The 57,415-nt window shown below is 65.2% G+C and carries 51 protein-coding genes and 1 pseudogene; 27 read left to right on the top strand and 25 right to left on the bottom strand.

All coding sequences use genetic code 11. From position 1 onward, the window contains the following. Positions 1–51: 51 nt before the first annotated feature. The 4 genes and pseudogenes from AU175_RS14905 (at position 52) to AU175_RS14890 (ending at position 4,201) form a co-directional block, all read left to right on the top strand. Positions 52–795 carry a M50 family metallopeptidase gene (locus AU175_RS14905; RefSeq protein ID WP_066291310.1) on the top strand — a complete coding sequence of 248 codons (744 nt, stop codon included), beginning with the start codon at positions 52–54 and terminating at the stop codon, positions 793–795. 9 nt (positions 796–804) lie between these two features. Further along, entirely contained in the window at positions 805–1,914 is a 1,110-nt protein-coding gene (locus AU175_RS14900) for a glutathione S-transferase family protein (protein WP_066291307.1), read from the top strand. A 17-nt stretch (positions 1,915–1,931) separates the two neighbouring features. After that, positions 1,932–3,040 (top strand): annotated as a pseudogene (locus AU175_RS22820) (serine hydrolase domain-containing protein). Positions 3,041–3,067: 27 nt separating this feature from the next. Further along, on the top strand, positions 3,068–4,201 hold the full coding sequence (locus tag AU175_RS14890) for an FUSC family protein (RefSeq protein WP_082979242.1): 1,134 nt from the start codon (positions 3,068–3,070) through the stop codon (positions 4,199–4,201). Here the strand turns inward: AU175_RS14890 and AU175_RS14885 are convergent. Genes AU175_RS14885 through AU175_RS14875 form a run of 3 tightly spaced genes read right to left on the bottom strand, consistent with a single transcriptional unit; the run spans position 4,198 to position 7,823 of the window. Beyond that, a complete protein-coding gene (locus tag AU175_RS14885) occupies positions 4,198–5,109 on the bottom strand; it encodes a MaoC family dehydratase (protein WP_066291305.1) in 912 nt (303 codons plus the stop codon). The two genes, AU175_RS14890 and AU175_RS14885, sit on opposite strands and share 4 nt — an antisense overlap. Continuing rightward, positions 5,106–6,446, bottom strand: a complete 1,341-nt coding sequence (locus tag AU175_RS14880; protein ID WP_066291298.1) for a 3-oxoacyl-ACP reductase — start codon at positions 6,444–6,446, stop codon at positions 5,106–5,108. The genes AU175_RS14885 and AU175_RS14880 overlap by 4 nt, the downstream gene beginning before the upstream one ends. A 9-nt stretch (positions 6,447–6,455) precedes the next feature. Further along, positions 6,456–7,823 carry an acetyl-CoA C-acetyltransferase gene (locus tag AU175_RS14875; RefSeq protein ID WP_066291295.1) on the bottom strand — a complete coding sequence of 456 codons (1,368 nt, stop codon included), beginning with the start codon at positions 7,821–7,823 and terminating at the stop codon, positions 6,456–6,458. Between the two features lie 60 nt (positions 7,824–7,883). Between AU175_RS14875 and AU175_RS14870 the strand changes: the two genes are divergently transcribed. Together AU175_RS14870 and AU175_RS14865 are read left to right on the top strand one after the other, a co-directional pair. Beyond that, a complete protein-coding gene (locus tag AU175_RS14870; protein ID WP_231938626.1) occupies positions 7,884–8,576 on the top strand; it encodes a TetR/AcrR family transcriptional regulator in 693 nt (230 codons plus the stop codon). A 65-nt stretch (positions 8,577–8,641) separates the two neighbouring features. Next, positions 8,642–10,804, top strand: coding sequence for an acyl-CoA dehydrogenase family protein (locus AU175_RS14865; protein ID WP_066291290.1), 2,163 nt, complete (start codon positions 8,642–8,644; stop codon positions 10,802–10,804). Between the two features lie 87 nt (positions 10,805–10,891). On the opposite strand, the gene glgA is transcribed toward AU175_RS14865, so the two are convergent. Further along, the gene (gene glgA, locus AU175_RS14860) at positions 10,892–12,088 is read right to left on the bottom strand and encodes a glycogen synthase (RefSeq protein WP_066294190.1); all 1,197 of its coding nucleotides are present in this window, start codon (positions 12,086–12,088) and stop codon (positions 10,892–10,894) included. 100 nt (positions 12,089–12,188) lie between these two features. Here glgA and glgC point away from each other — a divergent pair, with 100 nt between their 5' ends. From glgC to AU175_RS14845, 3 genes are read left to right on the top strand one after another with little or no spacing between them, the layout of a single operon-like run. After that, a complete protein-coding gene (gene glgC / locus AU175_RS14855) occupies positions 12,189–13,595 on the top strand; it encodes a glucose-1-phosphate adenylyltransferase (protein ID WP_066291288.1) in 1,407 nt (468 codons plus the stop codon). Positions 13,596–13,650: 55 nt separating this feature from the next. Next, complete coding sequence (locus AU175_RS14850) at positions 13,651–15,102, top strand: SDR family oxidoreductase (protein WP_066291285.1); 1,452 nt, start codon at positions 13,651–13,653, stop codon at positions 15,100–15,102. Between the two features lie 53 nt (positions 15,103–15,155). Beyond that, positions 15,156–15,620 carry a pyridoxamine 5'-phosphate oxidase family protein gene (locus AU175_RS14845; RefSeq protein WP_066291282.1) on the top strand — a complete coding sequence of 155 codons (465 nt, stop codon included), beginning with the start codon at positions 15,156–15,158 and terminating at the stop codon, positions 15,618–15,620. Between the two features lie 61 nt (positions 15,621–15,681). Here the strand turns inward: AU175_RS14845 and AU175_RS14840 are convergent, their stop codons facing one another. The 3 genes from AU175_RS14840 to AU175_RS14830 all read right to left on the bottom strand — a co-directional run bounded on the left by AU175_RS14840 (position 15,682) and on the right by AU175_RS14830 (position 19,076). Continuing rightward, entirely contained in the window at positions 15,682–16,533 is an 852-nt protein-coding gene (locus tag AU175_RS14840; RefSeq protein WP_066291281.1) for a transglutaminase family protein, read from the bottom strand. Continuing rightward, a complete protein-coding gene (locus tag AU175_RS14835; RefSeq protein ID WP_018761308.1) occupies positions 16,530–17,456 on the bottom strand; it encodes an alpha-E domain-containing protein in 927 nt (308 codons plus the stop codon). Before AU175_RS14835 ends, AU175_RS14840 begins: the two co-directional genes overlap by 4 nt. Positions 17,457–17,519: 63 nt before the next feature. Beyond that, positions 17,520–19,076: a circularly permuted type 2 ATP-grasp protein gene (locus AU175_RS14830; protein ID WP_066291277.1), complete on the bottom strand. Its 1,557-nt coding sequence runs from the start codon at positions 19,074–19,076 to the stop codon at positions 17,520–17,522. A 212-nt stretch (positions 19,077–19,288) separates the two neighbouring features. Between AU175_RS14830 and AU175_RS14825 the strand changes: the two genes are divergently transcribed. Then, positions 19,289–20,314, top strand: coding sequence for a YeiH family protein (locus AU175_RS14825; RefSeq protein WP_156642431.1), 1,026 nt, complete (start codon positions 19,289–19,291; stop codon positions 20,312–20,314). Positions 20,315–20,387: 73 nt separating this feature from the next. Continuing rightward, the gene (pepN, locus tag AU175_RS14820; protein WP_066291275.1) at positions 20,388–23,027 is read left to right on the top strand and encodes an aminopeptidase N; all 2,640 of its coding nucleotides are present in this window, start codon (positions 20,388–20,390) and stop codon (positions 23,025–23,027) included. A 44-nt stretch (positions 23,028–23,071) separates the two neighbouring features. Here pepN and AU175_RS14815 read toward each other — a convergent pair whose 3' ends face one another. The 5 genes from AU175_RS14815 to AU175_RS14795 all read right to left on the bottom strand — a co-directional run bounded on the left by AU175_RS14815 (position 23,072) and on the right by AU175_RS14795 (position 27,107). Beyond that, positions 23,072–24,163, bottom strand: a complete 1,092-nt coding sequence (locus AU175_RS14815) for a lipoyl protein ligase domain-containing protein (RefSeq protein WP_066291273.1) — start codon at positions 24,161–24,163, stop codon at positions 23,072–23,074. Between the two features lie 105 nt (positions 24,164–24,268). Further along, positions 24,269–24,526 (bottom strand): type B 50S ribosomal protein L31, encoded by a 258-nt coding sequence (locus AU175_RS14810; protein WP_028267311.1) that lies wholly within the window; start codon positions 24,524–24,526, stop codon positions 24,269–24,271. Positions 24,527–24,700: 174 nt separating this feature from the next. Beyond that, a complete protein-coding gene (locus AU175_RS14805) occupies positions 24,701–25,510 on the bottom strand; it encodes a TrmH family RNA methyltransferase (protein WP_066291268.1) in 810 nt (269 codons plus the stop codon). Positions 25,511–25,517: 7 nt separating this feature from the next. Next, on the bottom strand, positions 25,518–26,303 hold the full coding sequence (locus AU175_RS14800) for a sulfite exporter TauE/SafE family protein (RefSeq protein ID WP_066291266.1): 786 nt from the start codon (positions 26,301–26,303) through the stop codon (positions 25,518–25,520). An 18-nt stretch (positions 26,304–26,321) separates the two neighbouring features. After that, positions 26,322–27,107, bottom strand: coding sequence for an ABC transporter ATP-binding protein (locus tag AU175_RS14795; RefSeq protein WP_066291261.1), 786 nt, complete (start codon positions 27,105–27,107; stop codon positions 26,322–26,324). A 132-nt stretch (positions 27,108–27,239) separates the two neighbouring features. Here AU175_RS14795 and serB point away from each other — a divergent pair, with 132 nt between their 5' ends. Continuing rightward, on the top strand, positions 27,240–28,133 hold the full coding sequence (gene serB, locus AU175_RS14790; protein WP_066291256.1) for a phosphoserine phosphatase SerB: 894 nt from the start codon (positions 27,240–27,242) through the stop codon (positions 28,131–28,133). A gap of 60 nt (positions 28,134–28,193) precedes the next feature. Here serB and AU175_RS14785 read toward each other — a convergent pair whose 3' ends face one another. The 3 genes from AU175_RS14785 to fabG form a co-directional block, all read right to left on the bottom strand. After that, entirely contained in the window at positions 28,194–29,039 is an 846-nt protein-coding gene (locus AU175_RS14785; RefSeq protein WP_231938625.1) for a VOC family protein, read from the bottom strand. A 160-nt stretch (positions 29,040–29,199) separates the two neighbouring features. Beyond that, the gene (locus tag AU175_RS14780) at positions 29,200–29,952 is read right to left on the bottom strand and encodes an SDR family oxidoreductase (RefSeq protein WP_066291252.1); all 753 of its coding nucleotides are present in this window, start codon (positions 29,950–29,952) and stop codon (positions 29,200–29,202) included. Between the two features lie 148 nt (positions 29,953–30,100). Beyond that, positions 30,101–30,826: a 3-oxoacyl-ACP reductase FabG gene (fabG, locus tag AU175_RS14775; RefSeq protein ID WP_066291250.1), complete on the bottom strand. Its 726-nt coding sequence runs from the start codon at positions 30,824–30,826 to the stop codon at positions 30,101–30,103. Positions 30,827–30,969: 143 nt separating this feature from the next. On the opposite strand from fabG, the gene AU175_RS14770 reads away from it, so the two are divergent. The 3 genes from AU175_RS14770 to AU175_RS14760 are packed head-to-tail and all read left to right on the top strand — an operon-like array spanning position 30,970 to position 32,570. Next, positions 30,970–31,407, top strand: coding sequence for a DUF3099 domain-containing protein (locus AU175_RS14770; RefSeq protein ID WP_066291249.1), 438 nt, complete (start codon positions 30,970–30,972; stop codon positions 31,405–31,407). Further along, positions 31,404–31,679, top strand: a complete 276-nt coding sequence (locus AU175_RS14765; RefSeq protein WP_066291248.1) for a hypothetical protein — start codon at positions 31,404–31,406, stop codon at positions 31,677–31,679. Before AU175_RS14770 ends, AU175_RS14765 begins: the two co-directional genes overlap by 4 nt. Next, a complete protein-coding gene (locus AU175_RS14760; RefSeq protein WP_066291241.1) occupies positions 31,680–32,570 on the top strand; it encodes an SURF1 family cytochrome oxidase biogenesis protein in 891 nt (296 codons plus the stop codon). Between the two features lie 579 nt (positions 32,571–33,149). Here AU175_RS14760 and AU175_RS14755 read toward each other — a convergent pair. Continuing rightward, entirely contained in the window at positions 33,150–34,748 is a 1,599-nt protein-coding gene (locus AU175_RS14755) for an ABC-F family ATP-binding cassette domain-containing protein (protein WP_066291239.1), read from the bottom strand. Positions 34,749–35,063: 315 nt separating this feature from the next. On the opposite strand from AU175_RS14755, the gene AU175_RS14750 reads away from it, so the two are divergent. Genes AU175_RS14750 through AU175_RS14740 form a run of 3 tightly spaced genes read left to right on the top strand, consistent with a single transcriptional unit; the run spans position 35,064 to position 37,036 of the window. Beyond that, positions 35,064–35,693 carry a biotin transporter BioY gene (locus AU175_RS14750; RefSeq protein WP_066291234.1) on the top strand — a complete coding sequence of 210 codons (630 nt, stop codon included), beginning with the start codon at positions 35,064–35,066 and terminating at the stop codon, positions 35,691–35,693. A 6-nt stretch (positions 35,694–35,699) separates the two neighbouring features. Then, a complete protein-coding gene (locus AU175_RS14745; protein ID WP_066291231.1) occupies positions 35,700–36,416 on the top strand; it encodes an energy-coupling factor ABC transporter ATP-binding protein in 717 nt (238 codons plus the stop codon). Further along, entirely contained in the window at positions 36,413–37,036 is a 624-nt protein-coding gene (locus AU175_RS14740; protein ID WP_066291229.1) for an energy-coupling factor transporter transmembrane component T family protein, read from the top strand. Before AU175_RS14745 ends, AU175_RS14740 begins: the two co-directional genes overlap by 4 nt. 11 nt (positions 37,037–37,047) lie before the next feature. On the opposite strand, the gene AU175_RS14735 is transcribed toward AU175_RS14740, so the two are convergent. Then, a complete protein-coding gene (locus AU175_RS14735; protein ID WP_231938624.1) occupies positions 37,048–38,274 on the bottom strand; it encodes a thiolase family protein in 1,227 nt (408 codons plus the stop codon). Then, a complete protein-coding gene (locus AU175_RS14730) occupies positions 38,264–39,667 on the bottom strand; it encodes a class I adenylate-forming enzyme family protein (RefSeq protein WP_066291225.1) in 1,404 nt (467 codons plus the stop codon). Before AU175_RS14730 ends, AU175_RS14735 begins: the two co-directional genes overlap by 11 nt. A 59-nt stretch (positions 39,668–39,726) precedes the next feature. Between AU175_RS14730 and ypfJ the strand changes: the two genes are divergently transcribed. Then, on the top strand, positions 39,727–40,605 hold the full coding sequence (gene ypfJ, locus AU175_RS14725; protein WP_066291224.1) for a KPN_02809 family neutral zinc metallopeptidase: 879 nt from the start codon (positions 39,727–39,729) through the stop codon (positions 40,603–40,605). A 184-nt stretch (positions 40,606–40,789) separates the two neighbouring features. On the opposite strand, the gene AU175_RS14720 is transcribed toward ypfJ, so the two are convergent. From AU175_RS14720 to AU175_RS14695, 6 genes are all read right to left on the bottom strand, one after another. Then, positions 40,790–41,122, bottom strand: a complete 333-nt coding sequence (locus AU175_RS14720) for a metal-sulfur cluster assembly factor (RefSeq protein ID WP_066291222.1) — start codon at positions 41,120–41,122, stop codon at positions 40,790–40,792. A gap of 12 nt (positions 41,123–41,134) precedes the next feature. Further along, entirely contained in the window at positions 41,135–41,920 is a 786-nt protein-coding gene (sufC, locus tag AU175_RS14715) for a Fe-S cluster assembly ATPase SufC (protein WP_066291216.1), read from the bottom strand. Between the two features lie 122 nt (positions 41,921–42,042). Further along, positions 42,043–42,402: a non-heme iron oxygenase ferredoxin subunit gene (locus AU175_RS14710; RefSeq protein WP_066291213.1), complete on the bottom strand. Its 360-nt coding sequence runs from the start codon at positions 42,400–42,402 to the stop codon at positions 42,043–42,045. A 21-nt stretch (positions 42,403–42,423) separates the two neighbouring features. Continuing rightward, positions 42,424–43,710 carry a Fe-S cluster assembly protein SufD gene (sufD, locus tag AU175_RS14705; protein ID WP_066291212.1) on the bottom strand — a complete coding sequence of 429 codons (1,287 nt, stop codon included), beginning with the start codon at positions 43,708–43,710 and terminating at the stop codon, positions 42,424–42,426. A 2-nt stretch (positions 43,711–43,712) separates the two neighbouring features. Then, positions 43,713–45,176, bottom strand: a complete 1,464-nt coding sequence (sufB, locus tag AU175_RS14700; protein ID WP_066291204.1) for a Fe-S cluster assembly protein SufB — start codon at positions 45,174–45,176, stop codon at positions 43,713–43,715. Next, positions 45,176–46,009: a helix-turn-helix transcriptional regulator gene (locus AU175_RS14695; RefSeq protein WP_066294183.1), complete on the bottom strand. Its 834-nt coding sequence runs from the start codon at positions 46,007–46,009 to the stop codon at positions 45,176–45,178. The genes sufB and AU175_RS14695 overlap by 1 nt, the downstream gene beginning before the upstream one ends. 115 nt (positions 46,010–46,124) lie before the next feature. On the opposite strand from AU175_RS14695, the gene AU175_RS14690 reads away from it, so the two are divergent. From AU175_RS14690 to AU175_RS14680, 3 genes are read left to right on the top strand one after another with little or no spacing between them, the layout of a single operon-like run. Beyond that, positions 46,125–47,093 carry an ABC transporter ATP-binding protein gene (locus tag AU175_RS14690; protein ID WP_066291202.1) on the top strand — a complete coding sequence of 323 codons (969 nt, stop codon included), beginning with the start codon at positions 46,125–46,127 and terminating at the stop codon, positions 47,091–47,093. After that, the gene (locus AU175_RS14685; protein ID WP_066291199.1) at positions 47,090–47,860 is read left to right on the top strand and encodes an ABC transporter permease; all 771 of its coding nucleotides are present in this window, start codon (positions 47,090–47,092) and stop codon (positions 47,858–47,860) included. The genes AU175_RS14690 and AU175_RS14685 overlap by 4 nt, the downstream gene beginning before the upstream one ends. 7 nt (positions 47,861–47,867) lie before the next feature. After that, complete coding sequence (locus AU175_RS14680; protein ID WP_066291197.1) at positions 47,868–48,812, top strand: COX15/CtaA family protein; 945 nt, start codon at positions 47,868–47,870, stop codon at positions 48,810–48,812. A gap of 393 nt (positions 48,813–49,205) precedes the next feature. On the opposite strand, the gene AU175_RS14675 is transcribed toward AU175_RS14680, so the two are convergent. Further along, a complete protein-coding gene (locus tag AU175_RS14675) occupies positions 49,206–50,168 on the bottom strand; it encodes a heme o synthase (protein WP_066291195.1) in 963 nt (320 codons plus the stop codon). Between the two features lie 521 nt (positions 50,169–50,689). Between AU175_RS14675 and tkt the strand changes: the two genes are divergently transcribed. The 5 genes from tkt to AU175_RS14650 form a co-directional block, all read left to right on the top strand. Further along, positions 50,690–52,807, top strand: coding sequence for a transketolase (tkt, locus tag AU175_RS14670; RefSeq protein WP_066291190.1), 2,118 nt, complete (start codon positions 50,690–50,692; stop codon positions 52,805–52,807). A 26-nt stretch (positions 52,808–52,833) separates the two neighbouring features. Further along, the gene (tal, locus tag AU175_RS14665; protein ID WP_066291182.1) at positions 52,834–53,949 is read left to right on the top strand and encodes a transaldolase; all 1,116 of its coding nucleotides are present in this window, start codon (positions 52,834–52,836) and stop codon (positions 53,947–53,949) included. Between the two features lie 6 nt (positions 53,950–53,955). Further along, positions 53,956–55,590, top strand: coding sequence for a glucose-6-phosphate isomerase (locus tag AU175_RS14660; RefSeq protein ID WP_066291179.1), 1,635 nt, complete (start codon positions 53,956–53,958; stop codon positions 55,588–55,590). A gap of 15 nt (positions 55,591–55,605) precedes the next feature. Then, positions 55,606–57,177: a glucose-6-phosphate dehydrogenase gene (zwf, locus tag AU175_RS14655; RefSeq protein WP_066291175.1), complete on the top strand. Its 1,572-nt coding sequence runs from the start codon at positions 55,606–55,608 to the stop codon at positions 57,175–57,177. After that, positions 57,174–57,415 (top strand): glucose-6-phosphate dehydrogenase assembly protein OpcA (locus AU175_RS14650; RefSeq protein WP_197497152.1); only part of this gene is annotated, 242 nt, incomplete at its 3' end. The genes zwf and AU175_RS14650, both read left to right, overlap by 4 nt.

Here is a 57,415-nt window from a genome sequence, read left to right as displayed (position 1 = left end):
AGTACCGTAGAGGGCTATGACGCACTATGACTACCTCCCGCCGGGCAGCGCGTGAACTCCCTGCCCGGCCAATTCTGGCAGCGTCTCATTGAAGCTTTCAGCCGGACAGCCCTCCCCAATGTCACCGTCGGTGAACTGGCAGTGGTCCTGCTTGCGGCGACGGCGCTGTCCATTCCCCGGGGCACGTGGCGCTACTTCGGGCTGTTGGCCACGGCAACTCATGAACTGGGCCACGCTTTCGCCGCCCTCATGAGCGGACAACGGCTGGGCGGGATAAGGCTCAGCCTGGACCACTCGGGGACAACCACAAGCTACAGCCGGGGCCGGCTGGCTTCCGTGTGGTCCGGATTCTGGGGGTACCCGGTCCCGGCGCTGGCAGGGGCTGCGCTTGTTTGGTCCGGGTTCAATGGGTGGGGACCGGCCGCACTGACGGCCGGCTCGCTGATCCTGGTCCTGTCGCTTCTTTTCGTACGCAACCTGGCGGGTTTCCTGATCACGTTGGCCGCCGCCGCCTCCGGCGCCGTGCTGGTTTTTTTCGTTCCGCACGCCTTCACTGGCCATGTGGCGATAGCCCTTGGCCTTGCACTGTTGGTGGCTGCAGTCCGCGACGTGATCAAGCTCATTCACGTGCACGTTCGCCGCCGGGACAGACTGGCCAGTTCAGACGCCTACTTGCTCTACCGCTCCACGTCCGTGCCTTCCTTCATTTGGATCGCGTTGTTCGTTGCCATCGTGGGGGCGTCGTGGGTCGTGGCCTGGCAGCCCGTCTCGGCCATTCTGGTGGCCAGAGCATAGGCTGGCGGGATGAACCAGGAATCGGGAGCAGCACGTTCCGGCAGTGCCACGGGCGGCGGGGATCACAGCACGTCGGGCGCCTATGTCACGGGAGGCGCCGAGTTCACCCGGGACACCAACTACATTGAGGATCGGATCACGCGCGACGGGAGGCCCGGTACCGGCGGTGAACCGGGATGGGCCGTTGAGGCCGGACGGTACCGCCTGATAGCGGCAAGGGCCTGCCCGTGGGCCAACCGGGCAGTCATAGTTCGGAGGCTCCTGGGCCTCGAAGATGCGATTTCCCTCGGCCAGCCCGGCCCCACCCATGATGCCCGCTCCTGGACCTTCGACCTGGATCCCGGCGGAGTGGACCCGGTCCTCGGTATCGAACGTATCCAAGCTGCCTACTTCCGGCGGTTCCCCAATTATCCGAGGGGAATCACCGTCCCTGTGATCGTGGATATTTGCAGCGGGGAAGTCGTGACGAACAATTTTCCGCAGATCACCCTCGACTTCTCCACCGAGTGGACGGAATTCCACCGTCCCGGTGCGCCGCAGCTATATCCGGAAGATCTGCGCGCGGAGATCGACGCAGTCAACAAACGCGTCTTCACCGAGGTGAATAACGGCGTCTACCGTTGTGGATTTGCCGGCTCGCAGGAGGCCTACGACGACGCCTTCGCCAGGCTATGGACAGCGATGGATTGGCTGGAGGAGCGGCTGTCTGGCCAGCGATACCTCGTGGGAGACACCATTACTGAAGCGGATGTCCGGCTGTTCACTACCCTGGCCCGGTTCGACGCGGTTTACCACGGCCACTTCAAGTGCAACCGCCAGAAGCTCACGGAAATGCCTGCGCTGTGGGGCTACGCACGCGACCTGTTCCAGACGCCTGGCTTCGGCGACACTATCGACTTTGTCCAGATAAAACAGCACTACTACATCGTGCATTCGGACATTAATCCCACGGGCGTCGTGCCGCAGGGCCCGGACCTGTCGGGCTGGCTGACTGCCCATAACCGGGAGGCGCTTGGCGGGCGGCCGTTCGGAGACGGGACTGCTCCAGGTCCCGTATCCCCCGCCGAACAAGTGGCGCCAGGTCACGGACCCATCGGCCGCGTGGAAAGCGCTTTCTAACAGGCTAAGCTGGGGCCATGCAAATTTCCCGTGGCTTTGCAGCGCCCGGTTTCGAAGCTGTTCTGGACCTTTTTGAGTCCCTCTTGGCTGATGATGAGCGCTACAGCGCCCAAGTGGCTGCCTACCATCACGGCGTGAGGGTGGTTGACCTGCACGGGGGTCCCCATCTCGCAGCTGACTCCATCACGGGGGCCTACTCCTGTTCCAAGGGCGTGGCCGCCATGGTGGTCGCCCTGCTGGTGCAGGACGGGCTGCTGGACCTCGACCGGCCCGTTGCCCACTACTGGCCGGAATTCGGGCAGTACGGCAAGGACCAGCTGCTCGTCCGCGAAGCCCTGTCCCACCAGGCGGGGGTGATGGGAGTGGAAGGCGGCTTTGCGCTGGACGAGTTCACTACGCCGCAGGCGGCCGCGCGGCTCGCGGCAACCCGCCCCGCGTGGCGTCCCGGCAGCTGTTTTGGATACCACGCAATCACCATCGGCATCCTCATGGAGGAACTTTGCCGACGCGTGGCAGGCGAGGCACTGCAGTCCCTTTACGACACCCGCATACGGCTGCCATTCGGCGTCGATTTCTTTTTGGGGTGCCGGTCGAGCTGGATGGCCGCTACCGGGATGTCCTTTACGACACCGACCCGCAGCAGCCCTGGCTGGATCCACTCAGCCTGGAAGGGCTCAATGGCAACGCGGCAGTGAGCACAATCATGGAACTCCCCAACCAGCGGACGGTAAGGGCGGCCGGGATGAGCGGCGCCGGCGGTGTCGGCTCGGCAGCGGGGCTTGCACGCCTTTACGCGGCAGCAACCACCGGCGTCGGAGGCGGCCCGCCGCTGCTCTCGCCGGATACGGTGGCAGCCATGTCCCAGGAGCAGGTCTGGGGCCTGGACCGTTCCTCGGGGTTGGACAACGCCTTTGCCGTGGTGTTCATGAAGCCGCACCCGTCACGGAATTTTGGCAGCCACCGGGCTTTTGGGCATGAAGGCGCCAACGCAGCCCTGGGCTTTGCGGACCCCTCCTACAGCCTTGGCTTTGGTTACATTCCGCGGCGGGCAGAGGAAGGCCGCACACCAGGCAAAGCGCACCGCCTTGCGCTTGAGGTCAGGCGCGCCGCCGCCGCCTTGTCCTAGCAGGACGCTGCCCCTAAGGTTGGGCGGATGGGTGACACTCAACAGCAGCGGGATGCCCGGCTGGCATACGGGACCCGGCTCTTGCGCCAGACGGTCAGAGGCGTATCGGCAGCGTTCACGCTGCAGCGCCTTCAGCTGGCTGCAAAGGCTGCGCTGGCCGCCGGGCTGGCCTTTTTTATAGCCCCGTTCATGCCGGGCGCGGCCGCGGAGTATCCGTATTATGCGCCGCTGGGCGCCCTGGTTTCGATGTACCACAATGTGGCCGGTTCCGTACGCCAGGGCCTCCAGACCCTGGTAGGCCTGGCCATGGGAATCGGGCTTGCCTTTCTACTGGTCAATGTCACAGACCCGTCACCTTTGACCGTTGCCATCTTTATGGGCATTGGGGTGCTGCTCGCGGGCCTCCCCCGGCTGGGGTCGGGACGGGACTGGATACCGACGGCGGCCCTGCTGGTTTTGCTGGTAGGTGGAAGCAATCCCGACGATTTTTCCTTCGGCTACCTCATCCAGATGGGTGTGGGCGTGGCTGTGGGCATCGCCGTGAACTTCCTGGTGTTTCCGCCGCTGCACTTTAACGCTGCCGCCGCCAGCCTGGACGAGCTCCGGCTGGCTCTTGGAACGCAGTTAACCGACATGGGGGCCGCGCTCAAAGAAAAGTGGCCGCCGGAGCACGAGGACTGGTCCCGCCGCTCGGACGAGCTGGCGACGGCCGCACGCTCCGTCCGCCACCTGGTCCAGGAAGCGGATGCAAGCCGGCGCGCGAACCCGCGCCGGCGGCTTCACCCCAGGGACGTGGACCTGGACTACCGCAACCTGCGTGAACTTGAGCGGGTGACGTTCCACATCCAGGACATGACTGAAGTGCTTTCCGATGTCATCTGGCAGGAAGGGGTGCCCTACACAGTCCCGTTCAGGGACAGCGTGCCGCTGGCGGATGCGGTGACCGCAACCGGGGAGCTGTTGCGCTCGTTCCGCAGTGAAGACGCTGAAGCGCAGCACGAACGGTTCGTTGCGGCGGAAGCGGCCGTCGAAGCGTGCATGGCCGCCACAGCCGGACCTGACCCGGACGCACGGACTCCAGACGGGGGTACGCTGACCGCTTCCAAATCAATCCTGCTGAGCCTGCACCGGATCCTCCGCGCGGTGAGGCCGGCGCCCTAGAGCGCAGCCACGGTACCGGCAAAATGCCTGCGGCCGGAGCGTGGATTCCATGCGACGAAATCGGACTCCCGCCAAGGCCCGCCCGGAAGCTGCACGGTGCTGATGTCCAGGGCAACCCGTCCCGGGAGGAACACCGGCGCTTCGAAGTCAACGTGCCAGCTGAACGAATCGCCCTTCACCGCTCCGACGTCCGCCAGCGCCCTCGACGCCAGATACATGCCATGGGCTATGGACCGGCGCATGCCCAGGGCCTTGGCAGACAGCACGCTGAGGTGGATCGGGTTGAAATCGCCGGACACTGCTGCGTAGGCCCTGCCGGTGTCCACGCCCAACTGCCACAGGGCCGTTGGATATGGCGCCTTGAAGTCGGTGCGCCCGCCCGTAGGCGACGGCTTGTCGATGCCCGGCAGGAATACGCCTTTGGCCAGGTACGTCGAGACGCCCCGCCAGCGGATAATGGCCGTACCGGCAGCCCGCACGTCGGCCACCACGTCCACTTGCGTCCCCGAACGGTGGCCCCGCAGGTTCTCCACGTGCGCGGTGATGTCCAGCTGTTCTGTGAACAGGACGGCCGAGCTTTGTTCAATGTGGTTGCTGAGATGAACCATGCCCAGCAGAGGCAACGGGAAATCGTCCCTGCTCATCACGCTCATGGCCAGCGGGAAGGCGAGGGCATGGATAAAGCCGGCCGGCAGGACATCGCTGGCCGTCTCGCCAATGAGGTGCTGGTAGGCGGTGAGGTTGCCGACGTCGGCAGCCACTCCCCTGACCTCGTGCCTGGCATCCGGAAGGTCCGGCGCGTCGTTCGATCCCAGCATGCGGCGGCGGGCTGCCTGCGCGGCTGCATTGATGTAGAGCTTGGAGAGGGAGGGCATCTCACCCAGGATGACCGGCTGGATCGTGGTCATGCCCCTACCACGTTCTGCCCGCAAACGCGCAGCACGACGCCGTTGATTCCTCCGGCGGCGTCACTTGCCAGGAAGGCGATGGCCTCCGCAACGTCGGTGGGCTGGCCGCCCTGCCGCAGGGAGTTGAGCCGGCGGCCCGCCTCCCTCAGCGCTACCGGAATCCGGGCGGTCATGTCGGTTTCGATGAATCCGGGTGCCACAGCGTTGATGGTGCCACCGTTTTCTGCCAGCAGCGGCGCGGAGGCGCGCACCATGCCCATCACTCCACCTTTGGAGGCGGCGTAGTTTGTTTGTCCCCGGTTGCCCGCGATGCCGCTCGTGGACGCCACCGACACAATGCGCGGTGAGGTGCGGAAGTGTTCAGAAGCGAGGAGCGCTTCGTTGATGCGGAGCTGGGCGGCGATGTTGACGTTGATGACGGACGACCAGCGCGCATGGTCCATGTTGGCCAGCAGTTTGTCCCTCGTGATTCCGGCGTTGTGGACGACTATGTCCAGGTGTCCGTGCCGCTGCACGGCGTGGTCAATGATCCGTTGGCCCGCGTCCTCGCGGCTGATGTCCAGCTGGAGCGCGGTGCCGTGTACTTCGTTGGCAACCGCGGCGAGGTGGTCCCCTGCCGCTGGGATGTCCACCAGTACCAGGGTGGCCCCGTCCCTGTGAAGGGTTCTGGCGATCGCCGCACCGATGCCGCGGGCCGCACCGGTAACGACGGCAACCTTGCCCGCCAGTGGTTGCCCGATGTCTGCCGGCAGGGTGCCGTCCGGGGAGGTGACAGTCAGGAACTGCCCGTCCACGTACGCCGACCGTCCGGAGAGGAAGAACCGCACGGCCGCCAGGGCGCTGGGGCTTGTGGCCGTAACCCCGTCCGCGAGAAGGATGCCGTTGCCCGTTGCGCCTGAGCGGAGCTCCTGGGCGAGTGACCGCAGGAACCCGTCCACGCCCTGCCTGGCCGCCGCCTGTGACGGATCCGCGCTGTTGGCGGCCGGCCGGGACAGGGTAATGACGCGGGCGCTTGGGGAGAGATCCCTCAGCGAGGACGCGGCTGCCAGGACCGGACCCTCCAGATCCTCGGGCCGATCCAATTCATCAAGTACCAGGACAATGGCGCCAAGCTTTTCGCGCGGGACGGCGTGCCGCCGGACATCCAGATCCCAGGAAAGCAGGCTGGCGGCAAGTGCGTCGGCGCCGGCGGTGCTGCCCTGGACAAGGATGGGCCCGGTAATCAGCGCCTGACCCGGCTGGTACCGGCGCAGGATGGCCGGCTGCGGAAGGCCCAGCTTCTTTGTGACTTTCTTCCCCAATCCCCGGTTCGCGAACTGGGTGTAGTTGTCTGTCATCCGGTCCCCCTACAGTGCTTCCAGAATTGCAACGACGCCCTGGCCGCCTGCCGCACAGATGGAGATGAGCCCCCGTGCGGGCCGTCCCTCAACAGCGCCCTTGGCATGCAGCATCTTGGCCAGCGAAGCAACAATACGCCCGCCGGTAGCGGCAAAGGGATGGCCGGCAGCCAGGGACGAGCCGTTGACATTCAGTTTGGCGCGGTCAATGGAGCCGAACGCCCCGTCCAGTCCCAGCCTGGTGCGGCCAAACTCTTCGTCCTCCCAGGCAGCCAGGGTACTGAGCACAGTGCCGGCGAAGGCTTCGTGGATCTCGTAGAAGTCAAAGTCGGCCAGGCTGAGCCCGTTGCGGGCAAGAAGCCGCGGAACCGCGAACGCGGGAGCCATCAGGAGCCCGTCCTTGCCGTGGACAAAGTCGACGGCGGCCGCCTCTCCATCCACAACCGCTGCCAGCTTTGGGAGGTCATGAGCATCAGCCCACTCCTCGGCCGCGAGGAGGACAGTGGAGGCGCCGTCTGTCAGCGGGGTGGAGTTACCGGCGGTCATGGTGGCTTCTGCCCCAAGGTTCCTGCCAAAAACGGGTTTCAGGGTGGCCAGTTTTTCCAGCGTGGTGTCGGCCCGCAGATTGGAATCCCGCGTCAGCCCGCGGTAGGGCGTCAGCAGGTCGTCGAAGAACCCGGCGTCATACGCGGCGGCCAGATTGCGGTGGCTGGCGAACGCCAGTTGGTCCTGCGCGTCCCGGGTAATGCCCCACTGGGCAGTGGTCAGAGCCTGGTGTTCACCCATGGAAAGTCCTGTACGGGGCTCGCCCGTGTTGGGGGCATCGGGGGCGAGGTCCCTGGGCCTCAGCCGGCTGATCACCTGAAGCCGCTGTGGGAGGGTCTTGGCCCGGTTGAGGTCCAGCAACACCTGGCGCAGTCCTTCGCTCACGGCGATGGGGGCATCGGACGCAGAGTCCACACCGCCGGCAATTGCCGAATCGATCTGGCGGAGCTTGATCTTGTTGGCAAGGCCAAGGACGGTTTCCAGCCCCGTGGCGCACGCCTGCTGAACGTCATAGGCCGGCGTTTCAGCGGACAGCGCAGAGCCCAGGACTGCTTCCCGCGTCAGGTTGAAATCCCGGGAATGCTTGAGGACCGCGCCGGCCGCGACCTCACCGATCCGCTCATCCTGAAGGCCGAACCTGGCAATAAGGCCGTCCAGGGCGGCCGTCAACATGTCCTGGTTCGATGACTTGGTGTAGGCGCCTCCGGACCGTGCAAAGGGGATCCGGTTTCCGCCCACAACCACGGCCCTGCGGGGCGTCGGAACGGTTGCGTGGGCAACCTGGGGGCTGGATTCCTGGGGTCCTGAAGCGGACTGTCCTTCGACGGACATACGTGTCTCCTCTGTTTTGGTTCGTTACCGATACCCAGCGTACCTGATACGCTGGGTATCGTGAACAACTCCCAGACAAAGGCATCCGGCCCCGCGGCCAGTTCCAGCGCAGACGGACGCTCTGCCCGCTGGCAAAGCCACCGCGAGGAACGCCGTCGGGAGCTGATCAAATCAGCGCGGCTGGCAGTGCATGCCTTGGGCAGCGATGCTTCGATGGAAGAGATAGCCACTGCAGCCGGCACCTCAAAGTCCGTTTTCTACCGGTACTTCGGAGATAAAGCCGGACTTCAGCAGGCAGTGGGCGAAGTGGTTCTCAGCCAGATGCAACGCCGCATCCGTGAAGCCGCCCAAAGCGCGCAGACGCCCCGCGAGGGCCTGCTGGCCATGGTGTCGGCCTATTTGCAGATGGCCGAAACGAGTCCCAATGTGTACACCTTCGTGACCCGTCCGTCTGCCGGGGAGCCGGATGGACACCAGGGCTCAGCGGCCATTTCCGGGGCACTCGGTCATTTTTTCGACTCCATCGCGGAGATGATAGCCACGCCAATGCGGGCACATCTTGGCGACGGCAAGGAAGCGGTGATTGGCTACTGGCCAACCGCCGCGATCGGCCTGGTCCGCAACGCCGGGGAGCGGTGGCTCAGCACTCCGGGCTCGCCCGCGAAGCCAGACCAGGAAGCCATGGCACGCCAGATCACGGCCTGGCTGTGCGTGGGAATAGCTTCTGAGCTTGAGCCCGACAAGTCGCCATGAATACTGCCGACCATCCGACAATTCCCCACCAACCCCACCTGTCAGAACCAACGAAGGACATTGACATGACTGAAGTAGTGGACCGTCCCAAGGGGCCACGGACCGACGGCCAGGCCAACGCGGGCGCAACCGCCTCCAACGCCCGGCCCGGAAACGCCCAGCCCGCCATCGACGTCGCCGCCCTGGGCGAACAGCTCCTGGGCAGGTGGGCGGGCATCCGCCGGCAGGCGCGCCAACTCGCCGAGAACCCGGAGCTGCACAAGAAAGAGGGCCTGACGCATACCGAACACCGCAGCCGCACGTTCGGCCAGCTGAAGTACCTCGTGGACAACGAAGCCGTCCACCGGGCCTTTCCCGCCGCCCTGGGCGGCGCGGACGACCACGGCGGCAACATCGCCGGCTTTGAGGAACTGGTCACGGCGGACCCTTCGCTGCAGATTAAAGCGGGCGTCCAATGGGGGCTGTTCGGATCAGCCGTGATGCACCTGGGAACAGAAGAACACCATGCGAAGTGGCTCCCGGGCATCATGAACCTGGACATTCCGGGCTGCTTTGCCATGACGGAGACGGGCCACGGCTCGGATGTGGCCAGCATCGCCACCACCGCCACGTACGACGCCGACAGCCAGGAATTCGTGGTGCACACACCATTCCGTGCGGCGTGGAAGGACTACATCGGCAACGCCGCCATCGACGGGCTCGGCGCTGTGGTCTTCGCACAGCTGGTCACCAAGGGCGTCAACCATGGCGTCCATGCCTTTTATGTTGACCTGCGGGATCCCGGTACCAAAGAGTTTCTGCCGGGAATCGGCGGCGAGGATGATGGCGTGAAAGGCGGCCTGAACGGCATAGACAACGGGCGCCTCCACTTCACGAATGTGCGCATTCCGCGCACGAACCTGCTGAACCGCTACGGCAACGTGGACGCTGACGGCACCTACACATCAATGATTGCCAGCCCGGGACGCCGGTTTTTTACCATGCTTGGCACCCTGGTCCAGGGCCGGGTTTCACTGGACGGGGCGGCCGTCGCCGCCTCGAAGATCGCGCTTAAGGCAGCCATCCAGTACGCCACTGAGCGCCGCCAGTTCAATTCCTCGTCCCATACCGATGAAGAGGTCCTGCTGGACTATCAGCGGCACCAGCGCCGTCTGTTCACACGGCTGGCAACAACTTACGCGGCCGGGTTTGCCCACGAGCAGCTCCTGCAGAAGTTTGACGACGTGTTCTCAGGCGCCCACGACACGGATGAGGACCGGCAGGACCTGGAGACACTGGCTGCAGCCCTCAAGCCGCTCAGCACCTGGCACGCCCTGGACACACTGCAGGAATGCCGTGAAGCCTGCGGCGGAGCCGGCTTCCTGATCGAAAACCGCTTCGCGTCACTCCGTGCCGACCTGGACGTATACGCCACCTTCGAAGGCGACAACACGGTGCTGCTCCAGTTGGTGGCCAAGCGTCTGCTCGCCGACTACGCCAAGGAGTTCCGGAACGTGGACTTCGGTGTGCTGGCACGGTACGTGGTGGGCCAGGCAACAGGGGTGGCCATCCACCGGACAGGCTTGCGGCAGGTTGCCCAGTTCGTGGCGGACACCGGCTCCGTCCAGAAGGCTGCGATTGCCCTGCGCGACGAGGAAGGCCAGCGCGCCCTCCTCACCGACAGGGTCCAGACCATGGTTGCGGACGTGGGATCCGCGCTGAAGGGTGCGGGGAGGCTGCCCCAGGACAAGGGGGCCGCCCTGTTCAACCAGCACCAGAACGAACTGATCGAGGCAGCCCAGGCGCACGCCGAACTGCTGCAGTGGGAAGCCTTCACCGAAGCGCTGCGTGACGTCGCCGATCCCGGCACCAAGACCGTGCTGACGTGGCTGCGCGACCTGTTCGGCCTTTCCCTGATTGAGAAAAACCTGGCCTGGTACCTCATGAACGGCAGGCTCTCCATGCAGCGCGGCCGCACTGTGGGTGACTACATCAACCGGCTGCTGATCAAGATCCGCCCGCACGCCGTGGACCTGGTGGACGCCTTCGGCTACAGCCCCGACCATATCCGGGCAGCGATCGCCACGGGGGCCGAAAAGGCACGGCAGGACGAGGCGCGGGAGTACCTGCGGGCACAGCGCGCCAGCGGCCAGTCCCCCATTGACGAGAAAGTCCTCTTGGCCCGCACCGCGGCCGCAGCGGGGGCGACTGCCAGGGCAGCGGCAACCGCACGCTCAGCGCGGAGCTGAGCCGGGTTCCAAGCTCAGTGTGGAAACGACGACGGCGCTGCTCCCCTCACGTGGGGAGCGGCGCCGTCGTTGTTCTGTTTGCCCGCCTCAGTTGAGTACTGAGCGGTACACCTCGAGCGTTGTTTCGGTGATGGATTCCCACGAGAAGTGCTCCTCGGCGCGCCGGCGGCCCGCCTGTCCCATGGCACGTGCGCGCTCCGGGTCGGAGACAACTTCGGTCAGGGCTGCTGCGAACTCGGTGACGAACTTCTCCGGATCCAAGGGTGTTCCGGTGCCGTCGGTGACCTGTTCAAGCTCCACCAGCAGGCCAGTTTCGCCGTGCTGGACAACTTCCGGGATGCCGCCAGTGGCACTGGCCACCACGGCAGCGCCGCATGCCATCGCCTCCAGGTTCACAATGCCGAGCGGTTCGTAGATCGACGGGCAGGCGAACGCCGTGGCATGGCTGAGGACCTGGATGAGTTCGTTTCGGGGCAGCATCCGTTCAATCAGCACCACACCTGTCCGCTGGCGCTGGAGTTCCTCAATGAGGCGTGCCGTTTCGGCTGCGAGTTCCGGTGTGTCCGCGGCACCCAGGCAGAGGACCAGCTGTACGTCCGCCGGCAATTTGGCGGCGGCGCGCAGCAGGTACGGAACGCCCTTCTGGCGCGTATTGCGGCCCACAAAGACCACGCTGGGTTTCGTGGGATCGATCCCCAGTGCTCGAATGGCTTCCTCACCTTCGTCACGGTGCCACAGCTCGACGTCGATGCCGTTATGGACGACGCGGACCTTGGCAGGGTCCACGTCCGGGTAGCTGCGCAGGATGTCCTGGCGCATGCCCTCAGATACGGCGATGATGGCGGCCGCAGCCTCGTAGGCGGTTTTTTCCACCCATGAGGACAAGGCGTAGCCGCCGCCGAGTTGCTCGGCCTTCCATGGCCGCAGCGGCTCAAGGCTGTGGGCGCTGAGAACGTGCGGGATGCCGTGCAGCAGGGATGCGAGGTGTCCGGCCATATTGGCATACCACGTGTGCGAATGGACAAGGTCGGCGCCCTCGACGTCCGGCACGATCCGAAGATCCACCCCCAGCGTCTGGACCGCCGCATTGGCCGAGCCAAGGTCCTCGGGCACGGAATACGAGGTCACCCCGGCGCCATGGTAGTCGGCGTCGCGGGAAGCCCCAAAGGCACGAACCTGCAGGTCAACGTGCTTACTAAGCACCCTGCTCAGTTCGGCCACGTGGACTCCGGCGCCTCCGTAGATCTCCGGCGGGAACTCTTTAGTCACAATGTCTATTCGCACGATACCCAAGGTAGTCCTTCCGGCTTATCTGTTCTAGTGTGAAGGAGTCCGGGCACGCCGGACTGTTTGGGGAGTTACGAAGGCGTACAGGAGTCACCACATGCCGTTGAACAAAAAAGTCCTGGCCATTGTCCTCGCAGGTGGCGAGGGAAACAGGTTGATGCCACTGACGGCGGACCGTGCTAAACCGGGCGTGCCCTTTGCCGGCAGTTACCGCCTCATCGACTTTGCGCTGTCCAACCTGGTGAATTCGCGTTACCTGCAGATCGTTGTCCTGACGCAGTACAAGTCGCACAGCCTTGACCGCCACATTTCCGAAACGTGGCGCATGTCCACCCAGCTGGGAAACTATGTGGCGTCAGTTCCCGCCCAGCAGCGTGTGGGCAAGAGCTGGTTCCTGGGCAGCGCCAACGCCATCTACCAGTCCCTGAACCTGATCCGCGACGCCAACCCGGACATCGTGGTGGTAGTCGGCGCAGACCACGTCTACCGCATGGACTTTGCCCAGATGGTGGAGCAGCACGTCCTTAGCGGAGCCAAGGCGACCGTGGCGGCCGTTCGCCAGCCGCTGAGCATGGCCAACCAGTTCGGCGTGATCGAAGTGGACCAGAACGACCCCCAGAAAATTGCCGCGTTCGTTGAGAAGCCGGCAAGCACGCCGGGCCTGGCCGCAGACCCCAGCCAGTTCCTCGCCTCAATGGGCAACTACGTATTCGACGCCGATGCCCTGGTGGCCGCCCTCCATGAGGACGCTGAGCGCCTGGACACCAAGCACGACATGGGCGGCGACATCATCCCCTATTTCGTCAAGAAAGGCGAAGCGGGCGTCTACGACTTCACCCTCAACGACATCCCCGGTTCCACCGAACGTGACCGCACCTACTGGCGCGACGTCGGCACCATCGACTCGTTCTACGACGCGCACATGGACCTCATTTCCCCGTTGCCCGTCTTCAATCTGTACAACTCCGAGTGGCCCATGTACACCCGCCAGAGCATTTCGCCGCCGGCCAAGTTCGTCCGCGGCGAGAAGGACACGGTGGGTACCGCCCTGGACTCGATCGTCTCCAACGGTGTGGTGATCTCCGGCGGCGTCGTGGAAGGTTCCGTCCTGTCCAATGACGTCTTCGTCGGGACTGGCAGCAGGGTCATCGATTCGGTTCTGATGGACAAGGTGAACATCGGCGCAGGCGCTGTGGTGAAACGGGCCATCATTGACAAGAACGTCAAGGTACCCGCAGGGGCAGCCATCGGGCTTGATGCGGACCTGGACCGTGCCCGTGGCTTCAAAGTCACCGAATCGGGGATCACGGTCCTGTCCAAGGGCCAGGAGGTGCCGGAGCCGGGCGACGAGGAACGTGCCCTCGCGGCCAGGAACCTGCACCTGGTTCCCAACGCCGTCAAGGCCGCCACCGCCAACTACCCTGAGCTGCGTGAATCGGTGGAGCAGGTGGCAGAGGTGCACGCCGGCGTGGCCAACGCCTCTGGTGGAGGCCGCAGCTCTTAGCACCACCTAAACCGTCCGGGCAGGCCGGATCTCCACAGGCTGTAAAATCGGTACAATGAGCTCCCCCGATCTGACGCCTGAGGAAATCCAGGCCTGCCTCAAGGTTTTAAACACCATCCACGCCTATGACGAGGAGCACCCGGACTACGTCTCGGTCCGGCGCGCCACCGGGAAGATGTTTAAAGCCGTCAAGCGGCACCGGCGCGTTACCAAGCGGGACCTCATCTCCGAAGCCGACCGTGCGGTGATCGCCCAGACGGCCACGGCAGCTCCGGACCGTATCGACGACGAAACCCGGGGCAACAAACTGGCGACGTCGGCCACTGGAGACATAGCCGGGCACCTCATCCGTTCGCGCCCCTGCTATATCTGCAAGCAGCACTACACCCAGGTGGATGCCTTCTACCACCAGCTCTGCCCCGAGTGTGCCGCCTTCAACCACGGCAAGCGGGATGCACGTACCGACCTCACTGGCCGCCGCGCGCTGCTCACCGGCGGGCGGGCGAAGATCGGCATGTACATAGCCTTGCGCCTTCTGCGTGACGGTGCTCACACCACCATCACCACGAGGTTCCCCAAGGATGCCGCACGCCGGTTCGCGGCGATGGAGGACAGCGGAGACTGGCTGCACCGGCTTCAGATTGTTGGCATCGACCTCCGGGACCCGTCACAGGTGATGGCGCTGACGGATTCGCTGAACGCTGCCGGCCCGCTCGACATCATCATCAACAACGCGGCGCAGACAGTCCGCCGCTCGGGCAATGCCTACAAACCCCTGGTGGATGCCGAGGATGAGCCGCTTCCCGCCGCCTTGGAGGCTGCCAACGGAGGCCCGGTGCTGCTGACATTCGGCCACGCCCACGACAAGCACCCGCTCGCCCTTGCCAGCAGCGTCACAGACCATCCCGTCCTGGCCGGGGATGCGATCACGTCGCTGGCACTTTCCACCGGTTCTGCCTCACTGGAGCGCATCGCGTCCGGGACAGCGATCGACGCCGGCGGGCTGGTCCCGGACCTGGCCACCATCAACAGCTGGACCCAAGTGGTGGACGAGGTGGATCCCCTGGAAATGCTTGAGGTCCAGCTCTGCAACGTCACGGCCCCGTTCCTGCTTGTCAGCCGGCTGCGCGGTGCGATGAAGCGGTCCACGGCTGACCGGAAGTACATCGTCAACGTCTCGGCCATGGAAGGCCAGTTCTCCCGCGCCTACAAGGGCCCGGGGCACCCGCACACCAACATGGCCAAGGCGGCGCTGAACATGATGACCCGGACCAGCGCCCAGGAAATGCTGGACACTGACGGGATCCTGATGACTGCCGTGGACACCGGCTGGATCACCGATGAGCGCCCGCACTTCACGAAGGTCCGGCTCATGGAGGAAGGCTTCCACGCGCCGCTGGCCCTCGTGGATGGCGCCGCACGCGTCTACGACCCCATTGTCATGGGCGAGAAAGGCGAGGACCAATACGGCGTCTTCCTGAAGGACTACAAGCCAAGCCCCTGGTAACAGGTCCCTCGCCGCCGCTGTCCGGGCCGACGACTCCGGCGTATGCTCACGGCATGAGCAACGATGTAACTCCCGAAGTGGAAAACCTGGACAACCACGAGTGCTGGGCGCTGTTGCGGACAGTGTCCGTGGGCCGGCTGGCAGTCCTCGCAGAGGGCCGGCCGGATATCTTCCCCATCAACTACACGGTGGACGGCGGCACCGTGGTGTTCAGGACCGGTCAAGGAACCAAGCTGGCCGCGGCGACCGGCGACTACGTGGCGGTGGAAGCAGACGGTGTGGATGCCAGCACCGGACTTGCCTGGAGTGTTGTGGTCAAGGGCTCCGCCGCCGCGGTCACAGGCACGGAACAGATCCTGGATACGGCTGCCCTGTACCTGTTTCCGTGGCAGGCAGGCAAAAAAGACGTGTTTGTCAGGGTGACCCCGGATTCGATCACGGGCCGGCGGTTCAAAGTCACGGCCCCCATGACCTGGTGGACCCAGCTGAGCGGGGCAGTCAAGGCGGCCCCGGAATAACCGGAACAGGCCATGAACGAAACAACAGGCCGGGCCTGCCGGCGCGGCCTGTTGTTTCTGGTCATGCGAGCCGCGTGATCTCCACACTGACGCTCAGCGCCGATCCGCCGCCGCCGGACAGGATGCCCTTGAGCGGAGGCACGTCGCGGTAGTCCCGGCCCCGGGCCACGGTGACGTGGTAGTCACCGGCCGGCTTATGGTTCGTGGGGTCCCAACTCCGCCACTGGCCGTCCCACCATTCCAGCCACGCGTGGGACTGGCCGGCCACCGTCTCACCGATGTCCGCCGTCGAACGCGGGTGGAGGTAACCGGACACATAGCGGGCAGGGATTCCGCAGCTGCGGAGGGCGCCGATGGCCAGGTGCGCCAGGTCCTGGCAGACGCCCTGCCGCTGTCCCCAGGCTTCTTCCGCGTTTGTGGTCACCGCGGTGGAACCGGACATGTAGGTCATTTCGCCGCGCATCCAGTCAAAGATGGCCAGGGCTGCCTCGTGCGGATTCTTTCCGTCAACCACACCGGGGATGATCCCAAGGACTTCCTCACCCGGACCGCTCAGCTGGGACTGCGGCAGCCAGTCACTGTAGGTGTTCAGTGTTTCGTCGGACGCCAGGACATCCCAACCGGCGATATCCGTCTCCAAGGGGATCTTTTCTGCCCGGTGGACCTCCACCGTGATGTTGGAGATTACTTCGAGGTGGTCGTGGGGCATCTGCATGTCGAAGGCCGTCACCCGCGTGCCCCAGTAGTCGCGGTAACTGCTCACGGCAGCCTGCGAGGGCGAAACCTTGAGAACCGACTCCAGGACCACCTGCTGGGGGTCGGTCAGCGGCGTCATGCGGGCCTCGTTGTAGGACAGCGTGACGCGCTTGTTGTACTTGTAGGCAGTCGTATGGATGATGCTCAGCCGGGTCATGAAACTTCTCCCACCCAGGCCAGTTCGTCCGCCTGATTGAAGTACTTACGGGAAATGGCGTCGGACGCCTGCGAGACGGCTTTCTGCACGCGCTCCATGTGCTCAGGGAGTTCGGACATAAGATCGTCCGTGCGGTGAAACTCCAGGAACGTGCGCGCCTGGCCGACGATCCTGCGGGCGTCGTTAATGAACCCCACGCGCTGGGCGGAGGGATCAAGCTTGGCGAGGCACTCGTCGGCGTCGCGCAGGGCGTACACGATAGAGCGCGGGAACAGGCGGTCCAGCAGCAGGAACTCGGCGGCGTGCTGGTCTCCGAAAGCAGCCCTGCGGGTACGCAGGAATGATTCATACGCGCCCGCACATCGCAGCATGTTCACCCAGGACATGCCAGCGGAAAGGACATCCCGGGTGGAAAGCATGCGGGCGGTCATGTCCGCGCGTTCGAGGGAACGGCCCAGCACCAGGAACAGCCAGCTTTCGTCGTGGCTCACGGTGGTGTCGGCGAGGCCGCTGACCATTGCCGTCCGTTCCAGAGTCCAGTTGCAGAAGCGGTACGTGCCCACCACGTCCTTGCGGTGCTGGCTCAGCCCGTAATAGGTGGTGTTGAGGCTCTCCCAGAGCCCGGAGGATACGGTCTCCCTGGCACGCCGGGCGTTCTCCCGGGCAGCGCCGAGGGATCCTGCAATCGACGTGGCGCTTGTTTTGTCATACGCCAAGGCATGAAGCAGCTCGGGCAGGCCGAAGTCTTCGCTCTGCGGCCGGGCGCCCATGACAGCCAGGAGTTCCTGCGCGACGCTGCGGCGCTCCTCCATGGGCAGGTGGTTCAGCCGCTCCAGGTGCACGTCCAGGATGCGGGCCGTGCCGTCTGCACGCTCCACATACCTGCCGATCCAAAAAAGGGACTCAGCAATACGGCTAAGCATTCGTGGCTACCTCCTGCGCGTCCGGAATCCGATGGGAAATTACTGCCGGGGCAAAGTCCCGGCTCACTGCTGCTGCTCCGACTGGCGGTCGCGCCAATTGCTTTCAACCGGCCAGACGGAGACCCGTTCGCGGATGGATATCGACGGCCGGGGAATCGTCTCCACCGGAACCTGGGGCGAGTCGGCCAGCACCCAGGTGTCTTTGGAACCACCGCCCTGGCTGGAATTCACAATGAGTGAACCCTCCTTGAGCGCCACCCGGGTGAGTCCGCCGGGGAGGACCCAGACGTCGTCGCCGTCGTTGACCGCGAACGGGCGCAGGTCCACGTGGCGCGGGCCAAACTTGTCGCCGCTCAGCGTGGGCACGGTGGAAAGCTGCAGCACCGGCTGCGCAATCCATCCCCGGGGGTCGGCAATGACGCGCTTGCGGAGCGCGTCGAGTTCGTCGTTGGAGGCATCGGGCCCGATGACCAGGCCCTTGCCGCCGGAGCCGTCAACGGGCTTGACCACCAGTTCGGCCAGGTTGTCCAGGACGTACTCCCTGGCATCCTTTTCCTCCAGCCGGAAGGTGTCCACGTTCGCGATGATTGGTTCCTCGCTCAGGTAGTACCGGATGAGGTCCGGGACGTAGCTGTACACCAGTTTGTCGTCCGCAACACCGTTGCCCACCGCGTTGGCGATGGTGACGCCGCCGGCCCGCGCTGCGTTGACAAGGCCGGGGCAGCCGAGCATGGAATCGGCGCGGAACTGCAAGGGGTCCAGGAATTCGTCGTCGATGCGCTTGTAGATCACGTCCACGCGCTGTTCGCCGGCAGTAGTGCGCATGTAGACGCGGTTGCCGCGGCAGATAAGGTCGCGGCCCTCCACCAGTTCAACACCCATCAGGCCGGCCAGCAGGGTGTGCTCGAAGTAGGCGCTGTTGAAGACACCGGGGGTCAGGACCACCACGGTGGGGTCGTCGACGCCGGATGGTGCGGTCTTGCGCAGGGCCGAGAGCAGCCGGCGCGGGTATTCCTCCACCGGACGGATAAGCTGCTGGCCGAAGGCCTCAGGCAAGCCCTTTGCCATGGCCCGGCGGTTCTCCAGGACGTAGCTCACGCCGGAGGGTACCCGGACGTTGTCCTCGAGGACGCGGAAGGTTCCGGCCGCATCGCGGACGACGTCAATACCGGAAATGTGCACGCGGACGCCGCCGGCGGGCTGGAATCCCTGCACCTGGCGGTGGAAGTGGGCGCTGGTGGTGACGAGCTGGCGCGGGATGACACCATCGGCCACCACGGACATTTTGTCGTAGACGTCATTGAGGAAGGCTTCCAGGGCCTTGACCCGCTGTGCCACGCCCCTTTCCATCACGGTCCATTCATCCGCAGGGATGACCCGCGGAACGATATCCAGCGGGAACGGCCGCTCCTCCCCCGCGAAGTCAAAGGTCACACCGCGGTCCAGAAACGTCCGCGCCATCGAATCAGCCCGCGCGCTGACGTCGGCGAGGGACAGCTTCTGCAGGGCATCCGCCACCTGGCCGTAAGACTCGCGGGCGTCCTGGCTTGGGGTGAACATCTCGTCGTAGGCGCCGGATCTCCCGGCGGCCTCGGAGTAATCCTGGAATAGGTCTGACATGTCCTTTAGCCAACCATCTTTTTGTTTCGAAATCATTACTGCCATCCATTGTGGCGTGTTGGACCGGCGCCGCCGGTTCGTGGAATCCGTGTCCTTTCCGGCAAAGTAGGTGAGTGCCAGTGTTCAGAAGCCGCAGACGTCCCGCGCGGGGAGCTCCCGGGAGGGCCCGGAGCTTACCGAACCCAGGGCGGCGCCTGGGCTGGGACCGTTACGTGCCGGGCCTGCTGACGGCGGCGCTGGCGCTGGGGACCGCATTCCTCATCCACGGACTGGTCCCCGTGCTGCCCGCCATGACCCTCGCGGTTGTCCTTGGGCTGCTTGCGGCGAACCTCCCGGGCACTGCCGTCTGGGTTGCCGGACGTGCCAGGCCGGGACTCGATTTCGCCGGCAAGCACTTCATGCGCGGCGGGATCGTGCTTCTGGGGCTCAAAGTCAGCATCATGGACGTCCTGGGCCTCGGTTGGCTGGCACTGCTGCTGGTGGCCGGTGTGGTGCTGGCCAGTTTCGCCGGCACTTACGTTATCTCGCGGCTTTTCCGGCTGCCTGGGGAAACGTCGCTACTGATTGCCACTGGTTTCTCCATCTGCGGGGCGTCCGCCATCGGCGCCATGGCAGCGGTCCGCAAAATCCGGCACGTGGACACGGTATTGCCCGTGGCGCTCGTGACACTGTGCGGAACCCTGGCCATCGGTGTCCTGCCGCTGTTGGTCCATCCGCTGCAGCTCACTCCCCTGGCCTTCGGTGCCTGGACGGGGGCCTCCGTGCACGACGTTGGCCAGGTGGTGGCCACCGCGCAGACCGCCGGGACAGCGGCGCTGGGGATCGCCGTCGTAGTTAAACTCACCCGCGTGCTGCTCCTGGCACCGGTTGTGGCTGCGGCCGGGGTCCATCAGCGCCTGCGTGCGCCGAGGGCCACCGGTAAAGAAACATCTCCCGGCCCGTCGGAATCTTTGGCAGTGGCCGAGCTGGAACGCCTGCCTCCTGTGATCCCGCTCTTTGTGCTCGGCTTCGTGGCCATGGTCGGACTGCGCTCCAGCGGATGGCTCCCTCCGGGCGTCCTCGACGCCGGGGCCGGACTGCAGGACATCCTGCTGGGTGCCGCGCTGTTCGGGCTGGGGTCCGCTGTCCGGATCCGTACGCTCCTGCACACCGGGACCCGGGCCCTCCTGGCTGCCTTGGCGGCGTGGCTGCTGATCGCGCTGCTCGGCCTCGCGGCCGCGCTGCTGATGACTGCGTAGGCCCGCGCCGGCCCGCCGCCGGGTAGGGAACCGGCGGTGAACGGCGGGCTGGGTCCCGTGATTAGATAGCGGAGTGTCACATGAGAATCTGCAGCGCACGGAAGCCGCGCAACGGTCAGCCCTGATCACGACCCACAGCTACGATGTGTCCCTGGACGTGCGGCAGGCAGCGGATCCCGACGTTACGGGATATACAAGCCGCAGCATCATCAGTTTCTCCGCCGCTGAGCCGGGCCAGTCCGCATTTTTGGATTTTATTGCCGGCGACATCCACAGCGTTTTCCTCAATGGAAAAGGGCTGCGGGTTGCCGATATTGTTGACGGCTCGCGGATTCGGCTGGACAACCTGCAGGCAGAAAACCAGGTAACGGTGACCGGAACCGCCCTGTACAGCCGTTCCGGCGAGGGCATGCACCGCTTTGTGGATCCGGCCGACGGCCAGTGCTACCTCTACACGCAGTACGAGCCCGCCGATGCCCGTCGGGTGTTCGCCAACTTTGAGCAGCCGGACCTCAAAGCCGAATTCACGTTCCACGTCATGGCGCCCTCGGGCTGGGAAGTGGCCTCCAACGGGGTCGAGGCCGCCCGCACGCAGTTGACCAGCGATCCGGCCACGAGCCGCTGGGACTTCGCCACCACCCGGCCCATGTCCACGTACATCACCACCGTGCTCGCCGGGCCGTACTTCAAAACCCAGGACCAGTGGAGCACCACCCTCGACGACGGCACGCCGCTGGAGGTGCCGCTTGCACTCTACTGCCGGGCCTCCATGGCGGAATCCTTCGATGCCGCTGAACTGTTCCGCCTGACCAAGAGCGGGCTGGACTTCTTCAGCCGGCTCTTCGACTTTCCCTACCCGTGGGGGAAATACGACCAGGCGTTCGTTCCCGAGTACAACCTTGGCGCGATGGAGAACCCGGGCATGGTCACCTTCACCGAAAGCTACGTGTTCACGTCCCGCGCCACCGATTCCCAATACCAGGCGCGCGCGAACACTCTGATGCACGAGATGGCCCACATGTGGTTCGGCGACCTCGTCACCATGCAGTGGTGGGACGACCTGTGGCTCAAGGAGTCGTTTGCCGACTACATGGGAACCCTCGGCGTCGACCGGGCGACTGACTGGGATACCGCCTGGGTGAACTTCGCGAACAAACGCAAGGCCTGGGCCTATGTCCAGGACCAGCTGCCCACGACGCACCCGATCGTTGCGGACATCCCCGACCTCGAAGCCGCAAAGCAGAACTTTGACGGCATCACCTACGCCAAGGGTGCGTCCGTTCTCAAGCAGCTGGTGGCGTACGTGGGGTTCGACGCGTTCATCGCCGGCTCGCGGCAGTATTTCCGCGACCACGCTTATGGAAACACCACGCTGGCGGATCTCCTGAAGGCCCTGAGCGCTTCTTCCGGCCGCGACCTGGCCGGCTGGGCAGCCTCCTGGCTGCAGACGTCCGGGATGTCCACGCTGTCGGTGGAAGTCGTCCCGGATGCGGCCGGGGACGACGGCGGACTCGGCACGGTGACAATCGTCCAGGATGCCGTGGACCCAGTCAGCGGACGTGTTGAGCTTCGCCCACACCGGCTGCGTGTGGGCTCCTACAACTTCGACGCCGACGGTGCCCTGGTCCGGACGGACAGTGTCGAAACAGATGTCACGGGGACCCGGACGGAGCTCCCGGAACTCGTCGGCCAACAGCGGCCGGCACTGCTCCTGGTGAATGACGACGACCTTACGTACGCCAAAGTACGGCTGGACGCAGCGTCCGAAGCCACCGCCCGTGCTTCCCTGGACAGGATTACCGACCCCATGGCGCGTGCCCTCTGCTGGACCGCCCTGTGGAACTCCGCCCGCGACGGCGAGAGCCCGGCCGCCCGGTACGTGGACGCGGTGAAGGCGTTTGGGCCCTCCGAAACCGGGATCGGCGTGTTGCTGAACATCCTCGACAACGCAAGCACCGCCGTCGAACGGTATACCGCCGCAGCCGGGCGGGACGCCGTGCGCAGGGATTTCCTGGCAGCCGCGGACAGCCAACTGGGGCTGGCCGCCCCTGGATCAGACCACCAGCTCGCGTGGGCACGGACGGTGGCTGCCGTCAGCCGCCATGAGGCCGCGCTCCTCCCCCGGCTCAGGGGCCTGCTGGACGGCACGGTTGACGTGGACGGCCTCGCTGTTGACGCGGACCTGCGCTGGAGCCTGTGGCATGCGCTGGCAGCACACGGCCAGGCCACCGAGGGAGAACTGGATGCTGAGCTGGGACGGGATACCACCGCTTCGGGCCGGACCGGCCACGCGACCGCCCTGGCCGCCCGTCCGGATCCTGATGTCAAAGCGGCTGCCTGGAAGGCAGCCGTTGAGGGGACGGAGTTGTCGAACCAGCTCCTCAGCGCCACTATCGCGGGCTTCACCACAGCGCCCTCCGCGCTGCTGGAACCCTACATCGGGCCGTACTACGACTGCCTTCGCAGCGTCTGGGACAACCGGAGCATTGAAATCGCCAGCAGGATCGTCCGCGGCCTCTACCCCATGGCGCAGGACCTTCCGGCGGGGACACTGCCGGAGCAGCACGCCGTGGTGCTCCGCACGGATACCTGGCTGGAGGCGAATGACGACGCCCCACGGGCCCTGCGCAGGATCATCGTGGAACAGCGCAGCCACCTGGTCCGGGCGCTCACCGCACAGGCTCTTGCCTCAACACCGTCGAGTGCTCCGTAACTGCCCTTTTGACCGGCGATAACGGCAGTTACGGAGCAACGGATCTAGGGAACGCGGTGCAGCCACTCCTCGGTGCCGAACTTTGTAGCCACCCGGTCGCGCGCGGCGTCCAGCTCGGCGGCGGTCAGTTCCGACGGGGTGGCTGCATAGCGTTCACTGAACACGTCCATCATCGCGGCGATGATCTCCGTGCGGGCCAGCCCGGTCTGCCGGCGGAGCGGATCCACCCGTTTCTTGGCGCTGCGGGTTCCTTTATCCGAGAGCTTTTCCTTGCCGATGCGCAGCACTTCCACCATCTTGTCCGCGTCGATGTCATAGCTCATGGTGACGTGGTGCAGCATGCCGCCGTTGGCCAGTCTCTTCTGCGCGGCGCCACCGATCTTGCCCTGGTCCGTGGCGATGTCGTTCAGGGGCACGTAAAACGCCGTGACCCCGATTTTCTCGAGTGCGGACATCACCCAGGCGTCCAGGAACGCGTACGAGTCGGCGAAGCTGATCCCGTCCACGAGGGTCTGCGGCAGGTACAACGAATACGTGATGCAGTTGCCTGCCTCCATGAACATCGCACCGCCGCCACTGATGCGGCGGACCACGGTGATGCCGTGCCGGGCGACGCCGTCGGGATCCAGTTCGTTGCGGACGGACTGGAAGCTGCCGATCACCACGGACGGTTCCTCCCAGTCCCAGAACCGCAGCGTGGGGTTGCGGCGGCCGGCGCCGACCTCTTCGGTCAGCACCTCGTCCAGGGCGACGTTGACGTGGGTGGGCAGCACCGTGGGGGAAAGGATGTTCCAGTGATGGTCGGACCAGGACGTTGCCCTGGCCAGGGCGCGGCGCACGGTGATGGCCACTGCGTCGGCCGAAAAGCCGAACAGGACTGCGCCGGGAGGCAGCGAGGCAGTGACGGCGGCGGACAGCTCAGCCGCCGTCGTGGTTTCCGGGAGCCCGGTGAGGGCGCGGTTGATGTCCAGGAGAGCCTCATCGGGTTCCAGGAAGAAATCGCCGCTGACTGATACGCGGGTGAGGAGTCCGTCCTCGACGTCGAGATCCACCACCACGAACTTGCCACCGGGAACTTTGTACTCGCCGTGGTGGCGGCCGGGGGGATCGTCAGCGGGTATCGGCGTGTCAGTCATGCCTTCCATCCTGCCCCACATCCCAGCCGGAGACGCGGAACCAGCAAACGCAAAAAGCCCGCACCGTTGCCGGTGCGGGCTTTTCCAAAGAACCTTGGGGGTGAATTACTTCTTGCCGCCGAAGCCCTTGAAGCGAGCGTTGAAGCGCTCGACGCGGCCTGCAGAGTCCATGATGCGCTGCTTGCCCGTGTAGAACGGGTGGGACTCGGAGGAGATTTCGACGTCGATGACCGGGTAGGTGTTTCCGTCTTCCCACTCAATGGTCTTCTTGGAAGACACGGTGGACTTGGTCAGGAACTTGACGCCGGAAGCCAAGTCGTTGAAAACAACAGCTTCGTACTTCGGGTGGATATCAGACTTCATAATGGGACCTTTGTTCGCACAACTGGATTTTGCCAGCTGCCAGGTATGAGTGGGATGGCCGCGGTCTGCAACAGCAACAGCAGTACAGCTTTGCGGCCAGCTACCAATAATAGCGGATCACCGGCGTCCGAAGCTAACGGCCGCCGTCCGCGACATAAAGCTGCGTGACGGGGTCTACGCCCGTGGCCTGAGCTCCCAGAAAGCCACGGCCGACGCCGCAGCCACGTTAAGCGAGTCCACGCCCTCCCGCATGGGGATTTTAACGGCCAGGTCGACGGCGGCGAGTGTCTCGGCGCTCATGCCCGCACCCTCAGTGCCGAGCACCAGGGCAAGCCGGTCCGGATTCCGGGCGGCAAGGTCGTCCACGTCGACCGCGTCCCGGGTCAGTTCCAGGGCCGCCACGGTGAAGCCATGTTCTTTGAGAAGGGAAAGATCCTGCGGCCAGGACTCCAGCCGCGCCCACGGGACTTGGAAGACGGTACCCATGCTGACGCGGACACTTCGGCGGTAGAGCGGGTCCCCGCACCTCGGCGACACCAGGACGGCGTCGATGTCCAGCGCAGCCGCCGACCTGAAAATCGCCCCCACGTTGGTGTGGTCGACGATGTCTTCCAGGACAGCCACCCGGCGGGCCCCATCCAGCAGTTCGCCAAGCGGAACGGGCGCCGGCCGTTCCATCGCTGCCATGGCCCCGCGGTGCAGGTGGAAGCCGGTGATCTCCTCCAGCAGCGAAGCGTGGCCGATGAAGGCCGGGACATCCGGATAGGCGTCCAGGACATCGCGGAGGTCCGCCAGCCATTTCTCGGCGAGGAAGAAGGAGCGGGGCCGGTGGCCAGCGGCCAGGGCTCGCCGCAGTACACGCGAGGACTCGGCGATGTACATGCCTTCCGCAGGCTCGCGGAGCTTCCGCAAATGGACATCTGTCAGTTGGGTGTAGTCCGACACCCGGGGATCCCGGGCCGATTCGAGGTAGTGGATGGGCACCGGCTGATTATTTCAGCAGATTGGCGACCATGACGCCAAAAGCCATCAAACCGAGGGCAAAGATCACACCCCGGAGGACCGTGGGCGAGAGTCTCCGTCCTACTTTGGAGCCGAGGAGTCCGCCGATGGTTGAGCTGACCGCGATCAGAAGCACCACCAGCCAGTTGATGCGGTCAAAGGCGAAAGTGAAGTAGGAGACTGCCGCGACAAGGTTGACGCCGAGCACCAGGATGTTCTTCATGGCATTGGCGTTCTGGATGGTGCCGGTCAGGAACACGCCCAGGATGCCCACCAGCAGGATGCCCTGTGCGGCGACGAAGTAGCCACCGTAAACACCGGCGAGATAGACCAGCACCACGAGGAGGATACCGTGCTGTTTGTCCCGGACGGCGTGTTCAGGGTTTTCCTCGCGGTTGCGGACCCACGCCTGGAGACGGGGCTGGAAAACCACCATCAGCAGCGCGAGTACCAGGAGGACGGGAGCCACGTAGTGGAAGACCTCCTCCGGGAGGTGGAGGAGGAGCCAGGCGCCGGTGATGCCGCCAAGGAGCGACGCCGGCAGGAGCTTGAGGAGCTGCCGTCCCCTCCCCTTGAGCTCGCGGCGGTAGCCCCACGCACCGGCGGCAGTACCTGCCACCAGGCCCATGGCGTTGCTCATGGATGCCACTACGGGGGTGACCCCCAAAGCGATCAGGACAGGGAACGTAACCAGCGTTCCGGATCCCACAACGGCATTAATGGTGCCTGCCCACAGGCCGGCAAAGAACACAAAGGTACTGCTGAGAAGATCCACGGTGGACGGCGGCGCGGCCTAGCGGCGGGCGGTTGCGGTGTAGCGGCCGGAATTCTCCGTCACGTCCAGGGCCAGTCCAAAGGTAGTGGTGAGGTGCTCGTCCGTGAGGACCTCGGAGATCGGGCCTGCAGCTATCACGCCGCCGTCACGCAGCAACATTGCATGAGTGAAGCCCGGCGGGACTTCCTCCAGGTGGTGCGTGACCAGGACCATGGCCGGTGCGGCCTCGTCCTGCGCAAGTTCACTGAGCTTGTGGACGAGTTCCTCGCGCCCTCCCAGGTCCAGGCCGGCGGCGGGCTCATCCAGCAGCAGCAGTTCCGGATCCGTCATCAGGGCGCGGGCGATCTGGACGCGCTTGCGCTCACCTTCGGACAGCGTTGCGAATGTCCTGTTGAGCAGCGGCCCCATCCCCCAGGCGTTCAGCAAACGAAAGGCACGGCGCTCGTCATCGCGCTCGTATCCCTCGCGCCAACGGCCGGTCACGCCATACGCGGCCGTGACTACGACATTGAGGACGATCTCGTTCTCCGGGATCTGGGTGGCGAGCGATGCTGAGGAAAGACCGATACGGGGACGGAGCTCAAAAACGTCAACGCGGCCCAAGGTCTCGTCGAGAATCCCGGCCTTGCCGCTGCTCGGATGCAGGCGGGCTGCGGCTATCTGGAGAAGCGTCGTCTTTCCTGCGCCGTTCGGACCAAGGATGACCCAGCGTTCCCCTTCGTTGACCTGCCAGTCGACCTTGTCCAGCAGGGTTTTCTTGCCTCGGACAACGCTGACGGAAGCCAGTTCCAGAACATCACTCATAGGAGTAGACACTAGGACAAAACGGGGACCGACTGATAACTGATACGGCGTCTGCGATGCGGGTCACAACCGGCCCGTGCAAAGGCGCAATGAATTCGGGCCGCTTCCCCCGCGCTGGCTAAGATTGCAGCCATGACTCCGAACGTGACTGCGGTCAGCTATGGCCCGAAACTGACTGCCTCCGAGCTTGAACAGCTGCGCTCCATCCTGACCGCCAGCGGCGCCACTTTCCAGTCCGAATCCCGGGGCGGGGACAGCAGGTTCGAGGTCCACACCGCCGAGCTGGCCGTCGCTGGCGGGACGGATTCGGGCATCGCCACCCTCCGCCATGCGGTGGCGGAGGGTGCGCAGGACGGCCTGGACACAGCGATCGTTCCTGCCGCGCTCCGCGCCGCGCCGCGGAAGTTCCTGATCATGGATGTTGATTCGACGCTGATTCAGCAGGAAGTCATCGAACTCCTGGCCGCCTATGCGGGCAAGCGCGAGGAGGTTGCCGCGGTCACGGAAGCGGCCATGCGCGGTGAACTGGACTTCGCGCAGAGCCTGCACGCGCGGGTGGCCGTGCTCGCCGGGCTGCCGGCCGCCGTCGTCGATTCCGTCCGTGCGGAAGTGAGGCTGAGCGAGGGTGCCGCCGAACTCGTGGCCGCGTTCAAGGCTGCCGGACACGTGGTGGCGGTGGTCTCGGGCGGCTTCAACCAGATCCTGCGTCCGATCGCCGAGGACCTTGGCCTGGATTACTGGATCGCCAACGAGCTTGAAATCGTCGACGGCGTCCTGACCGGCAAGGTGCTCGGTGCCGTCATCGACCGGGCCGCGAAGGAAAAATACCTGCGGGAGTGGGCAGCGGCCGAGGGCGTCGCGATGGAACACACCATCGCCGTGGGTGACGGGGCCAACGACCTCGACATGCTCGGAGCTGCGGGGATCGGGGTGGCGTTCAACGCCAAGCCCGCCGTCCGTGCAGTGGCCGACTCCGCCGTCAACATGCCCTACCTGGATGCCGTGAGGCACATCGCCGGAGTTTGAGCCCCATGGCATCGTCTCGCTGTCGGGTGAATCAGCGGGTCCCCCTCGGGCCCTTCCCGCTCAGCCGGTTGGTGGCGTGAACTGGCTCGCGGTGAAGACAGCTCCGCCGGGATCCCGGATCAGGGCGGTGCGCGTCCACTCGGTATCGTCCTGCCCCAGGACGGCGGCGCCGAGGCGCACTGCGTCCTCGACGGCACGGTCACGGTCTGCGACCGTAAACGTCACATGCCACTGGGGAAGCTCACCGGGCATCGTGGAGGCAATCCAGGCGACAGCGTCCTCGAAGCCGCGGGGGGCGAGGTCGCCCGCCTGACGGGCCCTGATGTTGGGGTCCACGGTGGCTTCGAGGTGATCCCCGTATCCGGGGCGGCGGATCATAATTCCATAGTCGAGGTGGTCGAACTGCCAGTCGAATGCCTTTGTGTAGAAGGCGATGGCTGCCTCGGTGTCTGCAGTGTGGAGGTCGCTGAAGTTCCATCCGCCGGGCCTGTTGACCGCCTGGGCGCCGAGTCGCTCCCGGGCCTGCCAGATCCGGAATTCGACGCCTTCAGGGTCCGCCAGCACAGCCTGCACGCCTGCTGGGCCCGTGTCGGCAGGAGCCGATTTCACTGTTGCGCCGGCAGAGAGCAGGTGGCGCACGGCAGCCTCCGCTTCGTCGACGGAGACGTAGGTGTTCCATGCGGCGACACCGGTTCCGGGGCCCGTGATCGCGGCAGCCTCCTGGCCGTTCAGCGTGGCAATGACGTACCTGTGCGTGCCACCGGCCGAAGGAGTTTCCTCGAACTCCCACCCCAGGACTCCGCCGTAGAAGCGCATGGCTGCCTCCACGTCCGGCTGCTGGGTGTCCACCCAACAGGGAACACCTGCCGGATAGCTGCGGCGCGTCATCTCTGGTTGCTGTGCCATGCACAAAACCCTAGGCGGCATGGCCCCCACGGACAACGCCGTCGATTCACAGCCTGGACTTCACGACAGACAAAAAGCTCCGGGCAGGAGTACTGCCCGGAGCTCGTCACGATGATGGCTTGCCGCGTGGAGAACCGGCTCCGGGATGGATGCCGGAACGCTAGTTGGTGCCCTTGCCGAAGTAATCGGCGCCGCCGGCGTACTCTGTGTGGCCGGATTCGACGTCGGCGGTTGCCATGCTGGCCACGACTTCGGCGAATTCCTCCACGGAGTAGAGCTTGCCGGCTTCGGCGCGGCGGGCCTCGATTGCGCCCGGGTTTGACCGGTCAAGCAGGGTTGCCGTGACAGTGCCTTCGATCATGTCGCCCGAGACAACCACCAGGGAGATGCCCTTCTCGGCAAGGTTCGGGAGCAGCGCCCGGAGGGCGTCCTCGCCGGCGCGCTTGCTGCGGGCTACGGGCTCGTACTCCGGCATGGTGGGAACGGTGTTGATGAAGTGGGCCTGGTGGCTGGTCACGAAGACCACGCGCGAGCCCTCCTTCATCAGTGGCACAGCAGCGTTGAGCATGTTGACCTGCGCGTCCCGGTTCAGCTTCAGCGCGTAGTCATCCTCCATGCCGGATTCCATGCCGCCGGAAGCGTTCAGGACCAGGACGTCCAGGGAGCCGAAGTTTTCCATGGCTGCACTGGCCAGGGCCTGAACGCCTTCCAGCGTGGTCAGGTCCGCGCCAACGGCCGTTGCACGGCCGCCAGCGGCTTCGATACCGGCGACCACTTTGTTGGCGCGGGGCGCCTTCTGGCGGTAATTGACCACGACGGCGGCGCCCTCGCCAGCCAGGATCTTTGCCACTTCGGCGCCGATTCCGCGTGAGGATCCGGTCACGATGGCGGTTTTGTTGTCCAGCAGTCCCATACGAGCTCCCTTTGTTCGAAACGTCTAAATCGCTAGAGGTCTGCAGTCAATCATGCCAGCGCTGTTCCCGAATTCGCTTGTCCGACCCCCACAAAGAAGCCCGTCGCAGCTAGTGTCAGGGTCCTGGCCGGAGCCTTACCGTTCCCCGTTAGTGGCCCATGCCGAGGCCGCCGTCAACGGGGATGACTGCGCCGGAAATGTAAGCCGCCTCGTCGCTTGAGATCCAGCGGACAACGTTCGCCACTTCCGACGCCTCTGCAAAGCGGCCGGCCGGAATGCTGGAGAGGTAGTCCTTCTGCGTGGCCTCGGGCAGTTCTGCCGTCATGTCCGTGTTGATGAATCCCGGAGCCACAACGTTGGCCGTGATGCCGCGGGATCCCAGTTCCCGCGTCAGCGAACGGGCAACACCCACCAGACCGGCCTTGGAGGCGGAGTAATTGATCTGGCCCGGTGCGCCGTACAGGCCGGAAACGGAGGAGATGAGCACCACGCGGCCCTTGCGCATCCGGATCATTCCCTTCGACGCGCGCTTGATGACTCGGAAGGCGCCCGTGAGGTTGGTGTCGATGACGGACGTAAAGTCATCCTCACTCATGCGCAGCAGGAGGGTGTCCTTGGTGATGCCCGCGTTTGCCACGAGGACCTCCACCGGGCCGTGCGCGGCTTCCACTTCGGTGAACGCCCCGTCCACTGAGGCCTCGTCCGTCACGTCGGCCTTGACGCCCAGTATCCCGGCCGGCAGCTCCGACGGGCTCCGGTAGGTCACGGCCACCTTGTCTCCGTTGGCCAGAAAGGCCTCGGCGATGGCCAGGCCGATGCCGCGGTTTCCACCGGTGATCAGGACGCTTCGGGCCGCAGTAGCTGCTTCAGACATTAATTGCTCCGGGATTCTGCGGCAGGTTGCACCGCGGTAGGAAGAGGGTGTGATTTTGCTGCCTCCGATCTTAGCCCGCGTTTGGGAGCCACTGCCGATGGTGAGAGAATTGAGGCAAGCCTTTGGAGCGTGATCAATCAGCCGTGACCCTTGAAAACCATGCCGGACAGCCCGCGCCCGGAGACCCGGATCGGTTCTCCGGCGATTCGGGGGTCCACAGCATCACGGACGCTGCGTCGGCCCACTCCGAGGACATGCACCAGCGGATGGTCAAGTACGCGCTTGCTATGGGAATCCGTATGGTCTGCCTTATTCTCATTTTTGTGGTGGACGGCTGGTTCAAGCTCGTGATGGTTGCAGGGGCAGTTTTCCTCCCGTGGATAGCAGTGGTCATCGCCAACGGAAGCGACAAAGCGGAGATCCACAGCGACTCGCTGCTCGACTCCGCCCCGCTTGCCGAACTGGAAGGGCCCAGCTGGCCGCCGGCCCACGAGGAGGGACCGGACGACGACGTCCTGCAGGGCGAACTCATTGTTGAGGACGACGAACCAAACAACGGCGAGGAACGGCGCGCTTCATGAATATTTTCGACCTGGCCGCGGGGACTCCCGGTCCCGCGCCGGCCGCAGTTGCCATGTGCTCCCGGAAAGCCTGCCGTTCCGGGGCCTCGTGGCAGCTGCTCTGGAACAATCCCAAGATCCATACTCCGGAGCGACGCAAGATCTGGCTCGCCTGCGGCGAACACCGCGACTGGCTGGAGGACTACCTCCAGACCCGCGGGCTCTGGAAGGAAACCGTGCCGCTGGGAACGGATGCCGGGGATGGCTCCCCGGGGCAGGGGCAGGACGGCTGAATGTACCGCTTCCTCTTTTCCAGCAAGTGGCTTGGCTACCTCCTCCTCGCCGCGGTCTTTGCAACTGCCTGCGTCTTCCTGGGCCGCTGGCAGATGGACCGCCGGGCTGAATCGCTCGCCGAGATCAACCGCGTGTTGTCCAACTACTCGGCACCGCCGGTCCCGTTCGCCGAGGTCAAGGACGAGTTCAACCAGATGGAGCCTGAGAAGGAATGGACGCAGGTTGAACTCAAGGGACGCTACGACGCGGCAGGCCAGCGGATTGTCCGCAACAGGCCATTGAACGGCCAGCCTGGCTACGAAGTCGTGGTGCCGTTCAGGCTGGATACCGGCGAGACTGTGGTAATCGACCGCGGCTGGCTGCCCATCGGCAACAACAATCCTGGCCGCCCGGACTCAGTCCCCGCCCCGCCGGCAGGTGACGTGACCGCCGTCGTCCGTATGAAGCCGGCTGAACCGACGCTTCAGCGCGGTGCCCCGGACGGCCAGTTGGCGTCCATTGACCTCCGCGTATACGCCGAGGAACTCGGGTACCCTGTGCTGACGGGAGCCTACGGCCAGCTCGCGTCGGAGAATCCCCCGGCTGCGGAGATGCCTTTCCCGTTCCCCATGCCATCCACGGAGGAAGGCACCCACCTGTCCTACTCCCTGCAGTGGTTTGCCTTCGGCGTGCTGATGTTCGTGGGCTTCGGCTACGCTGCCCGGCAACAGGCCCGGAACGCAGCGATCGACGCAGAAGATGAGGCTGACGGTGAGGAAGGCTCGCGGAACTCCGGCAGCGCGGTGCACTCGGCTGCCGCGGCAGCCCGCCGTCGTCCGCCGCTGCCGCGCAAGCGAAAGCGCCCGACCGCCGAAGAAGAAGACGCCCTCCTGGACGCCCAGGGCTACTAAAGCTGCACAGTAGCGACGCTGTCGCTCCCGTGCCGCGCGTGCGTACTTGCGTTCGCTCCGCAACGCGAGTGATTTCCCGCGTGCTGGCTCGTCCTCCCCACCGTCTCCCTAGCTCGCAAGCTCGGCCAGGGAACCCGGACGGCGTGGCCCCTCGCCTCTGACGCACGCTACATAAATCACCCACGCTGCTGCGCTGGTGCCTAGGGCACCGGAGGTGAAAGCACGACGGCGGGACTGGCGAACTGAGCCAGCTCGGCTTCTGTCCGCGGCGGGTTGGGAAAAGGAAAGATCCGCCGAGCCACCCCCCCACTTCGTCCTGCACCCCACCGGCCAGGAAAGAAGACGGCGTCCGCTCGTTAGATACAGAAACGGTCCGAAGGTTGCTGGACAGGGTCCGGACGTGCGGCGAACTGACTGTCTGCTGGCAACTGAACCGGGCTGATCGGTGACCTGCCCACGAGCGAAGCGACGTGGTTGATTTGTGTAGCGTGCGTCTAAGCGAGGCACGAGCGAGCACGCGGCAAATCGAGCACGGTGCTGAGCGGAAGGCGACTACGGGTGCCCTAGGTGGGACCGAGCCTAAGCCAGCGTAATCAGGTCCAGGTAGTCTTCGTTCCAGTGGTCCTCAATACCATCAGGCAGCAGGACAACGCGCTCAGGATTCAGCGCCTCGACTGCCCCTTCGTCGTGGCTCACCAGGACAACGGCGCCGGAGTAATTCCGCAATGCCCCGAGGATTTCGGCGCGGCTGGCAGGATCCAGGTTGTTGGTGGGCTCGTCAAGGAGGAGCACGTTGGCACTGGAAGCCACGATGGTGGCCAGGGCCAGGCGGGTCTTCTCACCGCCGGAGAGCACACCGGCAGGCTTGTCGACGTCGTCGCCCGAGAACAGGAACGAGCCGAGGATGCCGCGGACTTCCGCGTCCTTCATGTCGGGAGCGGAGGAGCGCATGTTCTCGAGGACGGTGCGGTCGACGTCGAGCGTTTCGTGTTCCTGGGCGTAGTAGCCCACCTTCAGGCCGTGTCCGGCAATGACGTCGCCGGTATCGGGCTTGTCCACTCCGGCGAGCATTCGCAGCAGGGTGGTCTTGCCGGCGCCGTTCAGCCCCAGGATGACCACCTTGGAGCCGCGGTCGATTGCCAGGTCGACGTCCGTGAAGATCTCCAGCGAACCGTAGGACTTGCTGAGGCCCTCGGCGGTAAGCGGCGTCCTGCCGCAGGGCGAAGGGTCAGGGAAACGGAGGGCAGCCACGCGGTCGTTTTCGCGCACGGCTTCCAGTCCGCTGAGCAGGCGCTCGGCGCGCTTGGCCATGTTCTGCGCCGCCACGGCCTTGGTGGCCTTCGCCCGCATCTTGTTGGCCTGGTCGAACAGGACCTGGGCCTTCTTTTCAGCGTTGGCGCGTTCGCGCTTGCGGGCGCGTTCGTCTGTTTCGCGCTGCGTGAGGTAGCGCTTCCAGTCCATGTTGTAGAAATCGATCTGGGCGCGGTTGGCGTCCAGCAGGAACACCTTGTTGACAGTGGCTTCGAGCAGTTCCGTGTCGTGGCTGATCACGATCAGGCCGCCCTGGTGGTTCTTGAGGAAGTCACGCAGCCAGGCGATGGAATCGGCGTCGAGGTGGTTGGTGGGCTCATCGAGAAGCATGGTTTCGGCGTCCGAGTACAGGATGCGCGCTAGTTCCACACGGCGCCGCTGGCCACCGGAGAGTGTCCTGAGGGGCTGGTTCAGCAGGCGGTCCGGCAGGGCAAGGTTGGAGCAGATCGCAGCCGCCTCGGCCTCTGCCGCATAGCCGCCAGCCGCCAGGAATTCGGATTCCAGCCGGTCATAGCGGTTCATGGCCTTTCGCTGGATATTGGCGTCTTCGCTGGCCATCTCTTCATGGGCCACCCGGAGCTTGCCGACGGCGATGTCCAGGCCGCGGACGGACAGGATACGGTCGCGGGCAAGCTGCTCCATGTCCGGCGTGCGGGGGTCCTGGGGCAGGTAGCCGATCTCGCCGGTGCGGGTCACCTTGCCCGCGGCCGGCAGGCCCTCGCCGGCGAGGACACGCGTCAGGGTGGTCTTGCCTGCACCGTTCCGGCCCACCAGGCCGATCTTGTCGCCCCTGTCGATGCGGAAGCTCACCTGGTCCATAAGGAGCCGGGCGCCGGCGCGCAGTTCAAGATCCTGGACGGTAATCACAGCAGGTAAGGCCTTTCACAACAGGGAACGCCACAGCCCAACAACGGATGAAGTCTGGAAGGAACCGGGCAGAGAGGCCGGAGAACGGCCTATACAAGTCTACCGGCCACAGCCTCAGACCATAACCGCGTTGGTTGCCCGCCCGTTCCGGGTTCCGGACGGCAGTCCTTGCCGGGGTCAGGGGGATCCCTTTGTGGCCTGCCGTCACAAGTGCGCGGTCCGTTTAGTGGATCCCCTACAAAATAGTTCCCGACGGCGGACGGTAACGTCAGGAACACCCCCATGCTTCGTTTGTATAACCCCGACAGGACTTCCATGAGCCAGACAGACACTGCCGTCAACGGCGCCGCGTCCCCCGCCCGCAGCCGCTGGAACGCCACCGACCTTGGCCTGATCGCCGTTTTCGCCGCGCTCGTCGCAGGCTCCGCGCTGGTTCCCGGCATCGCGGCGAACGTTTTCGGCATCCCCATCACTTTCCAGACCCTCGCGGTGATGCTCACCGGCCTGATGCTCGGCCCCGCACGCGGTTTCGCCGCCGTGGGCCTGTACACCCTGCTGGGCCTGGCCGGCCTGCCGATCTTCAGCCAGGGACGCAGCGGCCTCGGCATCCTGGCCGGACCGTCAGCCGGCTACATCATCGCCTTCCCCGTTGCCGCGGCACTCGTCGGCTGGCTCGCCACGGTGGTCATCCGGCGCACCACGCGCGCCCGGGCTCTGTGGTTCTTCCTGGCTGCCACGGTGACCAGCATCCTGGTGGTGCACTCGCTGGGGATCGCAGGCATCGTGATCAACACCAAGACCGGACTGGGCCAGGCGTTCATGGCCGACCTGGTCTTCTACCCCGGAGATGTGATCAAGAATGTCCTCGCCGCCGCGGTTGCTGTGGCCCTGCACCGCGCATTTCCCGACGTCCTGGTCCGCCGCGTGAACCGGATCAAACGCTAGCCAGCCATGCCAACTATTTCCTTTCGGCAGGCTTCCGTGGCTGTTGCCGTTGACAGCCATCCGGAGCCCAAAACTCTGCTCCACGGTGTCACGCTGGAGTTGACCGAACGGCGCATCGGCGTGATCGGTGCCAACGGGTCCGGCAAGTCGACGCTGCTGCGCCTGGTCAACGGCCTGGTCCAGCCCAGCTCCGGCACGGTTGCCGTGGATGGCGACGATACCGTCCACGCCGTCCGGGCAGTCAGGCGGAACGTCGGCTTCGTCTTCACTGATCCCCTGTCCCAGCTGGTCATGCCGACCGGGCGGGAAGATGTTGAACTTTCGCTCCGCCGCTCCATTCGGAATGGAACGGAGCGGCGGCGCCTGGCGGAGGCAGCCCTGGAGCGGTTCGGGCTGCTGGGCCTTGCGGACCAGAGCATCTATGAGCTCTCGGGCGGCGAACGCCAGCTGATGGCGCTGGCCGCTGTCCTTGCCGTGAACCCCTCGGTGCTGGTGCTCGATGAACCATCCACGCTGCTGGACCTGCGTAACCGCGAACTCCTGCGCCGCACGCTGGGTGCGCTGGAACAGCAAATCCTGATGTCCACCCACGACCTTGAGTTGGCCCTGGACATGGACCGCGTCCTGGTGGTTGAGGCGGGCCGCGTGGTGTTCGACGGCCCGCCCGCCCAGGCCGTGGACCGCTACCGCACGCTGTGTGCCGAAGGCCTGGCCGCGCCGTGAGGGGGCACGGATTCCTGCTGGCGAACTACGTCCCGGGGAATTCTGTCATCCACCGCTGCCCGCTGGCATTGAAGTTCCTGCTGGTTTTTGGCTGCGGTCTCGCGTCATTCCTCATAGTGGACTGGCTTGTGTCCGCCGGTGTCCTTGCCGTGATGTCCGGGCTGTACCTGCTTACCGGGGCAGGCCCGCGCCGGCTACTCGGTGCCATCCGTCCCTTGCTGCTCGTCCTGCCCGTGATCGGGCTGTTCCAGTGGTGGCAGCTCGGCGGACCCACCGCGGCCCGGATCGTCCTGAACATCCTGGTGTGCGTGGTGGCGGCATCCTTGCTGACGGCGACCACGCCCATGCAGCGGCTGCTGGACGGCGTGGTGTCACTGGCCTCACCGTTCCGGCGTTTCGGCGCCGACCCTGAACGCTTCGCGCTGACCATCGCCGTGATGCTGCGGAGCATCCCCTACATTGCCGGCGCGTTCGCCGACGTCCGTGACTCCGCACGGGCGCGGGGGCTGGACCGGAACCCGCGCGCGCTGGTGCTGCCCGTCTTTATCACCACCGTGGCCTTTGCGCGCCAGACCGGGGAGGCCCTGGCTGCCCGCGGACTCGGCGACGCTGATGACTGACTGCGCGCACGCTACCGGCTGATTCCGCCAGTTATCTTTTCGTACCGCAGCAGCGCAGCGGTGCCCATCCCGCCGGCGATGCTGATCAGCGCCAGCGCCAGCTGGCCCTCTTCGCCCGAGGCACGGGCCTGGGCCAGCAGCCGTGCCACCAGCACGGCCCCGGACGCCCCGTAGGCATGGCCCAACGCCAGGGCACCGCCGTCGGCATTGGCCCGGCCGGGTTCAATGCCCAGATGATCCAGGCACGCCAGGGCCTGGGCGGCGAAGGCCTCGTTGAATTCCACGATCCCCACCCTGGCCGATGTGAGGCCCAGGGTGGCCAGCAGCCTTCCGCCGGCCATGGCTGCGCCGATCCCCAGCAGTTCGGGGTCCACACCGGCAGTGTCCGTCGCCACGACCAGGAGGCCGTCCTCGGCCTCCAGTTCTCGGGCGCGCTGCAGGGAAGTGATCACGACGGCGGAGGCGGCATCGGCGTCGAAGCATGAGTTTCCTGCGGTGACCGTCCCCCCTTCGACAAAGGCCGGCGGGAAACGTTTCAGGACTGCGGCATTGAGTCCGGGACGCGGGCCATCATCCTTGCTGACCGTCCCCGCAGGTGTCTCCAATGGCGTGATCTCGCCATCGAAACGGCCAGCCCTGACAGCTGCCACGGCGCGCTGATGGCTGGCCAAGGCAAAGGCATCCTGCCGGTCCCGCCCGACGGCGAAACGGGCGGCTACATTCTCTGCTGCCACCCCCATGTCCGGGTCGCCGAAGCTCAGCGGCACAAACTGGGCGCGGGAGAAAAAGTCCGGTCCGCCGTCGCCGTTCCTGTGGGCCCGCAACGGTGCAGTGCTGATGCTCTCCACTCCCCCGGCGAGATAGACAAGGTTCCCGCCGGCGGCCACGAGCCTGGCTGCGAGGACGATGGCGTCCAGGCCGGAACCGCATTGGCGGTCCACCGTCAGGCCGGGCACGCCAACCGGAAGGCCGGCCTCCAGCAGGGCAAGCCGGGCCACGTTGCCGCCTCCGCCGACCGCGTTCCCGATGACCACATCAGCCACATCTTCCGGGGACACCCCGGATGCTTCGAGAAGCTGTTTCAGGACCGGGGCCAGCAATTGGTGCGCCCGCAGGTCCTTCAGCGCCCCGTTGGAGCGGCAGACAGGCGTCCGCCGGGCGGCGATGATCACTGGCTGCCGATCGGCGGGCAGCAGTCCCGTTGTCACGGCCCCGGGGCCCGCGGTCTCACTGCCCAAGGTGGCGGATCCTTTGGTCGCGCGTACTGATCCAGTCAAGGAGCATGTTCCGGCTTATCTTGCCGCGGTCGGTCGTGGGCAGTTCTGTCAGGGCGAAATACTGGAGGGGCCGCTTGTCGCGCGCCAGGATATTTTCGAGGCCTGCCTTGAGCTGCGTGGCAGAGATGCCGCCGTGGGCCGGGAGCACACCGGCGACGACGCGCTGGCCCCGGAGGTCGTCGGGCATCCCGGCCGCCACGGCCGCCGCAACGCCGGGAACGGATGCCAGCGCCAGTTCCACTTCATGCGGGTAGACGTTCTTGCCGGACGTGAGGATCATGTCAGCCCGCCGGCCCAGGATGTGGAGCTCCTCCCCGGCCAGGTAGCCCTGGTCCCCCACCGTGAACCAGCCGTCGAAGCACCGCAGGGCCTGGCCGTCATCGCCCCAGAGGTAGCCGTTGCTCACCAGTCCGCTGCGCACGCAGATATTTCCCGGCTCGCCGTCCGGCAGCCGGGATCCGTCATCGTCCAGGATCCGGACCTCCACCCCCGGAAACGCGTGCCCGATTCCGGTCCCGCCGGCGTCGAGCTCCCCGGCGGGAAGGCCGGCGCCCGAGACGAAACTCAGTTCGGAGGCGCCGTAGTACTCGAAAATCGTGGCGTTGGGGGCCCAGCGGCGTGCTGCTTCAAGGGTGCGCGCATCGAGTTTTGAACCGGCGCAGATGATGGTCCGCACCCCTGCCGCGTCCACGCAGCCGGTGAGGCCGCGCTCACTGAGAAGCCGCAGCATGGTGGGCACCAGGACCAGGCGCGTCACGCCGTCGTGCGTGATGGCTGTGTGGACGTCACCGACGTCGAAACTCTCCAGCGTCTGGAACTCCGAGCCTGAGTAGAGGCACTCTGCCAAGGCATACAGGTTCAGGCTTGCTGCCAGCGGCCCGGGGGCAAGCGTCACGTCATCCTGCCGGAGGCCAAAGAATTCAATGGATGCGTCGAAGGATTTCCGCCAGGACTGCCTGGACCGGGTAAAGGCTTTGGGCACTGAGGTGGTGCCGGAGGTCAAACCGATCAGGAACGTGGTTTCGGGCGGCCCGTCGGCCAGGTCGTCGTCCGGGGCAACGTCGCCGGGTTGGACGGAAGCGTCCAGCCGGTGGCGGATTTCCTCTTGCAGCTGCCCGGGCCACGCCGGGTCCAGGACAGCGCATTGCCGCTCCCCGGCGACCGCCGCGGCAAGGCGGACAGCAAAGTCAACGGAATTTGCTTCCGCCAGGACAGTGACGGCCTTGGAGCCAGGCACTTCTGCAGTGGCGGCATCGCGGAGTTCAGCCCAGGTCAGGCGCCGGCCGGCCACAACGACGGCGGCGTCCTGGGGCCGTTCGTCGGCCCACTGCTGGATTCTGTCGAGAAAAGGCATCGGTCCAACTTTACCGGGACACCGCTTCCCGCCAACGGGCGGGGGTCTATTGTGACTCTATGAGCTTCAATGACAACGTCCAGCTGGACCCCTCCCAGGTACAGGATCGGCGCGTCAGGGGACGCGGGGGACTTATTGGCGGCGGGATCGGCGGAGGGCTCATCCTGCTTATTGCCGCCCTGCTGGGCGTCAACCCCCAACTGCTTGAAGGCATCACCGGCGCCGGGCAGGAGCCGCAAGGCCAGGGCACCGCGCCGGCCTGCGAGACGGGAGCCGACGCCGATGCACGCCTGGACTGCCGCATCACCGGCACGGTGAACAGCCTCAACGCGTTCTGGCCGGCATACCTGACGGACTACGGCGTGCAGTATCCGCAGCCGGAGACGGTCATCTTCGACGACGCCGTCAGCACCGGCTGCGGCACGGCCTCCAGTGCAGTGGGCCCGTTCTACTGCCCGGCCGACACCACCGCCTACTTCGATCCCGGCTTCTTCCAGGATCTTGTGGACCGCTTCGGTTCCTCCGGCGGTCCCCTGGCGCAGGAGTACGTGGTGGCACACGAATTCGGCCACCACATCCAGAACGTGCTGGGTTACCTTGACCGTGCCCAGCAGGATCCGCAGGGGCCCGAGTCAGGCGCTGTCCGCGTGGAACTCCAGGCTGACTGTTACGCCGGCCTTTGGGTAAGGCACGCTTCCACGCAGCCGGGCCCCGACGGCCAGCCCTTCCTGGAACCGATCACGCAGCAGGACCTGAACGACGCCCTGTCGGCGGCAGCGGCGGTGGGCGATGACCGGATCCAGGAAGCCGCCACGGGTGAGGTTTCGCCCGAAGCCTGGACGCACGGTTCCAGCGAGCAGCGGCAAAAGTGGTTCTACACCGGCTACGAGACCGGGGACATCAACCAGTGCGACACCTTCTCCACCCCCGCCCTCTAACCCAATCGAATGATCCCCACCGGCCCCCTGGCCTCACAAGTTCGGCCAGGGAACCCTGCCGGTGTGGGCCCTGGGCCGTTTTGACGGCTCAAAGGGGCGCTGACGGATCAATCGATGGGAGTACGACGACGGCGGGTCCCCTTCTCATGGAAGGTGACCCGCCGTCGTCGTACTCGTCTGAAGTTTAGATGTTGAAGCCGAGGGCCCGCATCTGGTCCTTGCCGTCGTCCGTGATCCGCTCCGGACCCCATGGCGGCATCCAAACCCAGTTCAGGCGCCAGTCATCAACAACGCCGTCCAGTGCCTTGCCCACCTGCTCCTCGATGACATCGGTGAGCGGGCAGGCGGCCGTGGTGAGGGTCATGTCGATCAGCAGCGCACCGTCGTCGTCGGAGTACTTCAGGCCGTACAGCAGCCCGAGGTCAACGATGTTTACGCCAAGCTCCGGGTCGATGACGTCCTTGAGTGCCTCTTCGACATCCTCAAGGCCCGTGCGGGCCATATTGGTTTCGGTCATGGCTGGTCCTTACTAGGCCTGTGCAGCGGCGATGGTGGCTGCACCGGCGCCGGTGGCGTAACGGTCGTAGCCTTCTTCTTCGAGGCGGTCGGCCAGCTCCGGGCCGCCCTCTTCAACAACCTGGCCGTCAACGAACACGTGGACGAAGTCAGGCTTGATGTAGCGCAGGATGCGGGTGTAGTGCGTGATGAGCAGCGTTCCCATGTTGCCTTCGGCGTGGGCCCGGTTGACGCCTTCGGAGACAACCTTCAGGGCGTCGACGTCCAGGCCCGAGTCGGTCTCGTCCAGGATGGCGAACTTCGGCTTGAAGAGTTCCAGCTGAAGGATCTCCACGCGCTTCTTCTCGCCGCCGGAGAAGCCTTCGTTGACGTTGCGCTGGGCGAAGTCGGCGTCGATGCGCAGCTTCTGCATGGCGTCCTTGACTTCCTTGGTCCAGGTGCGCAGCTTGGGTGCTTCGCCGTCGATGGCGGTCTTGGCGGTCCGCAGGAAGTTGGTCATGGAGACACCCGGGACCTCCACGGGGTACTGCATGGCCAGGAATACTCCGGCGCGGGCACGCTCGTCCACGCTCATGGCGAGGACATCTTCGCCGTCCAGCGTGATGGAGCCGCCGGTGACGTTGTAGCGCGGGTGCCCGGCGATGGTGGATGCCAGGGTGGACTTGCCGGAACCGTTGGGGCCCATGATGGCGTGGGTCTGGCCGGTCTTGATGGTCAGGCTGACGCCCTTCAGGATCTCCTTGGTGCCCTGCTCCGTGTCAATGCTGACGTGCAGGTCCTTGATCTCAAGAGTAGACATAGGTCTTGTTCTCCTTTGCACCGCGCCCTCCGGCGGCGGTGCGGTCTTTGTCTGGAAGTTTTGGTTCTGTTGCTGTGTGTCCGTGGTTGTTCCGGCAGTGTTCCCGGCGGACGCTGATGCTGCTAGCTGAAGTTCGGGGCTTCCGCTCCGTTGAGGACATTGGCGAAGTCCACGTAGACCTCATCGCCAAGGATCTCGACGGCGAACACCGGGACGGGATCGTAGGCGGGCAGCTGGAGCGGTTCACCGCTGCGCAGGTCGAACTGGGAGCCGTGGCCCCAGCATTCGATCATGCACCCTTCCACTTCGCCCTCCGACAGCGAGATGTCCGCATGCGAGCAGGTGTCCCCGATGGCATGGATTTCGCCCATGGAGTCCTTGACGATGGCTACCGGGTAGTCGTCGATCAGGATCCGCAGCGCCTGCTTGAGCTGGATTTCATCCACCTTGCAGACAAGCTCGCCCTTTGGCTGGTCAGTCATCTGTGTATTACCGCGCAGTCTTCAGTTTTCCGTCAGCGCGAGTTCGCGCTCAACGGCGTCAGTGAGGCGCTCTTCGAGAGCCGGTACCTTGATCTGCTGGATGATTTCGTGCAGGAAGCCACGGACCACGAGGCGGCGGGCGACATCCTCGGGGATGCCGCGCGCCATCAGGTAGAACAGGTGTTCGTCGTCCAGCCGGCCGGTGGCGCTGGCGTGGCCGGCTCCCTCGATCAGCCCGGTTTCGATTTCAAGGTTCGGCACGGAGTCGGCCCGTGCGCCATCGGTCAGGAGCAGGTTGCGGTTGGCCTCGTAGGTGTCGGTGCCTTCTGCTTCCTTGCGGATCAGGACGTCACCCACCCAGACGGCGTGGGCATTGCGGCCCTGCAGCGCGCCCTTGTACAGCACGTTTGACTTGCAGTTGGCAACGGCGTGGTCCACAAAGAGGCGCTGCTCCAGGTGCTGGCCGGCGTCGGCGAAGTACAGGCCGAACATCTCCGCTTCGCCACCCGGGCCGGTGAAACGGGCCGAGGGCGTGACGCGCACCAGGTCTCCGCCGAGGCTGACCATGACGTGCTTGAACTTAGCGTCGCGGCCGATTTTCGCCTGCTGGGAGGAGGCGTGCACGGCGTCGTCGTTCCATTCCTGGAGCGTGATGACCGTCAGCGTGGCGCCGTCTTCGACGACGATTTCGACGTTCTCGGAAACCACTGCGGAACCTTGGTGGTCCAGGACCACAACTGCCTTGGAGAATTTCTCGGCCACGATCACGATGTGCTGTGCCGCGGCGGCAGTGTCCTGGCCGGTGATGACGACGTTAACTTCCGTGTCAGCTTCGAACTCAGCCGGGACGGTGATGACAGTGGCTTCGCTGAAGTTCTCCCAGGCATTGGCGGACACGCGGTCCTCCGGGATGCCGGCGGACCCAATCCGCTTGTCGCCGCGGGCGACGGTTTCGACGGTGACGCGGTCCGGGCCGCTGACAGTGACGGTTGGTGCCGTACCTGAGAGGACCTCGCTGTGCAGGCCGCGCAGGCGCTTGAGCGGGGTGAACCGCCAGTCTTCCTCCAGGCCGGTAAGGGGTTTGAAGTCCGCCAGCGTGTAGGACGTCAGGCGTCCGGCGCGCGAGCTGTCCGGAATGCCGACTCCGCCGCCGTGCGAGTGGCTTTTGACGGCTTCCCCGGCCAGCGGGGCCTTGGATGCCGCGGCGTTGATCGGAGACAGGCTTTCGCCCTCTTCGGTGAAACCGTCGATAAACGGCTGGGCTGAGGGCGCGCCGATGCGTGCCTTTTCAGTAGTGATTTCAGTCATCGTTATCCGACGGACCCTTCCATCTGCAGTTCAATCAGGCGGTTCAGCTCAAGTGCGTACTCCATCGGGAGTTCGCGGGCGATGGGCTCGATGAAGCCACGGACGATCATCGCCATGGCCTCGTCTTCGCGCATGCCTCGGGACATCAGGTAGAAGAGCTGCTCTTCGCTGACCCGGGAAACAGTTGCTTCGTGGCCCATCACCACGTCATCCTCGCGGATGTCGATGTATGGGTAGGTGTCTGAACGGCTGATGGTGTCCACCAGCAGCGCGTCACAGCGGACGGTGTTGGCTGAGTGCTTGGCGCCTTCACGGACCTGGACCAGGCCACGGTAGGCAGCACGGCCGCCGCCGCGGGCGACTGACTTGGAGATGATGGAGCTCTTGGTGTTCGGCGCGATGTGCACCATCTTCGAGCCGGTGTCCTGGTGCTGGCCGGCGCCGGCGAAGGCGATGGACAGGGTCTCGCCCTTGGCGTGCTCGCCCACCAGGTAGACAGCCGGGTACTTCATGGTGACCTTGGAGCCGATGTTGCCGTCAACCCATTCCATGGTGGCGCCTTCTTCGCAGATGGCACGCTTGGTCACCAGGTTGTACACGTTGGTGGACCAGTTCTGGATGGTGGTGTAACGGACGCGGGCGCCCTTCTTGACGATGATTTCCACCACGGCGGAGTGCAGGGAGTCCGAGGTGTAGATCGGCGCCGTGCAGCCTTCGATGTAGTGGACGTAGGAGTCCTCGTCGGCGATGATCAGGGTCCGCTCGAACTGGCCCATGTTTTCCGTGTTGATGCGGAAGTATGCCTGCAGGGGGATGTCCACGTGGACGCCCTTGGGGACGTACACGAAGGATCCGCCGGACCAGACGGCCGTGTTCAGCGAGGCGAACTTGTTGTCGCCCACGGGAATGACAGTGCCGAAGTACTCCTGGAAGATCTCCGGGTGCTCGCGCAGGGCGGTGTCGGTGTCCAGGAAGATAACGCCCTGGGCTTCGAGGTCCTCGCGGATCTGGTGGTAGACCACCTCGGACTCGTACTGCGCCGCCACACCGGAAACGAGGCGGCTGCGCTCGGCTTCCGGAATACCCAGCTTCTCGTAGGTGTTCCGGATGTCCTCGGGCAGGTCTTCCCAAGTGGCAGCCTGCTTCTCGGTGGAGCGGACGAAGTACTTGATGTTGTCGAAGTCGATGCCGGAGAGGTCCGCACCCCAGGTGGGCATGGGCTTGCGGTCGAAGTACTTCAGGCCCTTCAGGCGAAGGTCCAGCATCCACTGCGGTTCGCTCTTTTTGTCCGAAATATCGCGGACGACTTCGTCACTGATACCGCGACGGGCATTGGCGCCGACGTCATTCTTGTCGGACCAGCCGTACTCGTACGTGCCGATGCCGTGGAGCTCGGGATTCTTTTCAAGAATCTCCGAGATCACAGTGTCTTCGGCTACCGCTTTCTCTGATAGTTGGTCCGTCATCACGGCCTTTCTTGCTGATGGTTGGTTACTTCATCCAGGCTGGCGGGGGCTGTCTGCGGGACGTTCGGTCCCGTAGCAGCCAGCCGGCCTGTGGGTATGTGGGTGGTGCAAACGTGGCCGCCGCGCGCGAGCGTCGAAAGGCGGCGTACATCCACGCCTACCAGCCGGGAGAACACCTCGGTCTCCACGTCGCAAAAGACGGGGAACTCGGCGGCGAGCTGCTGGATGGGACAGTGGCCCTGGCACAGCTGGACGCTGGACAGCGCAGCAGGCAACGGGGCCTTGGCCTCGATGGAAGCGGCCGAAGCCACAAAACCGTCGCGGCTGAGCGCCTCGGCCAGTACCCGGGCCCGCGCAGTGATGTCCGACCCGGCCCGCTCGATCTCCGGGGCGTAGCGGCGTTCCATCTCGGAAAAGCGCTCGACGGCGAATTGGCGTACTGCTTCTTCGCCCGCCACCGCCTTAAGCTGCTTGAGCGCCAAAGTGGCGATGTCCAGGTAATCATTGCCCAGCGACGACTGTCCCTGGGAACTGAGGACATAGCGGCGGGCAGGCCGGCCTGCGCCGGCACCGGCCTTCGCCACCCGCTTGACCTCGATGACGCCGCTGCGGGACAGGTGGTCCAGGTGGCGGCGTACGGCGGCGGGGGTGAAGCCCAGCAGGTCGCCGAGTTCGGCCGCGCTGACCGGACCGTGCTCCAGGACTGCCCCAAGGACCCGGTCGCGGGTACGCTCGTCTGTATCAGCCACCGGAACGGCGGCGATATGGCCGCGTTCAGCGGAGGCGCTTGGCGCCCCGTGCCCGGCAAAAGGCACAGCAGTAGCATTACTCATGGAATACACAACACAATCATGTCGTAATTTACTCCCTCCTTCCAGTAAGGTGAGGCTGGCCTGCGCTTGGACCGGGAATCATCGATCCAAGTACTACATCCCGTAGAATGCTGGGGTGCGTTCCCCCGAATCCCCGGTTCTGTCCATCAGCGGGTTAATTAAGGATGTTGGTCCGCTGGCCACCCTGGACGGAAAAATGCTCCGGGTGGTGAGCGGTGTTTCCCTTGTCGCCGAACGTGGCCAGGTCACTGCACTTCTGGGCGCCAACGGGGCCGGTAAAACCACCACCATAGAGTGCGCCCAGGGCCTGCAGGCCAGGAGCGGCGGAACTATCTCCCTGCTGGGCCAGGACCCTGCGTCGGCAGGCGCTGACCTTCGCGCCCGCGTTGGTGTGATGCTTCAGGACGGCGGCCTCCCGCCGTCGGCCCGTCCCATCCCGCTCCTGCGGCACATCGCCGGGATGTACGCCCGCCCCCGGTCGGTGGACGAGCTGGTGGAGCGGTTGGGAATCGATACGTTCAGCAGGACTTCTGTCCGCCGGCTCTCCGGTGGACAAAAGCAGAGGCTGGCCCTGGCCGCGGCGCTGATCGGCAATCCGGAGGCCCTTTTCCTCGACGAGCCCAGCGCCGGCCTCGATCCGCAGTCGCGGCAACTCGTCTTTGAACTGATCGCCGAGCTGCGGGACGCCGGGATGGGCATCATCCTGACCACACACCTCATGGACGACGCGCAGCGGCTGGCCGACTACGTGTACATCATCGACGCCGGACGGAACGTTGCCGAAGGGACCGTGGCGCAGCTGCTCCAGCGTGACCCCGCCGTGGAGTCGGGCACCGAGCACATCCGGACCCTGTTCTTTGAGGCTCCTGCGGGGCTGGACCTCACTGGCGTGCTTCCGGAGCCCATTGCCGTCAGCGAGACCCGCGCCGGCAGCTATGTTGCGACCGGACCCCTCACGCCCGAGGACCTTGCGTCGCTCGCCTCCTGGTGGGCAGCCCACGGAGTCATGCCGGGCTCATTGAGCATGGAGGCGCGCAGCCTCGAAGACGTCTTCCTGGATGTCTCGGGAAAGGACATCCGATGACAGTTCCCCCGGTCAACGCTGCACGCCAGGCGCCTGCGCCCCTTCTGCGGCGGATCCTGCTGCAGGGCAAGTACGAATCGCTCACCATGCTCCGGAACGGCGAACAACTCATCCTTGCCGTGGTCCTGCCGCTGCTGGCCCTGGTGGGCCTGACGGTGACCCCCTTCCTGGACGGACTGGGCGGGAGCCGCGTCAACGTCGCCGTTCCAGGGATCCTGGCGCTCTGTGCCATGTCCACCGCATTCACGGGCCAGGGCATCGCCACCGGCTTCGACCGCCGGTACGGTGTGCTGCGTTTCCTCTCCACTACCCCGTTGGGCCGCGCCGGACTTGTTGCGGGCAAGGCTCTTGCCGTGCTGGCGGTGCTCGCCCTGCAGGTTGCCGTGGTCTCGGCCGTGGCACTGCCCCTCGGCTGGAACCCGCCGGCGGCCGGGTGGCTGCCCGGCCTTGCGCTGCTGGTCCTGGGCGCTGCGGCGTTTACCGCCCTTGGGCTGCTGGTGGCGGGAACCGTGCGTCCGGAGGCCACGCTGGCCATCACCAACCTGCTGTGGATCCTGCTCGGCGCACTGGGCGGCATCGTTATTCCCCCTGAACGGCTGCCCGGCGCCGCTCAGGTAATAGTTCACTACCTGCCTTCGGGCGCACTCGGGGAGGCCCTCCGCGAGGCCTTCCTGTCTGGCACCATCGACGCTGGTGCCGCCCTCATCCTGCTGGTCTGGACAGTTCTTGCCGGAGCAGCAGCCATCCGTTGGTTCAAGTGGAATTGAGATATTCGTGAGCACGGCTTCACGCCTTCCCCAGTTCGCCGGACGCCTGGCGGCCCGGCTTCCCCGCTCTGTTGATGCGCGCGTCCGGCGCTTGGCTGTGGCGTCCCTCATCGGACAGACCCTGCTGGTTGTCACCGGTGGCGCTGTCCGGCTGACGTCGTCGGGCCTGGGTTGTCCGACCTGGCCGCGCTGCACCGACACGTCCCTGGTCAACACCCCGGAAATGGGAATCCACGGGTTTATCGAATTCGGTAACCGGCTCCTGACATTCGCCCTCGCCGCCGTCGCCATCCTGATGCTGGTGTACCTGTGGAACCTGCGCAAGGAACGCCGCGACCTCTTCCTGCTGGCGCTGGGCTTGCTGGCCAGCATCCCCGCGCAGGCCGTCATCGGCGGCATCACTGTTCTCACGAACCTCAACCCCTGGGTGGTGGGACTGCACTTCCTCGTGTCCATGGCATTGGTGGTCATTGCCACGCTGCTGGTGAACCGGGCCTACGGGCGGACGGGCCGCTTTGCTGCCCTGACCCTGCCTGCCTTGCCGGGGGTGCTGCGGCCGGTGACCGCCGCCGTCGCGCTCTTCTCTGCCCTGGCTGTGATGCTCGGGGTGGTGGTCACGGGGGCGGGCCCGCACGCCGGGGATGCCAACGCGCCGCGCAACGGCCTCGACTGGGACCTGTTCTCCCACATCCATGCCGTACCCGCGTACCTGATCACCGCCGGAACTCTGTTTGCGCTGGCCATGGTGTTCGTGCGCCGGATTCCGGGCCCCTTCCGGACCGCCGTACTCCTGCTTCTGGTGGTGACCCTGCTGCAGGCCATCATTGGTTTTACCCAGTACTACAACGGCATCCCTGCGCTGCTGGTGGGGGCACACATGCTGGGCGCCGCCCTGCTGATGAGCGCCGCAACCAACGCCGCCGACGTCGCCCGTTCCAGCCCGGTTCAGTAGTCTGCCGGCGCTGGATCCACCACGGCGCCACAACACCACGGCGCACCCCGGATTCCCATGAACCGACCGTGCTCCGCCTCTTGGGACGCTCTCTCACTTGATGTCGCCTTTTTCGAAACGCTCTCTCACGTGCGGGAATGTCCAGGCTGGACGTACGACGGCGTCACGCCAGGCAGCCTTTTGGCCCACCGTACGTGCCGTTCCCCCGTCAAACCGGGACGCCGCCGTCGTTCACTTCTCAAAAGCGTGCACTGCGTGACGCACGCCGGCTTACGACCCCTCTCGTCCTGCACCAACCGAAAACCTCCCCCACCGGAGGTGAGGGAGGCTTTGGAATTTTCCTGCAGGAAGTGAGAGAGGATCGCGGGAAAACGTGCAGGAAGTGGGAGGAGGTCAGCTGCCCATGACTGCCGGGCCGACGAACGGGTCCACCGCCAGGGCAATAAAGAGCAGCGTGAGGTAGCTGATGGAGCCGTGGAACACCTTCATGGCGCGCTTGTCCGAGATGTCCTCGCGTTGTGCGCGGTTGTACAGGGAGTGCGATTCGTACAGGAACCAGGCTCCGGCCAGGACCGCCGTCGCCGTGTAGACCCAGCCCGCACCGCCGGCCGGAACCATCAGGAGAGAGCACGCCACCATGGCCCACGCGTAGAGTACCACCTGGACCGAGACCACCTTGGCCCCGGCGATAGCGCCGAGCATGGGGACGTTGGCATTGCGGTAGTCCTCGCCGTAGCGCATGGAAAGCGGCCAGTAGTGCGGCGGCGTCCAAAGGAAAATCACCATAAACAGAATGACAGCCGGCCACTCGACGGAGTTGGTCACTGCCGCCCAGGCGATGAGCACCGGGAAGCAGCCGGCGGCACCGCCCCACACAATGTTCTGGGCCGTGCGGCGCTTGAGGATGATGGTGTAGATGACCACGTAGAAGAAGATGGCGCCCAGGCCGAGCCAGGCGGCCAGCGGGTTGGCGCCGAACCACAGGATGGCAATGGCGGCAGCGCCCAAAATCCACGAGAAGATGAGGGCTTCGCGGGGTGTTACCTCGCCCGTGACGAGCGGCCGGTTTTCGGTCCGGTGCATCAGTTTGTCGATGTCGCGGTCTATGTAGCAGTTAAAGGCTCCGGCGCTGCCCGCAGCGAACGCTCCGCCGACGAGCGTGGCGAGGATCAGTCCGATGGACGGGAAGCCGCGCTCCGCATAGATCATTGTGGGCAGAGTGCTGACGAGCAGCAGCTCGATGACGCGGGGCTTCGTGAGCGCAAGATATGCCTTGGCTTTGCGGGCCAGTCCGGCTCCCCCTTTGGCGCGGGAAGCGTTTAGCGGCGTATCGGTTGTGCTCACGGTGGCGGTCACCCGTTCTGTTTGGCAAGTCTGACTGGTGGTGCGGCTGTCGGTAGCGGCCATTGCACGGGCAGCCCGCCAATAGTCATCAGAAGGAGGTCCCGGCAACACCCTTTGGTCCGCCGTGAACCCCTTGAGGAGCACGGCCGCCCGGCGTCAGCCTCCAAATATCATACCGTGCGCATTTGTAACAGAAGCCCGGCCGATAGGCCCTGGTGATCGCTCGCGGGCCGATTCGAGCAGATTAACTCAACCTCACGGAATGACGATTCACATAAGCGGAAATTGCGTCCAAAACGTGAGATTTCGGCCTCCCAAAGGATGGAATGGAGCTAAGCTGTCACCAGATCAGCACGCAGAGAAGAAGCGGTGGAAACCGCATTCCCATTTTCGACATGTGGCTGAGTGATAGATCAACGTTTCGATGGTGAACGGCTGGTACACACCAAAGCGGGCACCCCAGCGTGCCACCCTGCGGATCCCGTGTACTGCCTGCCGTCAGCACAGAGAGGGGCCCGGTTTTCGTGCCACATTTGGAAGAGCAAGAACTGTCATGGACCAGCTTGGACCAGCGCGCGGTGGACACCGTCCGCGTACTGGCCGCAGATGCCGTAGAGAAGGTTGGCAACGGTCACCCGGGCACGGCCATGAGTTTGGCGCCTGCCGCATACCTTCTCTTTCAGAAGCTAATGCGCCACGACCCGCGCAATCCTGACTGGATCGGCCGCGACCGCTTCATCCTGTCCCCCGGTCACACCTCCCTCACGCTGTACATCCAGCTGTTCCTCTCCGGCTACGGCCTGGAACTGAAAGACCTTGAGGCGCTGCGCACCTGGGGCTCCCTGACCCCTGGCCACCCCGAGTACAAGCACACTGCCGGCGTGGAAATCACCACCGGTCCGCTGGGCCAGGGCCTGGCGTCCTCGGTCGGCTTCGCCTACTCCCAGCGCCGCCAACGCGGCCTGTTCGACGCCGATGCTCCCGCGGGCGAGAGCCCGTTCGACCACACCATCTGGGTCATTGCGTCCGACGGCGACCTCCAGGAAGGCGTCACGGCCGAAGCTTCCTCGCTGGCCGGCCACCAGGAACTGGGCAACCTCGTTGTTATCTACGACGAGAACCACATTTCCATCGAAGACGACACCGACATTTCCTTCACCGAGGATGTCCTCAAGCGCTACGAAGCCTATGGCTGGCACATCCAGCGCGTGGACTGGACCAAGACCGGCGAGTACGTCGAAGACGTCCAGGAGCTTTACTCAGCACTGCTCGCGGCCAAGGCCGAGACGTCCAAACCTTCCATCATTTCGCTGCGCACCATCATCGGCTACCCGGCACCCAAGAAGCAGAACACTGGCAAGATCCACGGCTCCGCGCTCGGCGCCGAAGAGGTCGCAGCGCTGAAGGAAGTCCTGGGTTTCGACCCTGCAAAGTCCTTCGACGTCGACCAGGAAGTCCTGGCCCACGCCCGGTCCGTGGTGGACCGCGGTGCCGCTGCCCGCAAGGAATGGGAAGAGTCCTTCAACGCCTGGCAGGCAGCCAACCCGGAAGCCTCAGCACTCCTGCAGCGTGTCGAAGCCCGCGAACTGCCCGAGGGCCTGGACGCGGCGCTGCCCGTCTTCCCCGCCGGCAAGGACGTCTCCACCCGCGCCGCATCCGGCAAGGTCCTCAACGCACTTGGCCCGGTCATGCCGGAACTCTGGGGCGGCTCAGCCGACCTCGCCGAGTCCAACAACACCACCATCGAAGGGTCCCCGTCGTTCGTGCCTGCCTCCAAGCAGACCGACGCCTGGTCCGGCAACCCCTACGGCCGGGTGCTGCACTTCGGTATCCGTGAGCACGCTGCCGCCTCGATCGTGAACGGCATCAGCCTGCACGGCAACACCCGTGCATTCTCGGGCACGTTCCTGATCTTCTCCGACTACCAGCGGCCGGCCATCCGGCTCGGCGCCCTTATGGGTGTCCCGTCGCTGTACGTGTGGACGCACGACTCCATCGGCCTGGGTGAAGACGGCCCCACCCACCAGCCGGTGGAGCAGCTGGCCTCCCTGCGCGCCATCGTGGGCCTGGACGTTGTCCGCCCCGGTGACGCCAACGAGGTCGCTGCGGCATGGAAAACCATGCTGGAGAACCACGAAAACCCGGCCGGCATTGTGCTGACCCGCCAGAACATCCCCACCTGGGACCGCGGCGAAGGCGCTGCCGACGGCGACACGTTCGGTTCCGTTGCCGGCGTCGCGAAGGGCGGCTACATCCTGGCCGAAGCGTCCAAGGACGGCGCCACCGTACCGGCCGACGTCATCCTCATCGGCACTGGATCCGAGGTCCAGCTGGCTGTCCAGGCCCGCGAAGCCCTCCAGGCCGAAGGCATCGCCGCCCGTGTTGTCTCCATGCCGTGCGTGGAGTGGTTCAACAAGCAGGACGCCGCCTACCGCGAGTCCGTGCTCCCCGCCGCCGTCAAGGCCCGGGTTTCCGTTGAAGCCGGGCTGGCCCTGGGCTGGAGGGAATTCGTCGGTGACGCCGGCCGTTCCGTCAGCCTCGAGCACTACGGCGCCTCCGCTGACTACAAGCGGCTTTTCCAGGAGTTCGGCATCACCGCGGAGGCCGTTGCCGCCGCTGCCAAGGACTCCCTCGCAGGCCTCCAGGCCTAACCAACGATTTCCAGGAGATAAACACCATGACTACCCCCACTCAGCAGCTCTCCGACGCCGGAGTTTCCATCTGGCTGGATGACCTTTCCCGCAGCCGCCTCGAAACCGGCACGCTGCGCAAGCTCATCGAAGAGAAGAACGTTGTTGGTGTCACCACCAACCCGTCCATCTTCCACGCCGCCATCACCGCCGGCACGGACTACGACGCCACCATCGCGGCCCAGGCCGCCGCCGGTGCCAGCATCGAGGACACCATCTTCGAAATCACCACCACCGACGTCGCCGACGCCTGCGACCTCTTCGCACCGGTCGCAGCCGCAACCAAGGGTGTTGACGGCCGTGTATCCATCGAAGTGGACCCCCGCCTCGCCTGGGACACCGCCGGCACCATCGCCGAAGCCAAGCACCTTTACAAGAAGGTCAACAAGGACAACGTCCTCATCAAGATCCCGGCAACCCTCGAAGGCCTGGAAGCCATCACCGCCACCCTCGCCGAAGGTATCAGCGTCAACGTGACCCTGATCTTCTCACTGGAGCGCTACCGCGCCGTCATCAACGCCTTCCAGTCCGGCCTGGAGCAGGCCAAGGAAAACGGCCACGACCTCTCCAAGATCCACTCGGTCGCCTCGTTCTTCGTCTCCCGCGTGGACTCCGAAATCGACAAACGCCTTGACGCCATCGGCACCGACGAAGCCAAGGCACTCAAGGGCAAGGCCGGCGTCGCCAACGCCCGCCTGGCCTACCAGGTCTACGAAGAGCTCTTCTCCACCGAACGCTGGGCACTGCTCGCCGAAGCAGGCGCCCTCCCGCAGCGTCCGCTGTGGGCCTCCACCGGCGTGAAGGACCCGGCGTACCCGGATACCCTGTACGTCACCGAGCTCGTCGCCCCCGGCGTGGTCAACACCATGCCGGAGAAGACCCTCGACGCCACGTTCGACCACGGCGTCGTCACCGGCGACACCGTTTCCGGCACGTACTCCGAGGCAAGCGCCACGCTCGACGCACTGGACGCGCTCGGCATCTCCTACAACGACGTCGTCGCGATCCTCGAATCCGAAGGCCTCGACAAGTTCGTGGCCAGCTGGAAGGAACTGCTGGCCGACGTCGAAGGCGCCCTCGCCTCTGCACGGAAGGCTTCCTAACCAACGATGAGCACACTTAGCTACGACGCCACCGGCGCAGCACAGCAGGCACTCGAGCAGCACCTCCCCACCCTCGTCGAGGAACGCGTTGCCACCCGGATATTCGCCAAGGACCACACGCTGTGGGGTCCCGACGCCGAAGCCGAGTCGGCTGTCCGCCTCGGCTGGGTTGAGGCGGCCACCGTCTCCCAGTCCCTGGTTGCGGACATTTTGGAACTCCGCGATGCCCTGAAGGCAGAGGGTGTCACCCGGATCGCCCTGTGCGGCATGGGCGGGTCCTCGCTCGCTCCCGAAGTGATCGCCGGCACCGCTGGCGTCGAGCTGACTGTGCTGGACAGCACGGACCCGGACCAGGTCCGTGCCGCCCTTGCCGACCGGCTGGCCGAAACCGCCATCGTGGTTTCGTCCAAGTCCGGTTCCACCCTGGAAACTGACTCCCAGCGCAGGATCTTTGAGCACGCCTTCAACGAGGCCGGGCTCGATGCCAAGAGCAGGATCATCATCGTCACCGATCCCGGTTCCCCGCTGGACAAGGCTTCCCGCGAGGCCGGCTACCGTGCCGTCTTCAACGCCGACCCCAACGTGGGAGGCCGCTACTCGGCCCTCACCGCCTTCGGCCTTGTCCCGTCCGGCCTGGCCGGCGTGGATATCCAGGCCTTCCTGGACGAGGCAGAGGAAGCCGCCGAGATCCTGAATGACGATGCCGCCGAGAACATCGGCCTGGCGCTCGGCACGGCCCTCGGCGGAACCAACCCGCTGCGGAACAAGATCATCATCGCAGAAGACGGCTCCGGCATCGTGGGCTTCGCGGACTGGGCCGAACAGCTTATTGCCGAGTCCACCGGCAAGCTCGGTACCGGCGTGCTGCCGGTTGTGGCCGGGCCCACGTCGCCGGAGGTCACCTCCGGCGCAGCCGATGTCCTGGTAGTGCGGCTGGTAGCCGCGGATGCCGACGTCGAACTGGGTGAAAACGAAGTGGCCATCGCCGGTGGCCTGGCCACGCAGATGATGGTGTGGGAGTTCGCCACCGCTGTGGCCGGACGACTGCTGGGCATCAACCCGTTCGACCAGCCGGACGTGGAGGCCGCCAAGGTTGCCGCCCGGGGCCTGCTCGATGCACAGCCCGAACCCACGCCTGCAGCCTTCGTTGACGGCGCCATCGAGGTTCGCGGCGGAGAGTGGCTCACCGGCGCTACCACGGCTGAGGAAGCCGTCCGTGCGCTGCTGGGGACACTTGAGGCCGACAGCTACCTGAGCGTTCAGGCTTACTTCGACCGGCTCGCCTTTGCGCAGCTCGAGCGCGTCCGCGACGAACTTGCAGCGGTGAGCGGCCGTCCGGTCACGTTCGGCTGGGGTCCGCGCTTCCTGCACTCCACAGGTCAGTTCCACAAGGGCGGCCCCGCCATCGGAGTCTTCCTTCAGGTAACTGCGGCTCCTGCCGAAGACCTGCCCATCCCGGACCGTCCATTCACCTTCGGGGAATTGATTGCCGCGCAGGCCGCAGGCGACGCCCAGGTCCTGAGTGAGCACGGCCGTCCAGTGCTCCGTCTGCACCTGGCGGACCGGGCCACCGGCGTCGCGCAGCTGCAGGACATCATCGCCGCGCTGTCCGCCCGGTCAGCATCCGTTACCGAAAGCTAAGGCACAGAAGCAACCATGCCAGAAACTGAATACGGCACGAAGTCCGCGTCCCGTTCCGGAAGGTTTGGGCGTAATCCGTTGCGGGATCCTCGTGACCGTCGTTTGAGTCGGATTGCGGGTCCGTCGTCGTTGGTGCTCTTTGGGGTGACGGGGGATCTTGCGCGTAAGAAGTTGATGCCTGCGGTGTATGACTTGGCTAATCGTGGGTTGTTGCCGCCGAGTTTTGCGTTGGTGGGGTTTGGGCGGCGGGCCTGGTCGGATGAGGATTTCGCTGCTGAGGTGAAGGCTTCGGTGCAGGCTTATGCTCGGACGCCGTTTGATGAGGCGGTGTGGAACCAGCTTGCTGAGGGTGTGCGGTTTGTTCAGGGCGCGTTTGATGATGACGGGGCGTTTGAGCGGCTGGGTGAGACGATCAAGGAACTTGATGATGTTCGTGGGACGCGGGGTAATCACGCGTTTTATTTGTCGATCCCGCCGAAGGCGTTTGAGCAGGTTTGCCGGCAGTTGTCCAAGCATGGGTTGGCGCAGGCTGATGGGGAGAAGTGGCGTCGGGTGGTGATTGAGAAGCCGTTCGGGCATGATCTGGCCTCGGCGCGGGCGTTGAATGACATTGTGGAGTCGGTGTTCCCGCCGGACGCGGTGTTCCGGATTGATCATTATTTGGGGAAGGAGACGGTGCAGAACATTTTGGCGTTGCGTTTCGCGAACCAGTTGTTCGAGCCGTTGTGGAACGCGAATTATGTGGATCATGTCCAGATCACGATGGCTGAGGATATTGGGACCGGTGGCCGGGCGGGGTATTACGACGGTGTGGGTGCGGCGCGGGATGTGATCCAGAACCATTTGTTGCAGTTGCTGGCGTTGACAGCGATGGAGGAGCCGATTTCGTTTAATGCCGATGATTTGCGGGCGGAGAAGGAAAAGGTCCTCGCGGCGGTGAAGTTGCCGGAGGATCTGTCCACGCATTCGGCGCGGGGGCAGTTCGCCGGTGGCTGGCAGGGCGGGGAACAGGTCCTGGGTTACCTGGAGGAGGAGGGGATCCCGGCTGATTCCAGGACCGAGACGTTCGCCGCGATCCGGGTGGATATCCATACCCGGCGCTGGGCCGGGGTGCCGTTTTACCTGCGGGCCGGTAAGCGGTTGGGCCGGCGGGTGACCGAGATCGCGGTGGTGTTCAAACGCGCGCCGAACCTGTTGTTCCGTGATCACGGGGAGGATGATTTCGGGCAGAACGCGGTGGTGATCAGGGTTCAGCCCGATGAGGGCGCCACGATCCGGTTCGGGTCCAAGGTCCCGGGCACGCAGATGGAAGTCCGGGATGTGACGATGGACTTCGGTTACGGGCATTCCTTTACCGAATCGTCCCCGGAGGCGTATGAGCGGCTGATCCTGGACGTGCTCCTGGGTGAGCCGCCGTTGTTCCCGCGGCACGAGGAAGTGGAACTGTCCTGGAAGATCCTGGACCCGTTCGAAGACTACTGGGCCGAACTGAACGAACAGCCCGAACCCTACGCCCCGGGGTCCTGGGGCCCCGCCAGCGCGGATGAACTGCTCGCCCGTGACGGACGAACCTGGAGAAGGCCATGATTGTAGACCTGCCGGACACCACCACCTCGAAGATCTCCAAGAAGATCATGGCCCTGCGCGAACAGGGCGGGGTGATCGCGCTGGGCCGGGTCCTGACCCTGGTGGTCGTGACCACCTCCGGGCTCGAGGAAGAAGCGATCGAGGCCGCGAACGAAGCCAGCCGGGAACACCCCTGCCGGATCATCGTCCTCGCCGACGCCGGGACCACCGCCCCGGACCGGCTCGACGCGCAGATCCG

This window comes from Arthrobacter sp. B6 (assembly GCF_001663775.1).
Lineage (GTDB): Bacteria > Actinomycetota > Actinomycetes > Actinomycetales > Micrococcaceae > Arthrobacter.
Note: the sequence above shows the minus strand (reverse complement) of the source record. Positions and strands in the feature narration are given on the sequence as shown.

Coding starts and splice junctions, on each gene's coding strand:
- AU175_RS14875 (WP_066291295.1), bottom strand. CDS start 7,823: ATGTCCGTCGAAGGACAGTCCGCTTCAGGACCCCAGGAATCCAGCCCC.
- AU175_RS14890 (WP_082979242.1), top strand. CDS start 3,068: ATGGGTGACACTCAACAGCAGCGGGATGCCCGGCTGGCATACGGGACC.
- AU175_RS14850 (WP_066291285.1), top strand. CDS start 13,651: ATGAGCTCCCCCGATCTGACGCCTGAGGAAATCCAGGCCTGCCTCAAG.
- tal (WP_066291182.1), top strand. CDS start 52,834: ATGACTACCCCCACTCAGCAGCTCTCCGACGCCGGAGTTTCCATCTGG.
- AU175_RS14900 (WP_066291307.1), top strand. CDS start 805: ATGAACCAGGAATCGGGAGCAGCACGTTCCGGCAGTGCCACGGGCGGC.
- AU175_RS14685 (WP_066291199.1), top strand. CDS start 47,090: ATGACAGTTCCCCCGGTCAACGCTGCACGCCAGGCGCCTGCGCCCCTT.
- AU175_RS14785 (WP_231938625.1), bottom strand. CDS start 29,039: ATGGCACAGCAACCAGAGATGACGCGCCGCAGCTATCCGGCAGGTGTT.
- sufD (WP_066291212.1), bottom strand. CDS start 43,710: ATGACTGAAATCACTACTGAAAAGGCACGCATCGGCGCGCCCTCAGCC.
- AU175_RS14750 (WP_066291234.1), top strand. CDS start 35,064: ATGAGCCAGACAGACACTGCCGTCAACGGCGCCGCGTCCCCCGCCCGC.
- AU175_RS14795 (WP_066291261.1), bottom strand. CDS start 27,107: ATGAGTGATGTTCTGGAACTGGCTTCCGTCAGCGTTGTCCGAGGCAAG.
- AU175_RS14845 (WP_066291282.1), top strand. CDS start 15,156: ATGAGCAACGATGTAACTCCCGAAGTGGAAAACCTGGACAACCACGAG.
- AU175_RS14830 (WP_066291277.1), bottom strand. CDS start 19,076: ATGTCAGACCTATTCCAGGATTACTCCGAGGCCGCCGGGAGATCCGGC.
- glgC (WP_066291288.1), top strand. CDS start 12,189: ATGCCGTTGAACAAAAAAGTCCTGGCCATTGTCCTCGCAGGTGGCGAG.
- zwf (WP_066291175.1), top strand. CDS start 55,606: ATGCCAGAAACTGAATACGGCACGAAGTCCGCGTCCCGTTCCGGAAGG.
- sufC (WP_066291216.1), bottom strand. CDS start 41,920: ATGTCTACTCTTGAGATCAAGGACCTGCACGTCAGCATTGACACGGAG.
- AU175_RS14765 (WP_066291248.1), top strand. CDS start 31,404: ATGAATATTTTCGACCTGGCCGCGGGGACTCCCGGTCCCGCGCCGGCC.
- fabG (WP_066291250.1), bottom strand. CDS start 30,826: ATGTCTGAAGCAGCTACTGCGGCCCGAAGCGTCCTGATCACCGGTGGA.
- AU175_RS14885 (WP_066291305.1), bottom strand. CDS start 5,109: ATGACCACGATCCAGCCGGTCATCCTGGGTGAGATGCCCTCCCTCTCC.
- AU175_RS14880 (WP_066291298.1), bottom strand. CDS start 6,446: ATGACAGACAACTACACCCAGTTCGCGAACCGGGGATTGGGGAAGAAA.
- AU175_RS14745 (WP_066291231.1), top strand. CDS start 35,700: ATGCCAACTATTTCCTTTCGGCAGGCTTCCGTGGCTGTTGCCGTTGAC.
- AU175_RS14810 (WP_028267311.1), bottom strand. CDS start 24,526: ATGAAGTCTGATATCCACCCGAAGTACGAAGCTGTTGTTTTCAACGAC.
- AU175_RS14840 (WP_066291281.1), bottom strand. CDS start 16,533: ATGACCCGGCTGAGCATCATCCATACGACTGCCTACAAGTACAACAAG.
- AU175_RS14835 (WP_018761308.1), bottom strand. CDS start 17,456: ATGCTTAGCCGTATTGCTGAGTCCCTTTTTTGGATCGGCAGGTATGTG.
- AU175_RS14710 (WP_066291213.1), bottom strand. CDS start 42,402: ATGACTGACCAGCCAAAGGGCGAGCTTGTCTGCAAGGTGGATGAAATC.
- AU175_RS14720 (WP_066291222.1), bottom strand. CDS start 41,122: ATGACCGAAACCAATATGGCCCGCACGGGCCTTGAGGATGTCGAAGAG.
- AU175_RS14865 (WP_066291290.1), top strand. CDS start 8,642: ATGACTGAAGTAGTGGACCGTCCCAAGGGGCCACGGACCGACGGCCAG.
- ypfJ (WP_066291224.1), top strand. CDS start 39,727: ATGAGCTTCAATGACAACGTCCAGCTGGACCCCTCCCAGGTACAGGAT.
- serB (WP_066291256.1), top strand. CDS start 27,240: ATGACTCCGAACGTGACTGCGGTCAGCTATGGCCCGAAACTGACTGCC.
- AU175_RS14660 (WP_066291179.1), top strand. CDS start 53,956: ATGAGCACACTTAGCTACGACGCCACCGGCGCAGCACAGCAGGCACTC.
- AU175_RS14780 (WP_066291252.1), bottom strand. CDS start 29,952: ATGGGACTGCTGGACAACAAAACCGCCATCGTGACCGGATCCTCACGC.
- AU175_RS14695 (WP_066294183.1), bottom strand. CDS start 46,009: ATGAGTAATGCTACTGCTGTGCCTTTTGCCGGGCACGGGGCGCCAAGC.
- sufB (WP_066291204.1), bottom strand. CDS start 45,176: ATGACGGACCAACTATCAGAGAAAGCGGTAGCCGAAGACACTGTGATC.
- AU175_RS14730 (WP_066291225.1), bottom strand. CDS start 39,667: ATGCCTTTTCTCGACAGAATCCAGCAGTGGGCCGACGAACGGCCCCAG.
- AU175_RS14815 (WP_066291273.1), bottom strand. CDS start 24,163: ATGACTGACACGCCGATACCCGCTGACGATCCCCCCGGCCGCCACCAC.
- AU175_RS14760 (WP_066291241.1), top strand. CDS start 31,680: ATGTACCGCTTCCTCTTTTCCAGCAAGTGGCTTGGCTACCTCCTCCTC.